Here is a 57,671-nt window from a genome sequence, read left to right as displayed (position 1 = left end):
CGCTCGGCGGGAAGTTCTGTTCGCATGCGCCGACCGTAGGTGCGCCGACCGCCAGATCGGCCCCCACCCGGCGGGGCCGCGACCCCGACTGTGGACTAAACCGAGGCTGTGCACAACCGCTGTACGGGATGGGTCAAGATGGAACCAAGAACGCATCGCCAGAACCGGGCATCCCTCCGACGCTGGTAGCCACGTTCACCCCCAGACGACAGGAGGTCGCCGTGCAACTGGCGCTCACACCGGAGGAAGCCGCGTTCCGCGACGAGCTCCGCACCATCTACACCACCAAGATTCCGGAAGAGCTGCGCGAGCGGGTGCGCCGGGGTTCAGCGGAGGTGAACCACGAGGATATCGTCACCAGCCACAAGATCCTGCACGAGCACGGTCTGGCGGTACCGAACTGGCCGGTCGAGTGGGGCGGCAAGGACTGGACGGCCACCCAGCATCAGATCTGGGCCGACGAGATGCAGCTGGCGTGCGTCCCGGAGCCGCTGAACTTCAACACCAAGATGGTGGGGCCGGTGATCGCCGAATTCGGTTCGGAGGAAGTCAAACAACGCTTCCTGCCGCCGACGGCCAGCCTCGACATCTGGTGGTGTCAGGGGTTCTCCGAGCCCGAGGCCGGTTCGGATCTGGCGTCCTTGCGCACCACCGCGGTGCGGGACGGCGACAGCTACGTCGTCAACGGGCAGAAGACATGGACCACGCTCGGCCAGTACGCCGACTGGATCTTCTGCCTGGTGCGCACCGACCCGCAGGCGCCCAAGCGGCAGGCGGGCATCTCGTTTCTGCTGTTCGACATGAAGACCCCCGGCATCACGCTGCGTCCCATCAAGACGATCGACGGCGGCCACGAGGTCAACGAGATCTTTTTCGAAGACGTCCGGGTGCCCGCCAACCAGCTTGTGGGAGAAGAGAATAAGGGCTGGACGTACGCCAAATTCCTGCTGGGCAACGAACGCACCGGCATCGCCGGTGTCGGCCGGACCAAGGTGCGACTCTCCGAGGTGAAGAAACACGCGGCGGCCACCGGGGTGCTGCAGGATCCCCTGTTCGCGGCGCGCCTGGCCGAGGCCGAAAACGAGTTGCTGGCACTGGAACTCACGCAGTCGCGGGTGGTCACGGACTCCGCCAACGGGCAGCCCAATCCGGCTTCGTCGGTGCTCAAATTGCGCGGCAGCCAATTGCAGCAGATCGCCACCGAGCTGCTCGTCGAGGTGGCCGGGCCCGATGCCCTGCCGGCCGACGGCGAAGGCATCGCGTCTCCGGACTGGGCGCAACACAGTGCGCCGCACTACCTCAACTACCGCAAGACGTCGATCTACGGCGGCAGCAACGAGGTGCAGCGCAACATCATCGCGTCCACCATTCTGGGATTGTGAGGCAGCCATGGACTTTCAGTTGACCGACGAGCAGACCCTGCTGCGCGACACGACCCGCGAACTGCTCTCACGCAGCTATGACCCGGAGAGCCGCAACAAGGTGATCGGCTCCGATCTGGGCTGGAGCCGCGAGGTATGGAGTCAGCTCGCCGACACCGGGATCCTCGGCCTCGGCTTCGACCCGGAGGAGGCGGGCCAGATCGAGATCATGGTCGTGCTCGTCGAGGCGGGGCGCCGGCTGGCTCCCGAACCGATCCTGCACGCCGCGCTGGCACCGGGTGCGCTGATCGCCGAGTTGGGCACCGAAGCCCAGAAGGAACAACTCGACGACGTCGCCGCCGGCCAACGACTGCTGGCATTCGCCCACCTGGAACCCGGTCACCGCAAGCCGACCGCGGACGTGGGCACCAAGGCTGTGCGGCAAGGAGATTCGTGGACATTGAGCGGGCGCAAGAACCCGGTGCTCGCCGGCGACTGCGCGGACGCCCTGGTGGTCAGCGCCGCCTTGCCGGACGGCGGCACCGGCCTGTTCCTGGTCGACGCAAGCGCGGTCACACGTCACCCGTACCGGACCTTCGATGGACAGCGCGGCGCGCAGGTCGACTTCGAGGCCACACCGGCGGAACCCTTGGGTGAAGCCGTCGACGCGTCGCAGGCCATCCGCGACGCGGTCATCCGCATCCAGTCTGGGCTGTGCGCCGAAGCGGTCGGGGCGATGGAGGAAGCGCTGCGGCTAACCACCGATTACCTCAAGACCCGCAAGCAGTTCGGCGTCACGCTCAACAAATTCCAGGCACTCACGCAGCGGGCAGCCGACATGTACGTGTCGCTGGAACTGGCGCGCAGCATGTGCCTGTACGCGTCGATGTCGATCGCCGACGGCAATTTCGACCCGGTGATCGCCTCGCGGGCCAAGCTGCAGATCGGTCGCTCGGGCCGGCACATCGCGCAGGAGGCGATCCAGCTGCACGGCGGAATCGGTGTGACGGCTGAATATCCGGTCGCGCACTACGCGGCGCGGCTCACCGCGATCGAACACACGCTGGGCACCTCCGGCGAGCACCTGCACAACCTGATCGACCACATCGGCGACTACGACCTGGCCCGTCTCTAGCGCATGGCCGAGCTCTCCGGCAGAGTCGTCGAGTTCCTGTCAGCCGGCACCCGTACCGGGATGCTCGGTTACGTCGCCGGCGACGGTCGGCCGCTTGTCGCGCCGGTGTGGTTCGTGGTCGACGGGGACCAGCTGGCGTTCAACACCGGCCGCGACACGTCGAAAGGCCGTGCCCTGCAACGCGATCCGCGAGTGGTGATCTGCGTCGACGATCCTCACCCGCCGTATTCGTTCGTTCAGGTGCAGGGCGTGGCGACGGTAAGCGAGGACCCGGCCGACGTGCTCGACGTCGCCACCCGAGCCGGCGCCCGATACATGGGCGCCGACCGCGCCGAGGAGTTCGGCCGCCGCAACTCCGCGCCCGGCGAACTTGTGGTGCGGGTGCGCCCGACCAAGGTCATCGCCGGTTTCGACATCAGCGACTGACGCCGGCGCCGAAGAATCCGAACCGGTTCGCCGCCCGGATCATCCTGGCGCGCCGACGGGTTCGATCGACTCCGGGGCCAGATCCGGCACCTGACTGGCCAGGTACTCGGCGAGCGAGCTGATCGTCGGATAGTCGAAAACCGCCGTGGCGCTGATGGTGAACGCGCCGCCGAACTGGCCGTACAACCGGTTACGGAGTTCGACCGCCATCAGTGAATCGGTGCCGAGGTCGAGGAAGCGGCTGGTTGCGGCGGGCGGTTGCGCAAGCCGCAGGAATTGTTGTACTTCCTGCTGCAGGAATTCCGTCAGGAAACTGACTCGCTCCGCCTCCGGCACCTCGTGCAGCTTTTCGAGCAGCTCGCTGTCGCCGGGTGTCGTTGCCGTGTCGCTCGGCAGCAAGTGGTCGAGAATCGGTGGGCGTGAACCGCGCAGCATCTTCGCGGCACGCTGCCAGTTGGCTTTGATAACGGCCGCCTGCCCCGTTCCGTGGGCGACGATTTCACCGAGCGCATTGAGGGCTGCCGTGGGTTCCATCGAAACCAGGCCTTGCGCACCGAGATTGGCTCGCGCCGCCTCCGAAGCGGCCATGCCACCCTGCGCCCAGGGACCGAAGTTGACACTGGTCGCGGGCAGGCCTTGCGCTCTGCGTTCGGCAACGAGGCCGTCGAGCACCGCGTTGGCGGTTGCGTAGTTGGCCTGGCCGGGTGAACCGAGCACGCTGGAGATCGACGAGTAGAGGATGAAGAAGTCTAGATCGTCTTTCCTGGTCAATCGGTGCAAATTCCAGGCCCCCAGCGCTTTCGGCAGCAGCGCCGTCCGGAAGCGTTCGACACTCTGCTGCGGCAGCAGCGCGTCGTCGAGTACGCCCGCCAGGTGCACCACCCCCGCCAGCGGCGGCAGCTCCGCCCGGATCCGCTCCAGCAACTCCTCGACCTGGGACTCGTCGCCGACGTCGGCCGCAAGGGTGTGGATCCGGCAGCGGTAGCGCTCAGTGATGTTGGCGATCGTCTGTTGTGCGGCCGCATCGGGTGCGCGGCGGCCGGTCAGCACGATGTCACCGGCACCGAGTTGGGCCAGGTAGGACGCCGTGTGCAAGCCGAGGGCACCGAGGCCCCCGGTGATCAGATAGCTCCGATCGCCCTGCGGCTGCAGCGGGTTCGGCATCTGCAGCACGATCTTGCCGATATGCCGCGCCTGCTGCATGCGCCGAAACGCGGTTTTGGCATCGCTCAGCGGGTAGATCTCGGCGGACAGCGGTGCCCACTCGCCGCTGCCCAACCCGTCGGACACTTCGGCCAGCAATCGCCGGATGCGCTCTGGGTCTTGCAGAATGGTCCCGTCCAGCGCAACCACTTCATAGTCGATGTCGGGACGGGCCGCCGCCATTCGCTCCGGACTCCAGATGTCTCGCTTGGCGATCTCGGCGAAGCGACCGTTGTGGGCGGTGGCCCGCACGGTCGCTTCGACGAAGCCCTCGTTGGTCAGGCTGTTGAGCACCACGTCGACGCCGGCACCGCCGGTGTCGGCGAGGATCTGTTCGGCGAAATCCGTTGTGCGCGAGTCGTACACATACTCGACGCCCAACTTGCGCAGGGTCGCGCGCTTGTAGGCGCTGGCGGTGGCGAAGACGGTCGCCCCGTGCTGCTGCGCCATTTGAATGGCGGCCAGTCCGACACCACCGCTCGCGGCGTGAATCAGCACGCGGTCACCGGGCTTCAGCTGCGCCCAGTCGAACGCGAGCCGGGCCGTGAGTGCGGCAGCCGGAATGGTCGCCGCAGCCACCGCGCTGAGCCCGTGCGGCACCGGCGCCAGCAATTGAGCGGGAACATTGATCCGACTGGCAAACGCTCCCTGCATGAAGCCAAAGACGCGCTGGCCGACCTCGAATCCGGTTACGCCGGAACCTAACTCGGTGACAATACCGGAGAAGTCGCCACCGATCAGCCCCGGATCGCCCGGGTAGAGGCCCAGCACATTGAGCACATCCCGGAAGTTGAGACCGGCGGCCTCCACCCGAACTTGCACCTGGCCCGCAACCGGCGACAGCACTTCCGTCTCGGCGAGTCGCAAGTTGTCGATGGCGCCGCGTTCAGTCGGCGCCAGGACATAGTCGCCTGCGCGCGGCACCGCAAGGTGACCGCTACGTGCCCATGGCACCAGCCTCGATGCCAGGAACTTTCCTTGCCGCAGCGCCAGTTCCGGCTCTTGAACAGATCCGTCCGGTGCGCGGAGTAGGCGCGCTAGCGAGTGCGCGGCCGCCTCCGATCCGTCGTGGTCGATCAGCCTGCAGCGCAGCGTGGGCTGCTCGGCGATGGCGGTACGTCCCAGCCCCCACAGCGCCGCCTGCACCGGGTCTACCTGCTCGCCGGGTTCGGTCGCCACCGCTCGTTCGGTGATGATCGACAGCCCGCCAGGCAGTTGCACTCCCTCTTCGGCCAGCAGGGTGCGCATCGCGCCGAGGAGGTTGTCGACGTCGGCCTCCAGCCGAGCGCCGAATTCGTCACTCGACTCCTCCGCGTTCGGTCGGCCCCTGCCGCGCCAGACGATGCCGGTGACCGGCGCACCGCTTTCCTGCGCGTGCGCGATGAGCTGCTGCCAGCCCCGCCGGCCCATCGCCCCTTCGGACCGGATACAACCCGGCAACTCGGCCGCCAGCTCGTCGAACCCTGCGACCAGCCATGTGCCGTGGGCCTTTTCGCCGGGCCCGGGATCGCTGATCGGCTCCGGCACCGGCACCTCATGCCAGCCGAGCGTGTACAGCAGCCGGGAAACGTCGCCGCCAAGCCCGCGCAACAAGGCTTCCCGGGGCGCGCGTTTGACGGTGAACTCGCGTATCCCGCCCAGGTGACGGCCATTCCGATCCACGAAATCGAGATCGAAGACCTGAGTTTCGCTTTCGACGCCGCCGGTACGCCACTTCGCGCGGCAATAGAACCGCCGCGGCATCCGATCCGACAGCACCACCCGCCCGTACCGCAGCGGGAGAAACAGATCCGGAACCGCTCCCCGTTCGGTCGCCGCTAGCAGCGCCGGGAAGGCCGGGAAGGCGACGCCGGTGCACAGGTCCAGCAGCACCGGATGGACCGGCTCACTTCCCAGGTGTTCGGCGAGTTCATCGCCGACGACGACATCGCCGACCGCCTCACCTTCGCCCACCCACAGCGATTTCAGGCACGTCGACCAGGTGGGACCCCACGCCAGCTCCATGTCGGCGAAGGTGTCGAACAGCTGCTGGGGACGGGTGCGGTTCAACCGCTCGATCGCCGCGTCGACGGGGTCCGCCGGATCAACTGCCGGCTCTTCGTCGACACCGGTGAAGACGGCGCCATCGGCGTTCAGCGCCCACTCGGCATCGCGGACGCCATATGGGCGGCTGTGCACTTGGAAGGTCCAGCCGCCGCGATCCTCGGAGGGATGCAATGCCAGCTGCACCTCGCGAGATTGCTTGTCGGCCAAGATGATCGGCTCATAGAAGAAGACATCTCGCACGTGAGCCGGCGTCCCCACCGCCGCGAGGGCCATCGCCGCGTAGGTCGCGCCCGGAACGACGACGGTGCCATAAATGACGTGATGAGACAGCCACGGCTGGGACTTGACGGACAACCGGCTGGTATAGACGACGTCACCCGAGGCGAGGTCCTTTTCAGCGCCCAAGATGGCGGATACCGTGCCGCCCTGGGCATCGGTGCCCGCGATCCCGGACGCCTTGGGCCAGAAGTGCCGGCGCTGGAACGGATAGGTGGGCAGGTCGAGCCTGCGGCGTGGGAGTCGTTGCAGCGCAGCGAACTCGGGCCGATGTCCGGCGACGTACGCCGCGGAAAGCGCTTCGGCCATCTGGCGCCGGGCGCCCGCGCCCTTGCGCAGGGAAACGATCGCCCGTGGTGCCGGTGAGTGTTCCGGCCAGACCTGCACCGCAGCCGCGGTCAGAATCGGTTGCGGACCGATCTCCATCAACACCGAGCATCCCAGCGCCGCCAGCGTGCGGACGCTCTCGGTGAACTGCACCGGCTGGCGGGAATGCCGCCGCCAGTATTGCGCGTCGAGCGCGGTTTCCGCCGTGAGCACGGCGCCGGTGCGGTTGCAAACCAGCGGCCGTGTCGGGGTGGCGAACTGCAGCCGCGCCGCATACGACTCGAATTCGTCGAGTGCCGGCTCCAGCAGCTCCGAGTGGAAGGCGTGGCTGGTATCCAGCCAGGTGCAGCGGATCCCGTCATCGCTGAAGGTCGCCACAATCTCTTCCAGATCGGCACCCGGACCCGACAGCACCGTATTGCGGCCGTTGTAGGCGGCGACCGAAACGCCGGAGAACTGCTTGGCGGCGTCCTCCACCTGCTCGGCGTCGGCGAACACCGCCACCATTCGGCCCCCCTCGGGCAGATTGCCGAAGAGCCGGCCGCGTTCGGCCATCAACCGTGCCCCGTCCTCGAGGCTGAACACTTCGGCCACGCACGCCGCGGCATACTGGCCGACGCTGTGCCCAAGCACAACGTCGGGTTCGATGCCCCACGACTGCCACAACCGGGCCAGGCCCATCTCGATGGCGAAGAGTGCCGGCTGAGCAAAGGAGGTGTGCCGCAGCGCGTCTCCCCCGCTGTCCCGGTCGGTGTCGAACACCACCTCCAGCAACGGACGTGGCAGCAGACCTTCGACCGCTTCCGCGCACCTCGTCACCGTTTCGGCGAATACCGGCTCCGAGTCGAACAATTCGCGAGCCATCCCCGGGTACTGGCTGCCCTGGCCGGTGAACAGCCACGCCGTCTTCGGCGGGTCGGCACACTCGCCGCGGACCACACCCGGTCGCACCCGGCTCTCGGCCAATTCGGCCAATGCGTCGCGGGCGCCCTTGACGGAATCGACGACCAGCGCGGCGCGGTGTTCGAAATGCGAACGCCCGACGCCGGCCGTGAAGCACACATCGACGATGTCGACCTCGGGGTGTGCGTCCAGCCAGGTGGCGTAGCGCTGCGCCAACGCCGCCAACGCCTGCGGCGAGCGCGCCGACAAGGGAAACACGGCGATCTGGTCACCCGAGGCGCCCGACTCCGGCGCCGTCGCATCATCGTTTGCGGGGTCGCCGGCCACCGTTTGCGGCGGCGCCTCCTCGATCAGCACATGGGCGTTCGTGCCGGTGAACCCGAACGAGCTCACTCCGGCCCGGCGGGGCCTGCCGTTGGTCTGCCAGGGCATCGCCCTGTCGACCACCCGCACCGGCAACGAGTCCCAAGGAATATGCGGCGAGGGATTCTGGAAATGCAGGTTCTGCGGCAGAACCTCGTGCTGCAGAGACAACACGACCTTGATCAAACCCGCGACCCCCGCGGCCGACTCGAGGTGGCCGAGGTTGGTCTTCGCCGAGCCAATGAGCAACGGCCGGTTCGGGTCCCGGCCGGCGCCGTAGACGGCCGCGGCGGCCTGCACCTCGATCGGGTCACCCAGGGAGGTACCCGTGCCGTGCGCCTCGAGGTAATCGATGTCTGGACCGGCAACACCGGCACGGGCCAGCGCCGCGGAGATAAGCCGTTGCTGCGCACCCCCGTTGGGCACCGTCAGACCGCTGGAGGCGCCGTCCTGATTGACCGCGCTGCCCCGGATGACGGCGCAGATGCGGTCGCCGCTGCGCTGCGCATCGCTCAGCCTCTTGAGCACGAGAACGCCGCAGCCTTCACTGCGCACATAGCCGTCGGCGGCGGCGTCGAAGGTCTTGCACCTTCCGTCCGGCGACAACATCCGGGCACGGGCGGCGGCGACGATCGAGGCCGCACTCAGCAAGACGTTCACCCCGCCGGCCAACGCCAGATCGCAGTCACCGGAGTGCAACGCCTGGCAAGCCTGATGGACGGCCACCAGCGAGGAGCTGCAGGCGGTGTCCACCGCCACGGCCGGTCCTTCCAGCCCGAGCGCGAAGGCGACTCGACCCGCGATGGCATTGAGCGCGTTGCCGGTGATGAAGTGGGCTTCGATGCTCTCGACCGAGTCCCGCGACAGCAGGTGTGAGTATTCGTTGGCGGCCACACCGACGAAGATGCCGCTTCGGCTACCGCGCAGGGAGGCAGGGGAATACCCGGCGCGTTCCAGGCCCTCCCAAGCGATCTCCAGCATCAAGCGTTGCTGCGGGTCCATCCATAAGGCCTCGCGCGGGGAGATACCGAAGAACTCCGGATCGAATTGGTCGATCCCGTTAAGGAATCCGCCGCTGCGGCTGTAGATCTTGCCCGGTGTTTCGGGATCCGGGTCGTAGTACTCGTCGATTTCGAAGCGGTCATCCGGGATCTCCCGGATCGCGTCGACAGCGCCGGACAGGACCTCCCAATACGCTTCGGGATCGGGCGAGGCCGGAAAACGGCACGCCACCGCGACGATCGCGATCGGCTCGTCCGCGGACCCGGTCGACATCGACGGCGGCTGGGCAGCCGCCTTGGAGCCCGCCTGCGCGGTGAGGCCGAGGACGTCGGCGAGCAGGTACTCCGCCACGTCGGTGACGCGCGGATAGTCCATCGCCAGGGTTGCCGGCAGTTCCTTGCCCACCGCATGCTCCACGCGGCGGCGCAATTCGACCGCCATCAGCGAATCCATGCCCAGGTCGAAGAATCCGGCCTCCTCGCGAATCTCCGCCGCGTCGATCCGTGTCACCTCGGCGACGACATCGCGCAGGTAATCGACGAGGAGTTTCTTCCGCTGCTGCGCTGGGGCGAGGGTGAGCTGTTCCACGAACCGCGTGGGCCCAGAGGAAGGTTCGGGGGCCGTCACCGACTCGGGCACCTCGCGTCCGAGCTCTTCGAGGAAGGACCGCTTGCCCGCCTGCTGATAGAGCGGCAGGAAACGGGACCAGTCGATCCGAGCCACCACCCCTTGCGTCGCAGAAGCGACCATGAGCTCGGCCATTCCGGCCAGCGCGTCTGCGGGCGGCAACGTGCGGACTCCGCGTTGCTCCAGTCGCGCACGCGCTTCTTCGTCGGCCATGCCGGCCGTCCACGGACCGAAGTTGACGCTCACCGCGGTGACGCCCTGCTCGCGGAGCCGCCAGGACAATCCGTCCAGGAAGGCGTTGGCCGCGCCGTAGGCGGTCTGGCCAAAGCTGCCCCATACCGAGGCGATCGAGGAGGTGCTGAGGAAGAAGTCCAGCGGCAGGTCCGCGGCAGCTTCGCTCAAATGCCAAGCACCCCAGACCTTTCCCGCGAACACCCGATCCACTTCGGCATCGTCCAAGTGGCGCAGCGGCGTGTTACCGATCTCTCCGGCGGCATGGACGATCCCGGCGAGCGGCGGCAGTTCGGCCTGCACGGTGGCCAGCAGGCGGGCAACGTCGTGTGGATTGGCGACATCGGCTGTGATGACCTGCGTTTGGCAGCCCCACTGTTCGCGCATGGCATCGATGCGCCGTTGCGCTGCATCACTGGGCGAGCGCCGGCCCGTCAGTACCAGGTGCCCGGCACCGTGCGCGGCCAGGTATCCGGCGATTTCCAGTCCCACCGCACCCAATCCACCGGTCACCAAATAGGTGGCGTCAGCACGCAAGGCGAGCGGTGTTGCGATCGGCCGCCCTTCGCGCCGGGTCAGCCGGGCAACATAGACACCTTCGTCTCGCAGCGCGACTTGGTCTTCGCCACGCGGCACTGCCACCACCTGACCGATCAACCGGGTCCACTCGTCGGCAGTACCTTCGGACAGATCAGCCAGGCCGCCCCACAACTGCGGATGCTCCAGGGAAGCGGCGCGCCCGAACCCCCACAGACAGGACTGTGCGGGCCGTACGCTGTCGGCGGCGGTGACGCGTTGCGCGCCACGGGTTATCAGCCAGATGGGTGCGCGGATTTCGGCGGCGGCCGCGGCGCGAAAGAGTCGACGCGTTCCGCCCAGAACATGGTGTTGCATCCGCAACAAGGAGCGCATCGATGGCACATTGCCCCGATCGAGACCCGCGCAATGCAGGATGCGTAGCGCCGGTTGCTCTGCCGCCGCCGCGCGCAGCGTCGATTCGAGCCGCTCCTCGTCGGCGTCGGACACCGGCAGCCCGACGATCCGGAACGGCTGACCCTGAGCGGTCAGCGCGTCGACTAACGGTGCGACCGCTTCGGGGTCATCGCCGATCAACAGCCAGGAGACGGTGTCCGCGCGCGTGGCCGCGGCAACGGATTTGTCCCAACGGATCTCGTACCGAGCATCCGCAATGGACTCGTTTTCCCGCTGTTGGTTGTGTTGTGCCGCAAGCCTGGTCAGCACGTCGGTGGTCTGCCGGCTGGGGTTCGCACCGTCGATCAGCGCGGCAAGTTCCTCGATCCGGCCGTCCTCGAGAAGCTGGACGGCTTCGGTGCGCGTGGCATCGGTTTTCCCGGTCGTCTGGGTGGGCGGAACGTCGTTGTCCCGGAACCAGTACCGGCGATGCTGGAACGGATAGGTGGGCAAGTCGAGCTTGCGCGTCGGCCCCTGTTGCAGAGCCCCGAAGTCGGGCAGGTGACCGCCGGTGTAGGCGGTGGCAAGGGCTTCGATGATCTGGCGGTGGTCGCCGCCGGTTCGGCGCAACGACGCGATCGCCCGCGGCGCCGCCGCCGGGTCAGGCCATGCCCGCAAAGCCGCGGCGGTGAGCACCGGTTGCGGACCCACCTCCAGCAGCATGGCGCAGCTGAGATCGGCCAGGGTGGCCACACTCTTGGCGAATTCGATCGGCTGGCGCGCGTGGCGGCGCCAGTACGGCCCATCGAGTTTCGCATTCCGGCCGAGGGCGGCGCCGGTGCGGTTGCATACCAAAGTCCGTTGTGGCGAGCGGAAGTCGAATCGGCTTGCGTACAACTCGAATTCATCGAGGGCCGGGTCCAGGAGCGCCGAATGGAACGCGTGGCTGGTGTCCAGCGACTCGCACCGAACACCGTCGGTGGTCAAGCTGGCCACCGCCCGGTCGAGATCCTCTGCGGGGCCCGACAGCACGGTATTGGCACCGTTGTAGGCGGCCACCGAGAGCCGCGGGAACTCGTCGGTGAAGCCCTCGACCCGCTCCGCGGTGGCGAAGACCGCCACCATCCGACCGCCTGCCGGCAAACCGCCGAAGAGGCGGCCGCGTTCGGCGAGCAACAACGCTCCGTCTTCGAGGCTGAACACACCGGCGACGCATGCGGCGGCATACTGGCCGACGCTGTGACCCAGCACCACGTCGGGTTCGAGGCCCCACGACTGCCATAGCCTGGCCAAGCCCATCTCCACGGCGAACAACGCGGGCTGGGCGTAGTTTGTCCGCCGCAGATCTTCGGAGCTGCCGGGGTCGAAAATGACGTCCAGCATTGGCTTTTCGAGCGTGCCATCGACCACCGCCGCGCAACGGGTCATCGTTTCGGCGAACACCGGTTCGGTCTCGAACAGCTCCCGGGCCATGCCGGCGAACTGGCTGCCTTGACCCGGGAACAACCACGCCGTCTTCGGCCTGTCGTCGCACGTTCCCCGCACCAAACCCGGTGCGGGACGGTCGTCGGCGAGCGCCCCGAGCAACTCGGCGGCGGACTCCGTCGAATTGACCATCAACGCGGCGCGGTGCTCGAAGTGAGCTCGCCCGACGCCGGCGGTGAAGCACAGCTCCGACAGGCTGGTTTCGGGACGCGCGCTCAACCAGCTGCGGTATCGATCGGCGAGCTGCGCCAAGGCTGCGGGGGTGCGTGCCGACAGCGGCAGCACGCTGAATCGTCCGTCCGCGGTCTGCGCGACGGGTACCGCGGACGCAGCGAGCTGGGGCGCTTCCTCGAGGATGACGTGCGCGTTGGTCCCGGAGAACCCGAACGAACTGACCCCCGCAACCCGGGGTCGACCGTTGCGCTCCCAGCTGGTGGCCTCGTCCACCACCCGCACCGCAAGCCGATCCCACGGGATGTAGGGCGATGGGTTCTCGAAGTTCAGGTGCTTCGGCAATACCTGGTGCTCGAGCGACAGGACGACCTTGATGATCCCGGCGATCCCCGCGGCGGCTTCCAGATGCCCGATATTGGTCTTCACCGACCCGATCAACAGCGGCCGGCCCGCATCACGGCCCTCGCCGAGTACCGCGGCCGCGGCCTGGACTTCGATCGGGTCGCCCAGCGATGTCCCGGTCCCGTGCGCCTCCAGGTATCCCACGTCGCGGGCTGAGACGCCGGCGCGCTTCAGCGCCTCGGCGATGACGCGCTGCTGGGCCACACCGTTCGGCACGGTCAACCCGCCCGATGCGCCGTCCTGATTCACCGCGCTGCCGCGGACCACGGCCCGAATCCGGTCACCGTCGCGGATCGCGTCGTCGAGCCGTTTCAGGACGACGACACCGCAACCTTCACCGCGCACGTAGCCGTCCGCGGCCGCGTCGAATGTCTTGCAACGGCCATCCGGCGCGAGCATGTGTGCCCGCGAAAAGGTCATCATGGTGGCGGGGCTGAGCAGGACATTCGCACCGCCGGCCAGCGCGAGGTCACATTCCCCCAGCCGCAGCGCTTGGCAAGCCTGATGGACCGCCACCAACGACGAACTGCACGCGGTGTCGACGGTGACGGCCGGGCCCTGCAACCCCAACCGGTAACTGATCCGGCCGGCTGCCGCGGCGGCCGCCGTCCCGATCGCCATGTACGCGTCGATCGCGTCGTACTTCAGCTCATCCGAGACCATCGCCAGGTAGTCATGGGTGGACAGACCAATGAAAACCCCGGTGTTGGTATTCGCCAAAGCCGTTGGGGCCGTGCCCGAATGCTCCACCGCCTGCCATGCCGTCTCCAGTAACAGCCGATGCTGCGGGTCCATCAGCATGACCTCACGCGCCGACACCCCGAAGAACGGCGCGTCGAACCCCACGGCGTCGTCGACGAAGCCCGCCCGTCGGCTCACAATCTTCCCGGGCGCGTCGGCATCGGGGTCGAAGAATTCCTCGACACCCCACCGGTCCGGGGGCACCTCTGACACCGCATCCCGCCCGTGCTGCAGCACGTCCCAGAACTCCGACGCGTCAGCAGCACCCGGAACACGCGCTGCGTAGCCGACTATTGCGAAACCCGATGGCTTCTCCATTGGAGCTTCGACGGTTGCCATGCATCTGTCCTCTCGCATCGACCCGCGAAGGTAGATCCCCGGGGCCGGCCTCCGGCGACGGGTCCGTAGCGCTGGACCAAACCGTATGACCCGACCACTGCACCACATGCCGACCCGATACGCAGGAGAATCGTTCCCCCCGCGGCGAGTAGTGTCGCCGGATGCCAGACTGCGTCCCACGCCGGGCCGCCCATCACCCTAGTGGGTAGCCCCGCCTGTCGCCGAGCACGTCCAGCCCGGCATGTCGGGGACGGTGGGTGCCGAAGAAGCTATCTTGATCTCGCCACCGGCCGGCCGGAACTGCAGCCCTCCGGAACGAGGAGAAGACATTGCGCATCGGGAAAATCACCATCGGCTCAATCCGTGATTGGTCGCCGAGCCCAGGTGTTGTCATCTCCTGGCACCCGACGCCCACGGCCCGGGATAGGGCCCGGCAAGCGCCGGTCAGTGCGGTGCCCGTCAGCTACATGCAGAGCCAGCATCTTCGGGGTTATCACCGGCAAACGACCTCGGGACTCGACTATTCACGGCAAATCATCGCGACCTGCGAAGTCCCCGGCCAGTGCGACATTTCCGCCATGAATGAGGCGCTCAATGCATATTTGCGCCGGCATGACACGTACCGCAGCTGGTTTGAGCACACCGACGCGGGCGACATCATTCGGCATACCATCGAGGATCCCGCCGATATCGAATTCGCGCCCACCGACCACGGCGAAATGGCCGTTGACGACTTGCACGACCATGTGGTGGCCACACCCGATCCGCTGCACTGGGAGTGCTTCAGCTTCGGGATTGTCCAAAACGAGAATCACTTCACCTTCTACGCGAGCATTGACCACGTCCACGGGGACGCGGCGCTGATCGGCATCACGATGGTGGAGTCCCACGCGATGTACACGGCGTTGACGGGTGGCACCGGGCCCCTTGCGCTGCCCGCCGCCGGCAGCTTTGCCGATTTCTGCGCCGAAGAGCGCCGGTACACGTCAGACTTGACCGTGGATTCGCCGCAGGTACGCGCGTGGATTGACTTCGCCGAGAACAACGATGGAAGCCTGCCGGAGTTCCCTTTGCCGCTGGGAAATCCGTTGGAGCCCAGCAAGAGTGAGATGATCACGGACACCCTGATGGACGCGCAACAAACCGCGAGATTCGAAGCGGCCTGCTCGGCGGCGGGTGCGCGCTTCGTCGGCGGCTTGTTCGCCTGCCTCGCCCAGGTGGAACACGAATTCACCGGTGCCGCCACCTATTACGGACTCACCCCCAGAGATACTCGAAAAACTTCGGACAACTTCATGACCCAGGGTTGGTTTACCGGCTTGGTTCCGATCACCGTGCCGATTGCCGCTGCGTCCTTTTGTGACGCGGCCTGGGCGGCGCAGAGTTCCTTTGACTCGAGTCTGAACATGGCGAAGGTCCCCTATTACCGCGTGCTGGAATTGGCGCCGTGGCTGAGCAGGCCCCGCCCGAACTTTCCGGTGACAAATTTTTTGCATGGGGATGCCGCTCCGATGAACGCCGTGCTCGCGGCAGCTGAGATGGGCTACACCAACAACATTGGGATCTACTCCGACGGAAGATATTCGTATCAGCTAACGATCTATACCTTCCGGTACGAGGAAGGCACCGTAATGGCGATAATGTTTCCAGACAACGCGGTTGCCCGAAAATCAGTCGCCCGGTATGTCGCGGCGATGAAGTCCGTGTGTATGCGGGTCGCTGATAGCGGGCATTGGGGGCGCGTTGCCTAGCGGGGAACAGTACGATGCCTACTGATTTTCTCCGGACTCGGCCTTTTCACGCGGCCGGGTGCGTAGCGAGGTCGATGTGCGACGGCTAGCGGATTTTGTGGTGCGTTGGCCCGGGGTCGTCATAGGGTTCTGGGTCCTGATCGCGGTCGCACTGCCGCTGACGTTCCCGCCCCTGAACGAGATGGCTCAGAAGCACCCACTCGCGATGCTGCCGAGCGGCGCGCCGTCGAGCGTGGCCGCCCGGAAGATGACCGAAGCGTTTCACGAATCGGGCGCCGAGAACCTCATGCTGGTGGTCCTCAGCGATGAGAAAGGGCTTGGGCCCGCCGACGAAGCCACCTACCACAAGCTGGTGAGCGCCCTGCACGACGACCGGCGCGACGTACTGATGTTGCAGGATTTCGTCAGCACGCCGCCCTTGCGTCCGGTTTTGACCAGTAAGGACCGCAAATCCTGGGTGCTGCCGGTTGGCCTCGCCGGCGAATTGGGCACACCAAAGTCCTACGGCGCTTACCTCCGCGTTGCCGACATCGTCAAGCACAGCGTCGCCGGATCCCCGTTGACAGCGAACCTGACCGGACCCGCGGCCACCGTCAGCGACCTCACCGTGGCGGGCGAGCGGGATCGCCTTCCGATTGAACTGGCGATCGCCGCCCTGGTGCTCGTCGTCCTGCTGGTGGTCTACCGCAACCCGCTCACCATGCTGCTGCCGCTGCTCGCGATCGGGGCGTCGATGGTGATCGCGCAGGCCGTCGTCGCCGGAATCTCGCAAATCGGCGGCCTAGGCGTTTCGAACCAGTCCATCGTCTTCTTGAGCGCCATCATCGCCGGCGCGGGAACCGACTACGCCGTCTTCCTCATCAGCCGCTACCACGACTATCTGCGGCGCGGAGCGGACTTCGACGAAGCCGTGCGGCGGGCACTCACCTCAATCGGAAATGTGATCGCCGCATCCGCGGCCACGGTCGGAATCACTTTTCTCGGAATAAGTTTCGCCCGGATGGGTGTGTTCTCCACGGTGGGTATCTCGTCGGCCATCGGGATCGGTGTCGCCTTCCTCGCGGCGATGACCTTGCTGCCCGCCATCTTGGTAGTGGCCGGGCCGCGCGGCTGGGTCAAGCCCCCACGCGAACTGACCGCCCGGTTCTGGCGACGTTCGGGGATACGCATCGTGCGCCGGCCCAGGGTTCATCTGGTTGCCAGCGTGCTAGTGCTGATCATTCTCGCCAGCTGTGCGGGCTTGGTGCGCTACAACTACGACGACCGCAAGGCCCTGCGGTCCTCAGCACCGAGTTCGCTCGGGTATGCCGCGCTGGATCGCCACTTCCCGGTCAATCAGTCCATTCCGGAATACATCCTCGTCCAGTCACCGCACGACCTGCGTACGCCGCGGGCGCTCGCGGATCTGGAGCAGATGGCCGACCGAGTCAGCCAACTGCCGAACATCGCTGCGGTCAGCGGTGTGACCCGGCCCGCGGGCGCGGTGCCGGAACAGTTCAGGGCCACCTACCAGGCGGGCGCTATCGGCGCTCGCCTGGGCGCCGGTTCGGCCCTGATCAGCGACCACGCCGATGATCTCAACCGACTGCTCGCCGGGGCCAACACCCTGGCCGACAACCTCGGCGATGTGCGGGGCCAGGTCAACCAGATGGTTGCCGGGATGCAAGGCCTGACCGAGGCTTTCACTTCGATGAAAACCCAGTACGGCGGCGACAAGTTGGTCAAGGAAGTCGTCACCGCCGCCAAGCTCGTCAGCAGCATCAATTCCCTCGGCCATACCATCGGCGTCAACTTTGCGGCCGTCAAGGACATGTTCGCCTGGGTGGCCCCGGTGCTGGCGGCGCTCGAGGGCAACCAGGTTTGCGATGCCGATCCCTCCTGCAGCGCCACCCGCGCCCAATTCGAGCGCGTGGTCAATGCCCGTGGTGACGGAAGCCTCGACCAGATCAATGATCTGGCGGGACAGCTCCAGGCGTTCCAAGATCGGCAGACCCTCAACGCGTCGGTGGATCACCTGCGTGGTGCACTCGCCAACTTCGTCAAGGCGCTGCATGCCATGGGGCTGGACCAGCCCGGTGGCCTGCAGGCCGACCTGAACCACCTGCAACAAGGCGCTGACCGGTTCGCCAGCGGAAGCCGGCAAGTGGCCGATGGGGTGGACCAACTCGTCGACCAGATCAAACAAATGGGTACGGGGCTCGGCGAGGCGTCGGCGTTCCTCCTCACGCTGAAACGTGACGCGGCGGAACCGTCGATGGCGGGGTTCAACGTTCCGGCGCAGCTGCTGCACATGGAGGAGTTCAAGAAGGCCGCTAAGGCGTTCATTTCGCCCGACGGGCACTCGGTGCGGTATTTGGTTCAGACGAAACTCAACCCGTTCAGCGCCGAGGCGATGGATCAGGTCAGTGCGATCGGCGATACCGCCCGGGGAGCCCAACCGAATACCTCATTGGCGGATGCCTCGATATCGATGGTCGGATATCCCGTTACGCTGCGGGACACGCGAGACTTTTATGAGCACGACATCAAGTTCATCATTGTCGTCACCATCATCGTCGTCCTGATGACGCTGATCGCATTGCTGCGCGCGGTCGTCGCACCGCTGTATCTGGTCGCTTCCGTCGTCATTTCGTATTTGTCGGCGGTGGGTATCGGCGTCCTGACGTTTCAATTCCTACTGGGCCAGCAATTGCATTGGAGCGTGCCGCCATTGGCCTTCGTGGTATTGGTCGCCGTCGGAGCCGATTACAATATGCTTTTCGTCTCGCGAATGCGTGACGAGTCCCCGCACAGCATGCGTTACGGCGTCATTCGCGCGTTGAGTTCGACCGGGGGTGTGATCACCGCTGCGGGTTTGATCTTCGCCGCCTCGATGTGGGGCCTGGTGTTTTCCAGCATCGGCACCGTGGTTCAGGGCGGCTTCGTGATCGGGATCGGAATCTTGCTCGACACCTTCCTGGTCCGCACCATAACGGTGCCCGCCTTGGCTACGCTGGTCGGGCGGGCGAGCTGGTGGCCATCACGACCGGGAGCGCAATGGTCGCGATCCCGCTCACCGGCCGGGCGTGCGGATTAGTACCCGTCAGCTGGGGTTAGCGAGGCCCACGAGCGATATGCGACACTACGAGACCAAGTCGGGCAGGCGGGAAGTGGCGATGCAGAAAGTACTCGCAGGAGTTACCGCTGTGGTAACCCTCGGCGTCACAGGATATTTCGGCCTCGGGATCGCGACGGCCGATGACGAGCCCGGCGACGGGACGGCGTACGCCTTGGGCGGCGCTCACGTTCCGGGTATTCCCTACGACGAGTACGGCAGGCGCCTGGGTGCCGGATGGTTTCCCGGCCTGAAGCGAGAAATCGTCGACTACCCGGCGGGGCAGGTCCAGGGCCACGTGCTCGAACGGCTCTTTCCGGGGATAGGCCGGCTGGATGAAGCCTTCCCGGGTGTGGGCGTGGACGGGCCCAGCATCGGCGAGTCGGTCGCCGTCGGGGCCGAGAACCTGGATGCGGCGATCCGCAGGGGTGGGCCCGGCGCCGCGATCGGGTTGTCCGAGGGTTCGCTCGTGCTTGACGCCGAGCAGGCCAGGCTCGCGAGTGATCCGAACGCTCCCCCACCAAACCAATTGGTCTTCAGCACATTTGGCAACCCGGTCGGGCGACACGCCTTCGGCGAGAGTTTCCTGACCTCCTTCTTTCCGGTTGGCTCCGTCGTTCCTGCGCTCGACTACCGAATACCGCCCCCGGTGGAGAGCCAATACGACACCAAGGCTTTCGTCGCTGCATACGACATGATCGCCGACTTTCCCGACCGGCCGGACAACCTGTTAGCGCTGGCCAACACCCTCGTGGGCGAAGCGACCGGTCATACCGCGGTCGCGTTCACCGACCCGAGCATGGTGCCGCCGCAGAACATCAGGACGACCGTCAACTCCAGGGGCGCGAAGACAACGACGTATCTGATTCCCGAAAGACACCTCCCGCTGGTACTGCCCTTGGGCTACCTCGGCGTGCCGGAAGACGTGCTGAATCAGCTCGACGCGGAACTGACTCCGATGGTGAATGCGGGATACTCGCGCAACGACGACCCGCTTACCGCTCCCCTTCAAGTGGATCCGGTGCGGGGCTTCGACCCCGCGGCCGTGATTGCACCGGCCAGTCAGGCCACCTTCGGCGGGGGCGGCGATCCCTTTTCGCAGCTGATGTCGAGCGCCATGGCTGCGTTGAACCAGGGCAACCGCTGACCTTGAGGGTGTAGACACGCCTGGGCGCACGTCGGCGATAATGACCCAGATTCGCCCACGTCAAAGGAGACGCGATGAGCAAGCCCCCGACAGACCGCCCGCTGCGCGTCATCCAGTGGACGACCGGGAACATCGGGCGACGTTCGCTGCACGCCATCATCGGCAGGCCGGACATGGAATTGGTCGGGGTGTACGCGCACGGGGCGGACAAGGTCGGCGTGGATGCCGCCGAACTGGCCGGCTGGCCGGAACCGACCGGCGTGCGCGCGACGAACGACATCGACGCGCTGCTCGCCTCGGGTGCCGACGCGTGCTGCTATAACCCGTTGTGGCCCAACATCGATGAGTTGGTGCGCTTGCTGGAAGCGGGTGTCAACGTGTGCTCCAGCGCAGCCTGGATCACCGGAGGCAAGCAGACACCCGAGGACCGCGAACGCATCGTGGATGCCTGCAAACGAGGCGGTTCGACGATCTTCGGCAGCGGGGCGCACCCGGGCATGACGAACATGGTCGGCATGGTGCTCAGCGGCGCGTGCGAACGCGTCGACGAAATCCGGATCACCGAGTCGGTGGATTGCTCGACCTACGAATCAGCGGAAACGCAGACGGCGATGGGCTTCTCGCAAGATCCCGATACGCCGGGGCTGGCGGAAAGCGTGCGGCGCGAAAGCGAGGTCTTCGCCGAATCGGCGGCCATGATGGCCGACGCGATCGGGGCCAAGCTGGACCGGATGACCTTCGACGTGACCTTCACCGCGGCCACCGGGGACTCGGATCTGGGCTTCATGAAAATCCCCGCGGGAACGGTCGGCAGTGTCTATGGCTACCACCGCGGATGGCAGGGCGACCGCAACGTGGTCAGCGTCGGGTTCAACTGGACCATGGGCAATCACGTGGAGCCGCCCAAGCCACTGGAGCACGGCCACGTCATTCAGGTGTACGGGCTGCCCAACATGCGGACCGTCCTGCATTGCCTGCCGCCGAAGGATTGGACGGAACCCGGGTTCATGGGATTGGGAATGATCTACACGGCGATGCCGGTGACCAACGCGGTCCCGGCTGTGGTGGCTGCCGAGCCCGGAATCGTGACGCTTGCCGATTTGCCGCCGGTCACCGGCCGGGTGGCCCGGTAAGCGCCTGGAGCCATATGCGGTTCGCCACATCGGAGGCCCCGGAGGAACGCTTGCGTGCACTAAGGTTTAGAGTGCTTAGCTGAGCAAATTGTCGAGGGACATCGGTGTCGTCGGCGACGTAGGTGAGCTTTGCGGCAGCGCCGGGGTGGCGGTAATGCGGAAGGCGGTAGGTGGTGGCTAGTCCAGACTCGGGTCCACGTACCGGCACCGTAACCCGCGTGCTCAAACGGGCGTGGATACCGCTGCTTTTGGTGGTGGTCTTGGCCCTTTCGGCATTGATCGTGTCGCGGCTCCACAAGATTTTCGGCTCGCAGGATCTCAACGCGAACGCCGGCAAGGGGATCGAAATCGTGCAGTTCAACCCGAAGGTCGTGGTGTACGACATCACGGGGCCACCCGGGGCCACCGCCAACATCAACTACTGGGACGAGAACGCCAACACCCACCAGGTCAACGCGGCGCCTCTGCCGTGGTCGGCCACCATCTCGACCACCTTGCCCTCGGTGAGCGCCAACATCATGGCGCAGAGCGACAGCGGTGAGATCAGCTGCAAGATCACCGTCGACGGCGTCGTCCGCGAACAGCGGAGCTCCGATGGCCACAACGCGCAGACCTTCTGCCTGGTGAAGTCCGCATGAGCGACGGCACGGGCAGGGGCCATCTGGGCACCGCGGACACCGAGAACACCGGACCGATCACGACACCGGCGCAAGCGAAGGCCGAGCGCGGCCACCGCCCGTACCTGCCCCATACGATCCGCATCTTCGCGGTGCCGATCATCCTGGGCTGGGTGTTCGTCACGGTCCTGGTGAACGTCATCGTCCCCACGCTGGAAAAAGTCGGCGAGGCCCATTCGGCGCCTATGACACCGCTGGACGCGCCGTCGATGAAGGCGATGATGCGGCTGGGCCATAACTTCCGCGAGTTCGATTCCAACAGCACGGTCATGATCGTGCTGGAGGGCCAGCAGCCCCTCGGCCCGGACGCGCACCAGTACTACGACAAGCTGATTCGGGACCTGCGCAAGGATCCCCAGCACATCCAGCACATCCAGGATTTCTGGGGCGATCGGCTGACCGCCGCGGGCGCGCAGAGCGCCGACGCCAAGGGCGCGTACGTGATGATCAACCTGGCCGGCAACCAGGGCACCACGCTGGCCAACGAGTCCGTGGACGCCGTGCGCAAGGTGATCGACGAGAACAAGGCACCACCGGGCGTGAAGGCCTACGTCACCGGTCCCGCCGCGTTGTCCGACGACATGCACATCATCGGTAACGCCAGCCTGGCCAAGATCACGCTGTTCACCTTGGGTGCCATCGCGATCATGTTGCTGCTGGTCTATCGGTCCATCGTCACCACGCTGGTCCAGTTGTTCATGACCTTCGTGGCGCTGGCCTGTTCACGGGGCGTAGTCGCGGTTCTCGCGTACCACAACGCATTCGGGCTCACCACCTTCGCCGCCAACATCCTCACCATGCTGGCGATCGCGGCCGGCACCGACTACGGCATCTTCCTCGTCGGCCGCTATCAAGAAGCGTTGCGCGCAGGCGAGGATCGAGAAACCGCGTACTACACCACCTTCAAAGGGGTGGCCCCGGTGGTGCTGGGGTCCGGGCTGACCATCGCCGGGGCGACGTACTGCCTGAGCTTCACGCGGCTGCCCTGGTTCAACACCATGGGCGCCCCCGTGGCGATCGGCATGCTGGTGGTGGTGCTGGCCGGACTGACGCTGGGTCCCGCGGTTGTCTTCGTGGGCAGTCGCTTTCACCTCTTCGAGTCCAAGCGGGCGGCCAAGCGCGGGCGGCTCTGGCGGCGGGTGGGCACCGCGGTGGTGCGTTGGCCCGCACCGGTTTTGGCCGTCAGCGCCGCGGTCGTCTTGGTCGGCATGGTCGCCTTGCCGAGCTACAAGACGAGCTACAACGACCGCTACTACCTACCGACCTCCGCCCCGTCCAATCTCGGACAGGCGGCCGCCGACCGCCATTTCTCGCAGGCCCGGATGAACCCCGACATGTTGATGGTGGAGGCCGACCATGACATGCGAAACCCGGCCGACATGCTGGTGCTGGACCGGGTGGCCAAGAACGAGATGCGCACGGTCGGGATCGCCATGGTTCAGGACATCACCAGGCCGCTGGGCATTCCGATTCAGCACAGCTCGATACCGTTCCAGAACAGCATCCAAAGCCAGACGACGATGCAGAACATGGGTTTCCTCAAGGAGCGCATCGCCGACATCCTCAGGATGGCCGACGACCTGCAGACCCAGATCGACACCACGCAGCGCCAGTACGAGGTGTCGCAAGACCTGGCCAACGCCGCAGACGACAGCGCAAAGACCACGGCCGTAACGTCGCAGATCACCGATTCCTTGCGTGATCACATCGCGGATTTCGACGACACCTTCCGGCCGGTGCGGTCCTACTTCTACTGGGAGAGGCACTGCTACGACATCCCGGTGTGCATCGGGTTACGGTCCCTCTTCGACACGTTCGACGGGTTCGACCAACTCGCCGAGCAGTTCCATTACCTCACCGCGGACATTGCGCACACCGCCAAAGCCACCCACGACCTGAATGCGCTGTTTCCCGCGCTGATCACCACGCTGAAGACCACCAGGGGCATCACGCTCACCCTGTATCAGACGTTCAAGGCGATGATCGATCAGATGGAGGCGATGAGCAACACGGCGATCGTGATGGGGCAGAGCTTCGACGCATCGAAGAACGACGACTTCTTCTACCTCCCGCCGGAGGCTTTCGATAACCCCGATTTCCAGACGGGCCTTCGGATGTTCTTGTCGCCGGACGGTAAGTCGGCGCGATTCTTCATCACCCACCAGAGCGATCCGATGACGCCGGAAGGCATTTCGCGAGTCGACGCCGAGCGCACCGCCGCGCAGGAGGGACTCAAGCAGTCGTCTTTGCAGGACGCCAAGGTCTATCTCGGCGGCACGGCCCCGACGTTCCGCGACATGGCCGACGGCGAGAAGTACGACCTGATGATCGCCGTGGTGTCGGCCCTGACGCTGATCTTCATGATCATGCTCCTGCTCACTCGCAGCGTGGTGGCCGCGCTGGTGATCGTCGGCACCGCGGCCAGCTCGATCGCCGCATCATTCGGCCTGTCCGTGCTCATTTGGCAGGACCTGTTCGGCATCAGAATCCACTGGATCGTGATGGCGCTGTCCGTCATCATCCTGCTGGCCGTCGGATCCGACTACAACCTGCTGCTGGTCTCGCGATTCAAAGAAGAAATCCATGCCGGGCTCAAGACCGGAATTATCCGGTCGATGGCGGGCACCGGTGGGGTGGTGACGGCCGCGGGCCTGGTGTTCGCCTTCACCATGGCCTCGATGCTCGGCAGCGACTTGCGGGTGCTTGGCCAATTCGGGTCGACGGTGTGCATCGGTCTGCTGCTCGACACCCTGATCGTGCGCACGCTGCTGATGCCGTCGATCGCGACGCTGCTGGGGCGGTGGTTCTGGTGGCCGCAAGTGGTACACCCCCGCGGCGACAACGCCCGGCGCCCGGTGCCCGCTTAAGTCGGCAGTTGCACGACGACCGCGACGGCTCCCGCGCCGACATGCAACGCCAGCACCGGCCCCAACGGGGTGATGATCGCCGGCTCGCAGGCCGGTAGTCTGCGCGCCAGCTCCGCCGCCACTTCCTTGGCGCCGTCCGGGTTGGCGACGTGATGCACCGCCAGCGCGGCCGGACTGTCGCCGGCGACCTGGCAGACCCGGTCGATCATCGCCTCCGTCGCGTGGGTGACGGTGCGTACCCGTTGGGCCAGAACGAGTTTGCCGTCGTCGTCGATGCGAAGCAGCGGCTTGAGCGCCAGCGCCGTGCCCAGCCATGCCTTGGCGCCGCCGATCCGTCCACTGCGGCGCAGGTTGTCGAGCCGGTGTACCACCATGAACGCATGGCTATGCCGTGCGGCCGCATCCGCCGCGGCGGCGACGGCGTCGAGGTCGCCGCCGGCGGCCGCCGCCCGCGCGGCGGCCAACGCAATAAAGCCCGTGCCCATGGCGGTCGACTTCGAGTCGACGACCCGCACGTGGGTGTCCAGGTCGGCGGCGGTCCGCTCGGCGGCGCCGCAGGTTCCCGACAGTGCGGACGAAATGTGCACCGCCACCACGCCGTCCCCGCCGCTGTCGGCCAGCGCCTGCTGGTAGGCGTCGGCCAGTTCGGCCGGTGTGGCCGCCGCGGTGGTGGCGTGACGCTTGTAGACGTCTTCGGGGATCTGGTCCACGCCGTCGCGCAAATCGACACCGTCGAGCAGAATGTGCAGCGGCACAACCCGTATCGCCCACTGCTCCAGCAAGTCGGCCGGCAAGCGCGCCGACGCATCGGTCACCACCAGGACGGACATCGAGCTACCCGCGTGGCTTGTCGGTCGGAACGCCGGCTTCGGCCAGGGCCTTCAGCATCAGCTCGGCAACCGCCTGGTGTGCTTCGAAATTCCAGTGAATGCCGTCGGGATTTCCGCGCCCACTCGTGATGTGCTCGGCGACAGCCGCTTTGAGGTCCACCAGGGGAACGTCGTGGGTTTGTGCCCACTCGGTGATCGCCGCGGCGGTCGCCGGGCGGCCATGGTGGGCCCTGCCGTAGGTGTCGGCGATATGCACGGACGGCAGCGAGGCCACGATCGGGATGCCCGGGCGGTTGAAATCGATTGCGTTGCGGGTCTGTTCGAGGTAGTCGGCGCTGAGGTGCGCGGGCAGCGCGGACCGGGCCACCGGCGAGAGCCTGGGCTGCAGCCAGCCGTAGCCGTCGCGGACCCAGCGCCGCACTCGCGGCGGGCGCACGTAGCGGATCAGTTCGCGCAGCGCGGTCGGCAGCACCGACGGCAGCGAATCCATTCCGCCGGTCGCGAAAATGACGGCGCCGGCCCTTGGCAGCGCGGCCCAGGCGCGCGGGTCCTGGGTCGCCGCCCACCAGATGTCGCGGCAGGTCCAGCCGATGCGACCGATGAGTTCGACGTCCCAACCCAATTGTGCGGCAACGATATTGGGCCAGATGCGCGGATCGTCTGCGGGCAGGCCGCCGGTCGGCCCGTAGTAGGCCAGCGAGTCGGCGAAGATCAGCAGGGTGGGCCGTGCATCAGAGGACATCGTTGGACACCTGCGCCGAAGCGTTCCACACGTCGAGGCGCCAGCGGATGCTGTCGAAACCCGCCCCGGAGTGGTCGGAATGGCCGGAAAGCTGCACCCAGCTGGCGTTGCCCATGCCGCCCAACGTCGGCCAGTTGGCGACCGGAAGCTTGAGCAGCGCGGCCGACAGCGCGGCGATCAGCCCGCCGTGGGCCACCAGCACCACTGGCCGATCGGCGTGCTGGGGGCCGCCCCATTCCGGCTCGCCGGAGACCAGTTCGGTCACCAACGGCACGCTGCGGGCGGCGACGTCGACCCGGCTTTCGCCACCATGGGGCGCCCAGGTGGCGTCTTCGCGCCAGGCCAGGCGGGCCCCGGGGGCCTGCGTGTCGACCTCGGTGTGCGTCAGTCCCTGCCAGTCGCCGAGATGGGTTTCCCTCAACCGCGGATCCACCCGGATCGGCTGGCCGGTCCGCTCCCCGAGCCGGATCGCCGTGTCGTAGGCGCGATGCAGATCCGACGACACGATGAGCAACGGCTGTAGCTTGCCGAGTACCTCGGCGGCGGCGATCGCTTGCGCCCGCCCGAGTTCGCTGAGTTGGGAATCCAGCTGCCCCTGCATGCGGCTGCCGGCGTTGAACTCGGTTTGCCCGTGCCGCAACATGATCAGGCGACGAATCGTCATTGCGTGCCCGTCGACTCGTCGGGAACCGCGGCCAGGTCCACGGGCACGACCGGGCAGTCGCCCCACAACCGGTCCAGGGCGTAGAAGTCGCGGTCATCCTGGTGCTGGATGTGCACGACGATGTCGCGGTAGTCCAGCAGCGTCCAGCGGCCCTCCCGGGTGCCCTCCCGGCGCGCCGGCTTGTAGCCCGCCCTGCGCATCTTCTCCTCGACCTCGTCGACTATGGCATTGACCTGCCGCTCGTTGGACGCCGAGGCGATGACGAAGCAGTCGGTGATGACGAGTTGGCCGGACACGTCGATCACGACGACATCGTCGGCCAGCTTCGATGCGGCCGCGCCGGCGGCCACGGTCGCCATGCCGATCGCCTCCTGGGTGGCGGTCATGTGTTGTTCCCGGCGGGCAGGGTTGATCGGCTCACGGTGTCCTTCGATTGTTCGCCGCGATAGAGCCGGCGCTTGGAGACGTACTGCACGACGCCGTCGGGCATCAGGTACCACAGTGGCCGATGCTGCTCGGCGCGCAGTCGGCAGTCGGTCGACGAGATCGCCAGCGCCGGGATCTCAACGAGCGTCAGCACGTCCTCCGCCAGCTCGCCGAGCACGCCGGTGATGTGTTCGCGCCGCAGCTCGTAGCCGGGCCGGCTGACGCCGACGAACCGCGCCAGCTCGAACAGCTCCTCCCAGCCCTGCCAGGACAGGATGGAAGCGAGCGCGTCGGCACCGGTGATGAAGTACAGCTGCGAGTCGGGGTTGAGGGCGTGCAGATCCCGCAGTGTGTCCTTGGTGTAAGTGGGCCCGGCGCGGTCGACGTCGACCCGGCTCACCGAGAAGCGGGGGTTGGACGCGGTGGCGATCACCGTCATCAGGTATCGGTCCTCGGCAGCGGAAACGTGCCGGTCCTTCTGCCAGGGCTGACCGCTGGGTACGAACACCACTTCGTCGAGGTCGAACAGGTCGGCGACCTCACTCGCGGCAACCAGGTGCCCGTAATGGATGGGATCGAACGTCCCACCCATCACACCCAGCCTGCGCAGCTGCTTTTGCACGATTTGCCAGCTTACTTGAGGCGGCGATCCGGCCCGATTCCTCAGCCCGCGGGCCGGCCCGCATCCCGGGGCGCCGCCCGCGAGCGTCACGCCGGCGCAACTCCGGCGCTCGAGCGTCACGCCAGGGTGACGCGGGGACGAAGAACGCCCTCAGACCGGCAGCAGCTGGTCGATCACGGCGGCGAGCTGCTTGGCCGACCGGCATTCATGCATCGCGATGACCTCTTGGTAGCGCGGCACCGCCGAGTCGCCGCTGCCCCATAGGTGCTTGGGTTCGGGGTTCAGCCAGTGCGCGTGCCGGCTGGCGGTCACCATGTGGGCCAGCAGCTCGGTCTCCGGATTGCGGTAGTTGGTGCGGCCGTCACCGAGCACCAGCAGCGAGCTGCGCGGTGACAAGACGTTGGGGAACGCCTGCACGAACGATGCGAAGGCGTTGCCGTAGTCGGAATGCCCGTCGCGGCTGTACACGCCGGCCTCCCGGGTGATCCGCTGAATCGCCACGGCCAAGTCGGCTTCGGGCCCGAACATGTGGGTCACCTCGTCGGTGGTGTCGATGAAGGCGAACACCCTGACCCGCGAGAACTGTTGGCGCAGTGCGTGTACCAGCAGGAGGGTGAAGTGGCTGAACCCGGCGACGGAGCCGGAGACGTCGCACAGCACCACCAGCTCCGGGCGCGCCGGGCGGGGTTTGGCCAGCACGACGTCGATCGGCACGCCGCCGGTGGACATCGACTTGCGCAGCGTCTTGCGCAGGTCGATCACGCCGGCGCGGCTGCGTCGCCGCCGGGCCGCGAGCCGGGTGGCCAGGGTCCGGGCCAGCGGCGCCACCACCCGTTGCATCTGGCGCAGCTGTTCGCCGGAGGCGCGCAGGAACTCGACGTTCTCGGAAAGCTGTGGGATGCCGTACATCTGGACGTGGTCGCGGCCGAGCTGTTCGGCGGTGCGTCGCTTGGTCTCGGCGTCGACCATCTTGCGCAGTTGCGTGATCCGCTGCGCCGCCATCGCTTTGGCGATCTGTTCCTGGGTGGGCGTGGGTTCGTCACCGTACGGGGCGAGCAGCCCCGCCAGCAGCTTGCCCTCCAACTCGTCCAGTGCCATCGCCTTGAGCGCCTGGTACGACGAGAACGACGGGCCGCGGCTGGAGCTGTATTTGCCGTAGGCCTCCACGATGCGCGCGATCATCGCGACCAGCCGCTGGTCCATGTCGGCGAGCTCGGGGTTCTCGTTGAGTAGATCCAGCAGCATCTGGCGCATCGCCTCGACGTCGTCGGGCGGCAAGGAGTCGTCCGACGACGCGTCGGCCTCCTCGTCGGTCACCACCGCGCGCGTGCCCAACGCCGCGGGGAACCACAGGTCGAACATGGCGTCGTAGGTCTCGCGGTGTTCGGGACGGCGCAACACGGCGCAGGCGATGCCCTCGCGTAACACTTCACGATCACCCAAGCCGAGGGTGGCCATCACCCGCCCGGCATCCACGGTCTCGGACGGACCCACCGAAATGCCCACCGCACGAAGAGCTTCCACGAAGCCAACCAGGTGGCCGGGCAGCCCGTGCGGGGCGAGCGGCCGGGTGGGTCGGATGCGGCGGGGGGCCATCGGTGCGTCCCTAGTTCAACCGGAGCTCGCCGGTTGCGCGCTGCTGGTCGGACTGATGCTTGAGAACCACGCCCAGGGTGGCGGCAACGACGGAGTCGTCGATGGTGTCCAGGCCCAGCGCGAGCAGCGTCCGGCCCCAGTCGATCGTCTCGGCCACGGACGGCAGTTTCTTAAGTTGCATGCCCCGCAGCACGCCGATGATGCGCACCAGTTCGTCGGCAAGATGCTGGGGCAACTCGGGCACCCGCGACAACAGGATGCGGCGTTCCAATTCGGGACTCGGAAAGTCAATGTGCAAGAACAGGCAGCGACGCTTGAGGGCCTCCGACAGTTCGCGGGTGGCGTTGGAGGTCAGCACCACGAACGGTGTCCGCTCGGCGGTGATCGTGCCCAGCTCGGGCACGGTCACCGCGAAGTCGGACAGCACCTCGAGCAGCAAGCCCTCGATTTCGATGTCGGCCTTGTCGGTTTCGTCGATCAGCAGCACCGTGGGCTCGGTGCGCCGGATGGCGGTCAGCAGCGGACGCTGCAGCAGGAACTCCTCGCTGAACACGTCGTCCTTGGTCTGGTCCCAGTCTCCCGAGCCGGCCTGGATGCGCAGGATCTGCTTGGCGTGATTCCACTCGTAGAGGGCGCGAGCCTCGTCCACCCCCTCGTAGCACTGCAGGCGGACCAGTCCGGAACCGGTCGCCTGGGCGACGGCGCGGGCCAGCTCGGTCTTGCCCACACCGGCGGGGCCCTCCACCAGCAGCGGCTTGCCCAGCCGGTCGGCGAGGAACACCGCGGTCGCGGTGGCGGTGTCGGGCAGGTAACCGGTCTCGGCCAACCGTCGCGAGACGTCGTCGATGTCGGCGAACAGCGGCTTGGGCCGGGCGGGCACGCTCACTATCTCGGTTCTCCTAAAGCACTTTTCGTCGCGGTCAGGCGGGGCGGATTTGCCCGTCACCCCACGCGATCCACTTGGTCGAGGTCAATTCCGGCAGCCCCATGGGGCCGCGCGCATGCAATTTCTGGGTAGAGATGCCGATTTCGGCGCCGAAACCGAACTGCTCACCGTCGGTGAACGCTGTCGATGCGTTGATCATCACCGCGGCGGCGTCGACGCCGTCGCTAAACCGTTGCGCCGCAGCCATATTGCTAGTGACGATGGCCTCGGTGTGCCCGGTGCCGTACTCGTTGATGTGCGCGATCGCGGCGTCGATGCCGTCGACCACCGCGACCGCGATGTCCATCGACAGGTACTCACGGCGCAGGTCGTCCTCCTCTGCGTCCGCCGAGAACCCGCCGTGCACGGTCACGCCGGCGTCCTCCAGGGCGGCCACCAACCGGGGCAGCGCCTTCTTGGCGATGGCGGCATCGACCAACAGCGTCTCGGCGGCGTTGCAGACACTGGGCCGACGGGTCTTGGAGTTCAGCAGGATCCGTTCCGCCACGTCCAGGTCGGCGCCCTCGTGGACGTACACGTGACAGTTGCCCACGCCGGTCTCGATGGTGGGCACCTGCGCGTCGCGGACCACCGCGTTGATCAGGCTGGCTCCCCCGCGCGGAATCACCACGTCGACCAGGCCGCGGGCCTGGATCAGGTGCGTAACCGTGGAGCGATCGGCGGCCGAAAGCAGTTGCACCGCATCGGCGGGCAGGTCCTCGCTGACCAGCGAAGCGCGCAGCACCTGCACCAGCGCCTGGTTGGACCGCGCGGCCGAGGAACTTCCGCGCAGCAACACGGCGTTGCCCGACTTGAGCGCCAGACCGAAGGCGTCGACGGTGACGTTGGGCCGGCCTTCGTAGATCATGCCGACGACGCCGAGCGGCACGCGCTGCTGCCGCAGATGCAAACCGTTGGGCAGGGTGTAGCCGCGCAGCACCTCGCCGACCGGGTCGGGCAGCCCGGCGACCTGACGCAGGCCGGCGGCGATTCCCTCGACACGTATGGGGTCCAGCGCCAACCGGTCGAGCATCGCGGTCGGGGTGCCGGAGGCTTCGGCGGCGCTGAGGTCTTCGGCATTGGCCGACAGGATCAATTCGGTGTGGGCCGCTATCGCGTCGGCCGCCGACCGCAGCGCCTGGTCCTTGGCGACCGTCGGCAGCAATGCCAGGACGCGGGAGGCGACCCGGGCGCGACGAGCGGCGTTGTGGACCTCCCGGCGCAAGTCAGGAAGCGATGGTGCTTGCAGACTCATTGAACCAGGGTATCGGGCCTTAACCGGCCAGGTGAGGCGGCCCGGGTATTACGGCATCCGCTCCGCGCGTAACGTGCCCGCGATCGAGATTCGGCCGCGCGCGGGGTCAGCCCAGCTGTTTCGCCGACCGTTGTGCCTCGACGCCGGCCGGCCCGACCCGCTCGCGGCGCGTCACCTGCCGAACCTTGGCTTGCCGCTCGTCGATCAATCGGCCTAAGTCTTGGAGCAGCAATGGCTTACGCAGCACCAGATGCTCGAGGTGCTCACGATCGATCTGCAGCGCCGTCACCTCGTCCAGTGCGTAAGCGCCGGCGAGGTTGGGCTGACGGGTCAGCGCGGTCAGGCCGAGGAACGATCCCTCGTCGAGGACGCTGACCGGCACCACCGCCCCGTCTTCGGTCGTCGCGGTCAACCGCACCCGGCCGGCGACCAAGAAGGTCATCCCGGACGACACCTGGCCGGCGGACTCCATGATTTCGTCGGCACCGTAGCGGACGAGCTTCGCGTATGGCACCAACGATTGCTGGTCGGTGTGACTCAGCCGCAACGCCGGCGCCACCACCGTGCGCAACGCTTTCTCCACACGCTGCTTGGTGGAGTAGTTGTCGTCGGCACCGTCGAGCCGCAGGCGCGCCCGCCGGGCGGCATACCAAACCCAGCGCAGGAAGGTCGCTTCGGTGGTTTCGGCGTCGGCAGGCGACATCAGCCTGATGGTCGTACGGTACTGGGCCCCACCCAGAGCGACCGTGGTTGGCACGGTTTCGGGTTTGCGGGCCGGCAGTGCGGCGGCGGCGCGGCTCAGCATCGCGCACACCTTGTCCGGCGAATCGCCGGCCGCGAATTTGGTGGTGATCGCGCAGTCGTACGCGCGGGACGGGCGACTCAGATTCGTGAACGAGGTGCCGGCCAGCATCGAGTTGGGCATGATGCGGATGCCGCTGCCGGTGTCGATGTGTACGGAGCGCCAGTTGACTTCGACGACGCGGCCCCGTGCCGTTCCGGTGTCCAGCCAATCGTTGATCCGGAACGGCTGCTCGAACAGCATGAACAAGCCGGACACGATCTGGCCGACGGAGTTCTGCAGCATCAGGCCGATGACCACCGACGTGATGCCCAGCGCGGTGAACAACCCACCGATCCGAACGCCCCAGATGAACGACAGCATCAGCGCCAGGCCGACGCCTATCACTCCGAAGCGGGCGACGTCGATGAAGATGGCGGGCAATCGTTTGCGCCAGCTTTCTTCGGGCGCGCCCTCGAACACGGTGGCGTTCAGGGCCGACAGCACCAGCACCAGCACCAGCAGGCCGAACACCGTGGTGAGGATCCGTACCGAACCATCTCCGGCCGACACCTGCGAAGCCTTGACGAGCAGCAGTAACAGCGCGCCCAGTGGCAGCAGGTAGTTCCGCAGCAGGCTTGCCTGCCTGGCCAAATGGCTGTTTCGCCGGACCAGCGCGCGGTGCACCTCGGTCAGCAGAATCAAAACGACCGGGAATCCGAGCGCGACGCCGATGGCCCAGTAGAACCACGATGATCCGAACAAGTTCATGATCGCTCCGACAACCGGTAGATCGCCTGGTCGGTTCCGCCGACCGAGATGGTGCCGGCCGGCGTGAACTGCCGCACGTCACGCATCGCCTCATATATTTGCGAAGTGACGTAAATCCCCGATTGATTTGCGCCACTCTGCATTTGGTAGGCCAGACTCACTGCGGCACCCCACATGTCGTAGACGAGCCCCGAGCGGCCGACCAGCCCGCTGATGACGTTGCCGGTGTTGATGCCCACTCGGAGCCGCAGCTCATGACCGGTTTGGTTGTTGAATCGTTCGATGATGTGGCGTATTTCGACGGCGAAGTCGACGCTGCGGTGGATGCTGTCCAGCCGTGGCGTGACCACCCCACAGCTGGCGAGATAGCCGTTGTGGAACGTGCGGATCCGTTCGACGCCGAGCGATTCGGCTGCCGAATCGAACTGCCGGAACAGTTCGTCGACGATCCCGACCAACTCGTCGCCGGATACATCCACGGAAACCTCGTCGAGCCCGACGATCTCGGCGAAGATGATGGCCACGTCCTGGTGTTCCTCTGCGATGGTCTCCTGACCCTCGCGATACCGCTGGACGACAGACTCGGGCATGAGCGCCAACAACAAGCGGTCGTTCTCCCGGCGCTGCTCGTTGAGTAACTCCTCCTTGATCGCGAGATTGCGGCTCATCTCATTGAAAGCCGAAGTCAGCTCTCCGATTTCGTCACGTGTCTTTACCGGGATGTTGACCTCGTAGTCGCCGGAGCTGATCTTCTGCGTACCGGCCTGCAGCCGGCGGATCGGCCGTAACATCAACTGGGCCAATACCATCGAGGCCACGCAGATGGCGAAGATCATGATTGCCACCGTCAGCACCAGCGTCCTGCTGAACCTGCCCAGCCGCGCAAAGGCATCGGAGTTGTCCCGCGTCGCCAGAATCGACCAGTGCAGATCGGAGTTCGGCACGGTCAGCGGGGCGTAGGCCTCCAACTCCCTGTTGCCCAGGTAATCGGTGGCGCTCACGACCCCGGTCTGTCCGCGTTGGGCGGCGCGCAGGCCCGCGGTCGGGACCGGCTGTACCAGCGTCGTACCACCTAGCCGGATCGCTTCGTCCACGACATCGGACGGGGTGCCCGATGCCACGGCCTCGCGCTTGTATTCGGCCGGGTCCTCCAGGAAAAGCCTTGAGTCGGAACGCATCAGGTTGTCGGGGCCGGCCAGATACGTCTCCGTTGCCGGCCCCATACCGGCGGCCTCCCAGTGCTTGTCGGCGGTCATGATCTTGTTGATCTTCGAGATCGGCAGCGGCAGGGCCATGACGCCGTTCAATTTGCCGTTCATTCCCACCGGGGATACCACCCACGCGGTGGGGGTGTCGAGCTGCGGTTGGTAGGGCTGGAAGTCGGTGATCCAGACGAACTCGACATCGTTGGAGCGCAACGCTTTCTGGTATGCCTCGCGCAGATTGGATTCCCGGTACGGGCCGGTGAGAATGTTGGTGCCGAGGTCGGGTCCCTTGTTCACCGAATAGACGACATTGCCCTGCATGTCCAGCAACAGCGCATCGGGGTATTCGAACCGGGTGACGATGTTGCGCATGTAGAAGCTGTAACGGGCGCTGGCCGCCGACCACGCGCTGCCGTCGCCGGCGTCCTCAACCTTCCTCGCCTCGGCGATCGATGGGTTCGGCGCGGTGTAATTCGCCTGAAGGTACTTCTGCGCGTTGGAACTCGGGAATATTGCGTTGCGATCGAGTTCCTCGCCGGTCATCTGCTTGATCGGTTTGATCATGTTGTTGTCGTAGTAGTTGACGAGCGCCTGCTGCTGGGGCGGCGTGATCGTCGCGTTGGACAACTGCGCGAAGCCGTCGGTGAAAGCCGTCGTCGCCTCGACAATGCTGAAGCCGCCGCTGTAGACGATCAGGGAATTCGTCACCTCTTTGAAAAGCGACTGCACCTGCCGCGCCTGGGACTCGCGCAGTTCGGTGAGTCGCTCGGACTCGACTTGGCGCAGCGCGTTGCGGCCCGACGACGCCCCGATGAAGGCGATCACCCCGATGGACAGGATGCTGCAGACGAGCAGTGTCAGCAAAAGCTTGGATTGCAGGCCGAGCCGGAAAAGCCGACGGCGGCGGAACTTATGGCGCTTGCGGGCCTGGCCTTGCTCTGCCACAGGCATTTCGGCCGGAGCCTGCCCCGCGGCATGTTCCGGTGTGGTCTTGGAAGCCGGTTCAGCGTCTTGTAGCTCGCTCGATGTCACTCGACTTCGCCCTTCCTCGGACACGCAGCATCGCTCACGCAGCACACTAGCGCGCGTGTCTCAAGATATGGGCGATTGCGCCAAAGCATTCGACGCTGACGCTGGCCGCCCCTTCATTCAGCTAATGGAGCCCACTTATCCTTGGCGCTATGAGCGATGGGTGCGCGCAGGGTTGCGGTTGCGGGGCGACCGACGTGACAACCATCCAACGCCCGGAGCGCGACGCCGAATGGGTACGGGCTGCGCGCTTCGCGCGATGGCTCGCGTGGTCGAGCCTGCTGTGGATGTGCGCCGAGGGCGCGCTCGGCCTGTGGCAAGGGTTCGCCGCCGGATCTGTCTCGCTGATCGGCTGGGCGCTGGGCAGCGCGGTCGAGGGCTCGGCGAGCGTGATCGTCCTGTGGCGGTTCACGGGTTCGCGCACGCTCTCGGAGACCTCGGAGCGCCGGGCGCAACACGGCGTGGCCGCCTCGTTCTGGCTCATCGCGCCCTACATCGCCGTCGAATCGGTCCGTAGCCTGCTCGCCGGGGCCCACCCCGAGACGACATGGATCGGGATGGCCTTGACCGCCGCAGCGCTGGTCCTGATGCCGCTACTCGGCTGGGCCAAGCAACGGCTCGCCAGGCGCCTGGACTCGCGGGCCACCGCCGGGGAGGGCACACAAAACTATTTGTGCGCCGCGCAATCCGCCGCGGTGCTTCTTACGCTGGCCGTCATCGCCGTGTGGCCGGCAGGCTGGTGGCTGGACCCGGTCGTCGGACTCGTCATCGCAGGCGTTGCGGTCCGGGAGGGTTTCGGGGCGTGGCGTGGTGAGGAGTGCGCGTGCTGACGCACGCGCCAAACCCTCTGCACCGCAGATGGTTTGGCTCTTGGAACGACTAAGGTCAACGTGATGGCACGAGTCTGTGTGGTCGGCAGCGTGAATATGGACCTGTCGATGCGCGTCGATGCCCTTCCCCGCCCCGGCGAGACGGTGCTGGCCTCGTCGTTGACCTACGCGCCGGGCGGTAAGGGCGGTAATCAGGCGGTGGCGGCGGCGCGTGCCGGCGCACGGGTGCAATTCGTCGGCGCGATCGGCGATGACCCGGCCGCCGGGCAATTGCGCGCTCACCTGCTGGACAACGGCGTCGGCCTGGACGCTACCGCCGAAACGCCCGGACCGAGCGGCACGGCGATCGTCGTCGTTGACGCCAACGCCGAGAACACCATCGTGGTCGCGCCGGGCGCCAACGGTCGGCTGGCGCTGGATGCCACGGCCGTCCGAAGCGTCATCGCCGGCTGCGATGTGTTATTGACGCAGCTGGAAATTCCGGTGCGGGCGGCGGTGGCCGCGGCGCAGCAGGCCCGTTCGGCCGGGGCGGTCGTCATTGTCAATGCATCGCCGACCGGCCGGGACCGGGACTCGCTGGCCGAGCTGGCGGCGGCGGCCGATGTGGTGATCGCCAACGAAGCCGAGGCCGACGAGTGGCCGTGGCGGCCCAGTCACCTGGTGACCACGCTGGGTGCGCGCGGCGCCCGGTACATCGGCGTCGACGGCGAATTCCTGGTGCCCGCTCCCCCGGTGGCCGCGATTGACACCACCGGGGCCGGCGACGTGTTCGCCGGAGTGCTGGCCGGCAGCTGGCCGCCCCATCCCGGTTCGCCTGCCCAGCGGCTGCGCGCGTTGCGGCGCGCCTGCGCAGCGGGCGCGCTGGCGACGCTGGTGCCGGGCGCCGGCAACTGCGCACCGGATGCCCGAGCGATCGACACGGCGCTCGAATAACCAGCCTGACCTGCGGTTGGCAGTGGTTGGCAGCGTCTGGCGTCGATCTGGCAGTGGTTTGCGAGCAGCGTCAGTGGCGATCGTTGTCAGCCATCGACGAAAGGAACATCAATGTCCGCCACCACCATCGACCGCACGGGCACCCGGGACGGCCTGCTTCGCCTCGCCATGCGCGCCGACGCCGCCATCAGCGGGCTGGTCGGCCTGGCCGGTATCCCGTTGGCCGGCCGGCTCGCCGAGCTCTCGGGCACCACGAAGGCGTTCGAATACACCATGGCCGCGTTCTTGATCGGCTACGGCGTGCTCGTGTTCGGGCTCGCCAGTATGCGATCGGTACTGCGCGCCGGTATGGGCGTCATCATCGCCAATGTGGCCTACACGGTGGCCTCCGTCGTTCTGGTGCTCGCGGATGTCTTCCCGCTGACCTCGGCCGGCGTCGCGTTGAATCTGGCGGCGGGCGCCTACACGCTGGTGTTCGCGGAGCTGCAGTACCAGGGCTGGCGCCGCGCGAGGGCGTGAGCGGACGCTCGGGGCCCGTCCGGCGATCCCGGGCGGGCTCGGAGCGTGCTACTCCTCGGGAATTTGCCGCTCGATCTCGTCGAGCCAGATGCGCGCGGACATGTCCGACGGGGCACGCCAATCACCGCGCGGTGACAGCGCACCACCGTGCGACACCTTGGGGCCGTTGGGCAATGCCGAGCGCTTGAACTGGCTGAACGAGTAGAACCGCTGCACGAAGACCCCGAGCCAATGCCGAATCTCTTTGAGCGAGTAAACCGGTCGCTTGTCGGCGGGGAATCCCGGGGGCCAGTTCCCCCGCTCGGGGTCGCTCCACGCGTGCCATGCCAGGAACGCGATCTTCGACGGCCGGAACCCGTAGCGCAGCACGTGGAACAGCGAGAAGTCCTGCAGGGCATACGGTCCGACCTTGTCCTCGCTGCTCTGCAGTTCTTCCTCTTCACCTTTCGGTACGAGCTCCGGGGAGATCTCGGTGTCCAGCACCGACTGCAGCACGTCGGTGACGTCGGACTCGAACTGGCCGGACGAGATGACCCAGCGGATCAGGTGCTGGATGAGCGTCTTCGGGACGCCGCCATTGACGTTGTAGTGCGACATCTGGTCGCCCACCCCGTAGGTCGACCAGCCCAGCCCGATTTCGGAAAGGTCACCGGTGCCGAGCACGATGCCGCCGCGCTGGTTGGCCAGCCGGAACAGGTAGTCGGTGCGCAGGCCCGCCTGCACGTTCTCGAAGGTGACGTCGTAAACCTTCTCCCCGCGCCCGAACGGATGGTCGATCTCCTTGAACATCACCATTGCGGTCTCGGTGATGTCGATTTCGGAGAAGGTGACCCCGAGCGCGCGGCACAGCTCGATCGCATTGCGTTTGGTGCGATCGCCCGTCGCGAACCCGGGCAGCGTGAACGCCAAAATGTCGCTGCGCGGCCGCTCTTCGCGGTCCATCGCCCGTGCGGCGACAATCAACGCGTGGGTCGAGTCCAGGCCACCGGAAATCCCGATGACGATCTTCGGGTAGTTCAGCGCGCGTAGCCGCTGCTCCAGCCCGGAAACCTGGATGTTGTAGGCCTCGTAGCAATCCTGTTCCAGGCGTTGCGGATCGGCGGGGACGAAGGGGAAGCGCTCGATGTCGCGGCGCAATCCAATATCGCCGTCGGGCGGGTCCAGCCGGAAGTCGATGTGCCGGAACGACTCGGCCGACCCGCGGTGGTGGCGCCGGTTGTCGTCGAAGGTCCCCATGCGCAGCCGTTCCGCCCGCAGCAGGTCGATGTCGACGTCGGCGATGCTGCGCCGCTCCCCTTTCGGGAAGCGCTCGGATGAGGCCAGCAGCTCACCGTTCTCCCACACCATGGTCTGACCGTCCCAGGCCAGGTCGGTGGTCGACTCGCCCTCGCCCGCGGCGGCGTAGACGTAGGCGGCCAGGCACCGCGCCGACGCCGAACGGGCCAACAGGCAGCGGTCCTCTGCGCGGCCGATCGTGATCGGACTGCCGGACAGGTTCGCCAGCACCGTCGCGCCCGCCAGCGCCGCTTCCGCGCTGGGCGGAATCGGCACGAACATGTCCTCGCAGATTTCGACGTGCAGCACGAAATCGGGGACATCCGATGCGGCGAACAGCAGGTCCGGGCCGAACGGGACGTCGGCGTCACAGATCCGGATGGTGCCGCGCTCGTCGTCTCCAGCCGCGATCTGGCGGCTCTCGTAGAACTCCCGGTAGGTGGGCAGGTACGACTTCGGCACCACCCCGAGCACCGTGCCCCGGTGGATGACCACCGCGGTGTTGTAGATGCGATGGCGGTAGCGCAGTGGGGCACCGACGACCAGAACCGGCAGCAGATCGATCGAGGACCCGACGATGCTCTCGATGGCGGCTGCGACGTCATCGAGCAATAGGTCCTGCATCACGATGTCCTCGATGGAATACCCGGACAACGTCAGCTCCGGGAACACGGCCAGCGCGGCGCCGTCGTCGTGACAAGCCTGCGCCAACCGCAAGACCGACTCCGCGTTGGCCGCCGGATCGCCGAGCGTGGTGTGATGCGTGCACGCGGCGACCCGGACAAAGCCCTGACTGTAAGCGTTGTAAAAGTCCATCGCCCTTCCATTGTCGCCTGACCTGTGTCAACCCGTGGCCGCCGGGTATCCCCTCCATCATGAGCGATACTGCCGTAGTCGTGGTCGACATGATGAACACCTATCAGCATCCCGATGCTGAAGAACTAATACCCAATGTCGCCAACGTCATCGACCCGCTGGCCGATTTGGTCCGGCGCGCACGCGAATCCGACGACGTGGACCTGGTATACGTCAACGACAACTACGGCGATTTCGCGGCCCAGTTCTCCGACATTGTCAGCTCCGCGCTCGACGGCGCGCGGCCCGATCTGGTGAAGCCGATCGTGCCGGCCGGGGACTGCCGGGTGATGACCAAGGTCCGGCACAGCGCCTTCTATGCGACCGCGCTGGCGTACCTGCTGAACCGCCTGGAGGCCAAGCGGTTGGTCATCGCGGGACAGGTCACCGAGCAGTGCATCCTCTACACCGCGCTTGACGCCTACGTGCGCCACTTTCCCGTCGTGATTCCGACCGACGCCGTCGCCGGCATCGACGCCGAGCTGGGGGCGGCGGCGCTGAAGATGATGGAGAAGAACATGTCCGCGGAACTCACCACCGCCGCGGAGTGCCTCGGTTAGCCACCTCGGTGGCCGTACGCTGGACGGGGTGACCACCCGACGCGCAGAATCGCCGGAACTGGTCGCGTTGCTGGCCGGCCGCCGGCTGGCGGTGCTGACGGGGGCGGGGCTGTCCACCGATTCCGGCATTCCCGATTACCGGGGTCCTGATTCGCCGCCCAGCAATCCCATGACGATCCGCCAGTTCACCTCGGATCCGGCGTTCCGGCAGCGGTATTGGGCGCGCAACCACGTCGGCTGGCGACACATGGACGACACCATGCCCAACGCCGGTCACCGGGCGTTGGCCGCGCTCGAGCGCGCTTCGGTGGTGACCGGGGTAGTCACCCAGAACGTCGACCTGCTGCACACCAAGGCCGGCAGCGAAAACGTCGTCAATCTCCACGGCACCTACGCGCGGGTGGTCTGCCTGGGCTGCGGATACACCATGAGCCGCGCCGCGCTGGCCGAACAACTGGAAACGCTCAACCCGGGATTCGCCGAGCGCGCCGAAGCGGTCGGCGGCCTCGCGGTGGCCCCCGACGCCGATGCCGTCGTCGCCGATACCACGTCGTTCCGCTACCTGGACTGCCCGTGCTGTGGCGGAATGCTCAAGCCGGACATCGTCTACTTCGGCGAAAGCGTCGCCAAAGAGGTTGTCGACCAAGCATATTCATTGGTAGACGAGGCCGATGCACTGCTGGTCACCGGCTCGTCGCTGACTGTGTTCTCCGGCTACCGATTCGTGCGTCACGCCGCCGCGCTGGGCAGGCCTATCGCCATCATCAACCGGGGCCGCACCCGCGGGGATGACCTGGCCACCGTCAAGGTCGACGGCGGCTGCTCGGAGCTGCTGACGCTGCTGGCTGACGAATTATCGCCGATAGCAGCGGGTTAGAACGTGCACGGCATGCTGCGCACGGCGTGAATGAAGTTGCCCGCCACGTATGTGGGCTCACCCGCCTGAATGTCCGGCAGCTGCCGCAACAACTCACCGAAGATGGCCCGCAGCTGCGCCCGGGCCACATGCGCGCCGAGACAGAAGTGCACCCCGCCGCCGCCGAAGCCGACGTGCGGGTTGGGGTTGCGGCTCAGGTCGAAACGCTCCGGGTGGTCGAAAGCCTCGGTGTCCCAGTTCCCGGACGGATAGAACATCACCACCTTCTCCCCCGCCCGGATGGTCTGGCCGCCCAGCTCGACATCCGTTGCCGCCGTGCGCCGGAAGGTCATCACCGGTGATGCCCACCGGATGAACTCCTCGACCGCCATGGGAATCCGGTTGTCGAAATCCTCGAGGAGCCAGGCGCGCTGATCGGGAAAGTCCGTGAGCGCCTTCATCGCATGGCTGGTGGTCTGGCGGGTGGTGTCGTTGGCGGCCACGGCGAGCAGCACGAAGAACGCGGCCACGTCGGCGTCGGAAAGCCTGTCGCCGTCCACCTCCGCGTTCACCAGGCCGCTGAACAGGTCGTCGCCGGGCCGCTCGCGGCGTCCCGCGGCCAGCGCGCCGGCAACCTGGTGCAGATACATCTGATTCTCGACCAGGACCTCCAGCGGATTGCGCCCGCCGAGGTAAATGGGGTCGGCCCATGACACCAGCGCATCGGCGGCCCGTGCCACGTGCTCGCGCTCGGATTCTTCGATCCCCACCATGTCCGAGAGTGTGCGGATGGGCAGCTGCTTGGAACACTGCTCGACGAAATCGACGCCGCTGCCGGCGGCCCGGAGTTCTTCGACGATGGTCTTGGCGTTCGCCTTGATCGAGTCCTCGATGCGGCGGACCTGCCGAGGGGTGAACGCCGCGCTGACCAGCTTGCGCAGCTTGGTGTGCCGCGGTGGGTCCATCGCCAGGAAGGATTGCGACGCCTCGAGCAGTTCCACGGGAACGTTCTCGAAAATCACGCCTTTGCCGGACAGGAACACCTCGTTGTTGCGGCTGACCGAGACGATGTCCGCGCGCCGGGTGACCGCCCAGTAGCCGGGATCGTCGGGATCGGACATCAGGGCGTCTTCGACCGGGGGGTGCCAGCTCACCGGGCGTTCGGCCCGCAGCACCGCGAACGAACGCTCGCGATCGGCCGCGGTGGTCGACCAGAACGCCCGCGAGGACAGGTCGATGGGGTCGTAGGCACGTCCGGGCTTCCCGGTGCCCGACACCCCGGTCATCACGGTCATTGGTGATCCCTCCGTTGCGTATGACGTCGGTCACAGACTCCCTGCGACACTATTCCTAGACATAGTGTCTAGTCAAGACGTCAAACGGCGCTCTATGCTGGGAAGATGCCATCGGTCACCCGGAAGCCGCAGGCCAACCGCGAACAGGAACGTCAGCAGCGGCGCGAGCAGATCGAGCGCCGGCTGCTGGACGCCACTGAGCGGCTGATGCGCGACGGCGCCAGCTTCACCGAGCTCAGCGTGGACCGGCTGTCTGGCGCGGCCGGAATTTCCCGCGCGAGCTTCTACATCTACTTCGAGGACAAAGGGCACCTGCTGCGCCGCCTGGCCAACCAGGTGTTCGCCGACCTCGCCGACAGCGCGGATCGCTGGTGGAGCGTGGCCGGGCGGCACGATCCGGGCGACGTCCGCGCCGCGATGGACGGCATCATCGCCAGCTATCGGCGGCACCAGCCGGTGCTGGTCGCGCTCAACGAGATGGCCGGCTATGACCCGCTGGTCGCGGCGACCTACCGCAACCTGTTGACCGCGGTCACCGGGCGGATGACCCGGGTCATCGAGGAGGGGCAGGCCGATGGCTCGATCCGGCCGGAATTGTCCGCGGCCACCACTGCCAACGCACTGACCTGGATGGTCGAGCGGGCCTGCCAGCAGAACCTCCCGGTGAACCCGCACGACTATGACGCGGAACTGGCCGCCACGTTGACCGAGATCGTCTGGGGTGCACTGTATCTAAAGGCCACCTCGGTGCGCTGATGCGCCGGGGAGCCGGTGGGCGTCTGTGACGAGAACAACATAGTTAGGACACAAATTATTGGACTACCATATAAATATGGCGCCGCTGATCGCACCGGAGATCGACCCGCTTTCCCTCGAACAGCAGGTTTGCTTCGCGCTGGGCGTGACCAACCGCGCCGTTTTGGCGGTCTACCGGCCATTGCTGGAGCCGTTGGGGCTGACTCACCCGCAGTACCTGGTGATGCTGACGCTCTGGGATCACCAGCGGGCAGCAACGGGACAGCGAAAAGCGCTGTCGGTCAAGGAGATCGCGACCACGTTGCAGATGGATCCGGCCACGCTGTCGCCGATGCTCAAGCGCTTGGAGGCGCTCGGCCTCATCACCCGTACGCGAAGCACCGTCGACGAGCGCTCCACTGACGTCAAACTCACCGACAGCGGCACCGCCTTGCGGCGCCGTGCGCTGAAAATTCCACCCGCCGTGGTCGCGCGTCTGGGTGTCGACCTCGCCGAACTTCAGCACCTACACCAGGTGCTGACCCGCATCAACGCGGCCGCCTTGGCAGCGGGCGCATTGCAGTCCTAACCCGCCGCCTATAGGAGTCACTGTGACCGAATCCAAGACCCGCACCAAACCCAACTTCTGGCAGCACATCGCCTACTCGTACGGTCGGTGCCTGCCCAGCTCGATGCGCGAGTGGGTCGCCAACGATCTGGCGGGCAAGGGAGCCGTGCGCCGGCACATGATCCGGTGGGCCATCCCACCCCTGTTGGTTCTCGCGCCCTTCTGGCTGCTGCCCGCTTCGCTGTACGTGCACACCGAGATGACGGTGCCGCTCTACACCTGGGCCCTGCTGATCTCGCTTGCGTTGAACAAGGTCTGGCGTCGGCACCGGCTGGCGCAGCATGGCCTGAACCCGAACCTGGTCGACGTGCTCAAGAACAAGAAGCAAGCGAAGATGCACGAGGACTACGCCCTGCGTTACGGGCCGCGTCCCGAATCAGCGGCGTGGCAGGACAACAGCAACCCCTTCAGCTAGCCGCCTTAAACCGCCACCAGGTCGTCGGCATGCACCGCGGGCCTGCGCAACTCCCCCGGCAACTCGGAGGTTGACCGGCCGATCATGCTCGCCAGTTCGGTCGCGTCGTAGGCCACCACGCCGCGGGCCACCATGGCCGCGTCCGGGCCGCGCAGTTCGACGACATCTCCGGCGTAGAACCGGCCCGACACCGCGGTGATGCCGGCGGCAAGCAACGAGCGACGCTGGGATACCACCGCACGCACCGCGCCCTCGTCCAGGGTCAGCGCGCCGGCCGCCTCGGCGGCATACCGCACCCAGAACCGGCGGGCCGACATCCGAACGGGCCGGGCGGCAAACACCGTGCCGACCGAGGCATCGGTCAGGGCGGTCGCGGCGTCGGCCGCGGCGGCGAGCAGGACCGGCACTCCCGCGTCGGCGGCCAGCGAGGCCGACGACATCTTGGACACCATCCCCCCGGTACCCAAGTCGCTGCCCGGCCCGGCAACCACGCCGGTCAGATCCGCGGCGCCGGAGACTTCCGCAATGAATCGGGCGCCCTGGGTTTTTCGGGGATCGGAGTCGTACAGACCGTCGATGTCGGAGAGCAGCACCAGGGCCTCGGCTCCGACCAGGTGAGCGACCAGCGCCGAAAGCCGGTCGTTGTCGCCGAACCGAATCTCGTTGGTGGCCACCGTGTCGTTCTCGTTGACGATCGCCACCGCGTGCAGGGCCCGCAGCCGGTCCAGGGTGCGCTGGGCGTTCGTGTGCTGGGCCCGCATGGAGATATCGTGCGCGGTCAGCAGCACCTGTCCCACCGTGCGGCCATACCGCGCGAACGCCGCACTCCACGCGTTCACCAGCGCGACCTGCCCGACGCTGGCCGCGGCCTGCTTGGTCGCCAAATCCTTGGGGCGACGGGTTAACCCGAGCGGTTCGATGCCGGCGGCGATGGCGCCCGAAGAGACGATGACGACGTCGGTGCCCGCCTTCATGCGCGTTTCGATGGCGTCGGCCAGCCCGGCCAGCCGGCCCGCGTCGAACACCCCCGACGGTGTGGTCAGCGCGTTGGTCCCGATCTTGACCACCAGGCTGCGCGCGGTCCGGATGGCTTCGCGGTGCGTGCTCACGATGCGCCGCTCTCCCCCGCGAACGGGAGGTGCCCCCACCTCATCGCTTCGCTCTGCATCGTCGCCGGCGCGCTCACGACTCGTCACCGCGTTCGCGGCGCTGACGGCGGGCGGCCTTGCGCTCCGCGGCCCCGGTGCGCTCGCTGCGTTCCAGCCGCACATCGGTGCCTCTCCCAGACATCGCAACATGTTGTCCCGCAGGCGTTTGCGGCTCCCAGTCGAATGTCATGTCCCCGATGGTCACGGCGCACCCGGGTTGCGCGCCCAGCCGCAGCAGTTCATCCTCGACACCCAAGCGGGCCAGGCGGTCGGCAAGGTAGCCCACGGCTTCGTCGTTGTCGAAGTTGGTCTGCCGGACCCAACGCTGGGGCCGGGCGCCCGTGACCACGAAGCCGCCCTCGCCGTCCGGCTCGACGGTGAAGCCGCTGTCGTCGACGGGAACCGGCCGGATGACCGGCCGACGCGGCACGACCTGCGGGCGGGCGGCGTTGTATTCCGAGATCATCCGCCACAGCCCGAAAATCAACGGCTGCAGGCCTTCTCGCGACACCGTCGATACCAGGAACACCGGCCAGCCGCGTTCGGCGATGTCGTCGCGGACGAATTCGGCGAGTTCCCGCGCCTCGGGCACGTCGATCTTGTTGAGCACCACCGCCCGTGGCCGCTCGGCGAGATCGCCCAGGGTCGAATCGCCTTGCAGGGTAGGCGTATATGCGGCGAGTTCGGCTTCCAACGCGTCGATGTCGGACATCGGGTCGCGGCCCGGCTCGGCGGTGGCGCAGTCGACGACGTGGACCAGCACGGCGCAGCGCTCGATGTGCCGAAGGAAATCCAGGCCGAGGCCACGGCCCTGCGATGCGCCGGGAATCAGGCCCGGCACATCGGCGACGGTGAAGGTGTGCTCGCCCGCCGACACCACACCGAGGTTGGGCACCAGCGTGGTGAACGGGTAGTCCGCGATCTTCGGTTTGGCTGCCGAGATCGCCGACACCAGTGACGATTTCCCGGCCGACGGAAAACCGATGAGGCCGGCGTCGGCGACGGTCTTGAGCTCGAGCGTCAGGTCCCGCGCTTCGCCCTGCTCACCGAGCAGCGCGAAGCCGGGGGCCTTGCGGGCACGCGACGCGAGTGCGGCGTTGCCCAGGCCGCCACGGCCACCGGCCGCGGCTTCGAAGCGGGTGCCCGCACCCACCAGATCTGCCAGCAGCCGGCCGTTTTCGTCCAAGACCACGGTGCCGTCGGGAACTTTGACTTCCAAGTCCGCGCCGGCCGCACCGTCGCGGTTGTTGCCCATCCCCTGTTTGCCCGACGGCGCGGTGACGTGCGGATGGAAGTGGAAGTCCAGCAAGGTGTGGACTTGCGGGTCGACGACGAACACGATGCTGCCGCCGCGGCCGCCATTGCCGCCGTCGGGACCGCCCAGCGGCTTGAATTTCTCGCGATGGACCGACGCGCAGCCGTTACCGCCGGAACCCGCGCGCGCATGGATGACGACCCGATCGACAAATCGAGGCATCGAATACCAGCCCTTCGAATGTCATGCCAGGGCGAATACCTCGCGAAGCCGCCGCAACGTTCCCCGCCCGGGGCGGTGCCCCCGGCTCGTGAGGCCTAGACCTGGGGCGTGATGCTGACGGTTTTGCGGCCGCGCTTGATGCCGAACTCGACGGCTCCGGCGGCCTTGGCGAACAACGTGTCGTCGCCGCCACGTCCGACGTTCAGGCCGGGGTGGAACTTCGTGCCACGCTGGCGAACGATGATCTCGCCCGCCTTGACGATCTGGCCGCCGAACCGCTTCACGCCGAGCCGCTGAGCGGCGGAATCCCGGCCGTTGCGCGAGCTGGAAGCGCCCTTCTTGTGTGCCATGTCTGTCGCCTCCCGCTACTTGATTCCGGTGACCTTCAGGACCGTCAGCTGCTGACGGTGCCCCTGACGCTTGTGGTAGCCGGTCTTGTTCCTGAACTTGTGGATACGGATCTTGGGGCCCTTGGTGTGCTCGAGCACCTCGCCGGTCACCGCCACCTTGGCCAGCGCGGCGGCGTCGGTGGTCACCTTCGCGCCGTCCACGACCAGCGTGACGGGGAGCGACACGTTGGCGCCCGGGTCGGAGTCGAGCTTCTCGACCTTGACCACGTCCCCGACGGCGACCTTGTACTGCTTGCCGCCCGTCTTGACGATTGCGTAGGTCGCCATCGTTGCTCCTGCCTTCTTTCCTGTGCTCAGCCGCTTCTTCGGCTCTTCGCGCGCGAGCCACCGGCGGTGCGCTCGGACAAAGCTAAGTGGGTCTGGGTTGCGGGTCTGCGCCGGCTGCCCGGGAGTCCCGCTGTCGCCGGCCAACGTCCACCCGGCCTGACGACAACTGTCCTAGGGTACTTGACCAGCGGCTACAGGGTCAAACTGGTCCAGGTCAGTCCGCGTTGATGGGCGGGCCCGCCGGTCTGCCTGCCGCGCGGCGCCGCCGCGGACGTCCGAAGGCCGGTCCGCCGTTGACGGACCTTTCGGAATCCTCGTCGGAATCGGAGTCATCCGAGTCGGAATCGTCCTCGACGTCCAAGTCGTCGTCGTCCATCTCGAGGTCCTCGTCGTCCTCGTCAAGGTCCTCCTCGTCGTCGAGATCCTCGTCATCGTCGTCGAGATCGTCCTCAGAGTCGTCAGTGTCTTCGTCAGTGTCTTCGTCAGACTCCTCGAAGTCCTCTTGGTCGGTGTCCTCCTCGTCGGCCACGTCCTGTTGCTTCCGCTCGTCGAAGTCGCCGGTCGCTTCCTCGGCGGACTCGTCGGATTCTTCGTCGTCACGCTCGCCCTGCGCGGACCCGCCGGCGGCCATCGCCTTGAACATCGGGTGCTCGCCGGGAGCGTGCGCGGGCACCTTGGCCACCACCGGCTCCTCGGCCCCCTTCTTCTTGGAGCGCCTGCCGCGCCGACCACCGGACTCCGACTTGCGCCCGTTCGAGGGGGCTGAGTCCACCGGGTCGGTGTGCAGCACGATCCCCCGGCCGCCGCAGTGGGTGCACGACGTCGAGAAGGCCTCGATCAGCCCGGTACCCAACCGCTTGCGGGTCAGCTGGACCAGGCCGAGCGACGTCACCTCGGATACCTGATGGCGGGTGCGGTCGCGGGCCAGCGCTTCGGTAAGCCGCCGCAACACCAAGTCGCGGTTGGACTCGAGGACCATGTCGATGAAGTCGATGACCACGATGCCGCCGATGTCACGAAGCCGGAGCTGGCGGACGATCTCCTCGGCCGCCTCCAGGTTGTTCTTGGTGACCGTCTGCTCGAGGTTGCCGCCGGACCCGGTGAACTTGCCGGTGTTGACATCGACCACCGTCATGGCCTCGGTCCGGTCGATCACCAGCGTGCCGCCCGAGGGCAGCCAGACCTTGCGCTCCATCGCCTTGGCGAGTTGCTCGTCGATGCGATGCACCGCGAAGACGTCGGGCCCCGGCTGACCGTCGGCGCCGCTGGGCGGTTCGTACTTGTTCAGCTTTGAAACCAGGTCGGGCGCAACGGAATTCACATAGTCGGTGATCGTCGTCCACGCCTCGTCGCCGGAGACGATGAGGCCGGCGAAGTCCTCGTTGAACAGGTCACGGATGACCTTGACCAGCACGTCGGGCTCTTCATAGAGCGCGACCGCCGCGCCGGCGGCCTTCTCGGTGATCTCGGCCGCCTTGGCCTCGATTTGCTTCCAGCGCTCCTGCAGCCGGGTGACGTCGGTGCGGATGTCGTCCTCTTTGACGCCCTCGGATGCGGTACGGATGATCACGCCGGCATCGGACGGCACCACTTCGCGCAGGATTTCTTTCAGCCGCTGCCGTTCGGTGTCGGGCAGCTTGCGGCTGATCCCGGTCGACGACGCGCCCGGCACGTAGACCAGATACCGGCCCGCCAGCGACACCTGGGTGGTCAGCCGGGCGCCCTTGTGCCCGACGGGGTCCTTGCTGACCTGTACCACGACGTAATCGCCCGGTTTGAGCGCCTGTTCGATCTTGCGGTCGGACCCGCCCAGGCCGGCGGCTTCCCAGTTCACCTCGCCTGCGTAGAGCACGCCGTTGCGGCCGCGGCCGATGTCGACGAACGCCGCCTCCATCGACGGCAGGACGTTCTGCACGATCCCGAGGTAGATGTTGCCCACCAGCGAGGCGGACGCGGCCGAGGTCACGAAGTGCTCGACGACGATGCCGTCCTCGAGCACGGCGATCTGGGTGTAGCGCGCCCCCTGATGCGGCGGCTCGGTGCGGACCCTGTCGCGCACGACCATGATCCGTTCGACGGCCTCGCGGCGCGCCAGGAACTCCGCCTCGCTCAGTATCGGTGGACGACGCCGTCCGGCGTCGCGGCCGTCTCGGCGCCGCTGTCGCTTGGCCTCCAGCCGGGTGGACCCGTCGATGCCCTTGATCTCGGCGTTTGACGAGCCATTTCCGCCATTGCCGCCGTTCTTCCCGCTGCGGGAGGGCCGCTCGTGCACCACCGTGTTGGGCGGGTCGTCGGGAGATGCGTTTTCATCACCGTCGTCGCCCGAGCCCGACTTGCGTCGCCGGCGCCTGCGGCGGCGACGATTGCCGCCCTCCGCTGAACCGTCGTCACCGGTGTCGGATTCATCGGATTCGTCGTCTTCGCCGTCGTCGTCCTCGGCGTCGGAGGAGTCGGCCTCTCCCGCCTTCTGGCCCCGCTGTTGCGGCTCGTCGTCGTCGCCCGAGTCGTTCTGGTTGTCGGGTCCGCCCTGCTCACCCCGGCCGCGGCCGCGCCGGCCACGGCCCCGGCGGCGCCGCCGGTTGGCCGGTCGATCGGCCTGCTCGTCGTCTTCGTCGTCGGCGTCGGAATCGTCGGAGTCGGCATCGTCGTCGGCATTGCCGTCGTCTTCCTCAGCACTTACCGGCTGCGGCGCGACGAACAGCGGCATGTAATGCGGCCGCTCGACCGCCGTCTCCAACATCAGCCGGGATTCGGGTTCCTCGGCCGCGGCTTGGACCTTCTCGCCGCCGGCTTCGGCGTCCTCGGTGCCCCCCTCTGGCTGGGCGGCCAGCAGATCGCGTACCCGGACCGCGTCATCACGGTCCACGGTGGAGTGCGCGCTGCGTATCCGTCCGTCCAGGGCGCTGAGCGCATCCAGCACCCGCTTACTGGTCGTTCCCAGCGTTCGGGCCAGCGAATGGACCCTCAGGCGGTCCGGCAATTCGTCGTGCCGGGTCGGCTCTTCGGATGACTCTGCGGATGGTGCACCGTCTACCACGTATTCTCCTCAAGCCCCCGGGCGCGTCCTTGCGACGCGGCCACGCGAGGGCTTCGCTATGGGCCCGGCTAACTTCCCCCGGGCTTGTGATGGTCTCGCCCCGAGCGGTTCGCGGGGAATGCACTCGGCGCCGTGCTGAATGATGGCCTGACATGCCGCGCACCAACGCCGGGTGGCGATGATCGCGCTTGTCTAAGTCTTCATTCGGGTGTCCGAAGCCGGTCCGGCGACGTTCACCCTCGGTCAGTATCCCACATCACTCGGCGAGTCCCACAAACCCGTGAGCGAACGGGCCGTCAGCGGCGCGGCGCGGCTCCGTTAACCGGGGGCCTACGCGTCGGGAAACCAGAGCGCGATTTCGCGCTTTGCGGACTCGGTCGAATCGGACCCATGCACGAGGTTGAACTGCGTCTCCAGCCCGAAATCGCCCCGGATCGTGCCGGGTGTGGCCTTCTCCACCGGGTCAGTTCCGCCCGCGAGCTGCCGAAACGCGGCGATCGCCCGCGGTCCCTCGACGATCGCCGCCACCACTGGGCCCGAGGTGATGAACTCCAGCAGCGAGCCGAAGAACGGCTTGCCCTCGTGCTCGGCGTAATGCTCGGCGGCCAGGTCTTCGCTGACGCGCCGGAGCTCCAGCGCAGCGATGATCAGGCCCTTCCGCTCGATGCGGCCGACGATTTCCCCCACCAGCTGCCGCTCGACGCCGTCCGGCTTGATCAGTACCAGGGTCCGTTCGGTCACGGCGCACAGCGTACAGAACCGGGCGACGATCGGTCGGGCGGCGAGTGCGGCGGGGGCCTTTGGGGGCTGCCACCTACCGCTGGCGGCGCCGTACCTCGGCCCGGAAGTACGCGATCAACGCCCACAATCCCGTGAACAGCACCCCGATGATCCCGACGCCGGGGTACACGGCGAAGCCGGCGAGCAGGAGGACTTGGACACCGAGGTTCACCCAAATGGCCCAGGGTTTGCGCTGCACCCCGCCCAGCAGGATGAGCAGCGCGGCTACACCGATCAGATAGCCCAGCGACACCGGCGTCAGTCCACCGCCGACGGCGCTCACCACCGGAATCGCCAGCAGCACCACGATCGCTTCCAGGAGGAGCGTGGCGGCCATCACGGCGCCGAAGCTCTTCCAGGGGTCCGCCCGGTTCTGGTCGGTCATTCCGGATCCCGACCGAACAGGGTCCGTGCCGCCCCGGCGGTGACGACCGACCCGGTGATGACGATTCCCGCGCCGGAGAAGGCTTCGGGTTCCCCGTCCACCGTCGCGTCGTCGACCAGGGCGGTTGCGGCGTCGATGGCGTCGCGCAGGTTCTCGGCGGAAAACACCCGATCGGGCCCGAACCGCTCGCCCGCCGCCAGCGCCAGCGACTCGACGTCCAGTGCCCGCGGCGACCCGTTGTGGGTCACGACGACGGCATCCAGAACCGGCTCGAGCGCCGCGAGGATGCCGTTCACGTCCTTGTCGGCCAGCACGCTGAGCACACCGACCAGGTAGCGGAAGTCGAATTCGTCGCTCAAGGTCTGCGCCAGCGCGGCCGCACCGGCCGGGTTGTGCGCGGCGTCGATGAAGACGGTGGGCGCGCTACGCATGCGTTCCAGCCGGCCAGGGCTGGTGACCGCGGCGAACCCGGCCCGCACCGCCTCGACATCGAGTTGCCGCTGCGACCCGGCGCCGAAGAACGCTTCCACCGCCGCCAGTGCCACCGCCGCGTTGTGCGCCTGGTGTTCGCCGTGTAGCGGAAGGTAGAGGTCGGAATACACCCCGCCGAGGCCCTGCAGCTGCAGCACCTGCCCGCCGATCGCGACCCGACGCTCCAAAACCGCGAACTCCGAATCCTCGCGGGCCACCGCGGCGTCGGCCCGCACGGTTTGGGCCAGCAGCACTTCCATCGCTTCGGGCGCCTGGCGCGCGATGACGGCGACGGTGTCGGGTGCGCCTTCTGGGGCCTTCGTGATGATGCCTGCCTTCTCGGCGGCGATGCCGGCGAGGTCGTCACCGAGGTATTCGACGTGGTCGATGCCGACCGGGGTGATGACCGCCACCGGGGCGTTGATGACGTTGGTGGCGTCCCACCGCCCGCCCATGCCGACCTCGATGACCGCGACGTCGACGGGCGCGTCGGCGAACGCGGCGAACGCCATGGCGGTCAGCACCTCGAACTTGCTCATCGCCGGGCCGCCGGCGGCGTGCGACTGCGCGTCGATCATCTGCACGAAGGGCTCGATCTCCCGATACGTCGCGACGTACTGCGCCGGGCTGATCGGCCGACCGTCGATCGCGATCCGCTCAACCGCCGACTGCAGGTGCGGGCTGGTGGTTCGCCCGGTACGACCGTGCAGCGCGGTCACCAGCGCGTCGACCATGCGCACCACCGAGGTCTTGCCGTTGGTGCCCGCGATGTGGATCGACGGATAGGCCAGTTGCGGTGAGCCCAGCAAGTCCATCAGCGCGCTGATCCGGGTCAGACTCGGCTCGATCTTCGTCTCCGGCCAACGTTGGTCCAGCAGGTGTTCGACCTGCAACAGGGAGGCGATCTCGTCCGGGGTGGGAGCCAGGCTGGTGGCTTCGCCGCGCTCGGGCCAGTCGGGGGGCTCGGTCATCGAACACTCATCACAGCCCGGCCAGCCGCGCGTTGATCCGGTCGGTCTCCTCCTGCGCCACCCGCTGGCGGTCGCGGATCTTGTCGACGACCTTCTGCGGGGCCTTGGCCAGAAAGTCCTCGTTGGCCAATTTGGCTGTGGTCGACGCCAATTCCTTTTGCGCGGCGGCGAGGTCTTTCTCCAGGCGGCGGCGCTCGGCGGCGACATCGATGGTGCCCGAGGTGTCGAGCTCGACGACGACCGTGCTGTTCATGCCCGGACCGAGCCGCACCTCCAGCGACACCGACGGCTCGAACGCATCGCCCGGCGCGGTGAGCCAGGCCAGCGATGTCACCTCGGCCACCTGGGTGCTCAAATCGGCGCTGTCCATCCCGTTGAGCCGGGCCGGCACTTTCTGCCGATCGGCCAGGCCTTGATCGCTGCGGAACCGGCGAACCTCGGTGACCAGCCTCTGCATGTCGCTGATCCGTTGGGCGGCAACCGGATCCAGGTCGATCCCCGACGATTCCGGCCAGTCGGCGATCACCAGCGACTCCTGGTTGGTCAGGGCCTGCCACAACGCCTCGGTGAGGAACGGGATGACGGGGTGCAGCAACCGCAGCAGAGTGTCCAGCACGGCGGCCAGCACGGCGGTGGTGTGTGCGTTCCCCTCGGCCAGCTGGGTTTTGGCCAATTCGACGTACCAGTCGCAGAATTCGTCCCACGCGAAGTGGTAGAGCGCCTCGCAGGCGCGGCTGAACTCGTACCCGTCGAGGGCCGAATCGACTTCGGCGCGAACCTCTTCCAGCCGTCCCAGGATCCAGCGGTCGGCATCGGTCAGCTCGTCCTGCGCAGGCAACGGTGCTACTTGCGCCCCATTGAGCAACGCGTAGCGGGTGGCGTTGAACAGCTTGGTACAGAAATTCCGCGACGCCCGGACGGCGTCCTCGCCGACAGCCAGGTCGCCGCCGGGGCTGGCGCCGCGGGCCAGGGTGAACCTCAGCGCGTCGGCCCCGAACGTGTCCAGCCAGTCCAGCGGGTCGATGACGTTGCCCTTGGACTTACTCATCTTGCGGCCGAATTCGTCACGGATCAGCCCGTGCAGGAACACATCGGTGAACGGCACCTGTGGGCCGCGGCGACCGTCGAGCGTGATGGTGTCGTCGCCGCCGACGAAGGTGCCGAACATCATCATGCGGGCCACCCAGAAGAACAGGATGTCGTATCCGGTGACCAAGACGCTTGTCGGATAGAACTTTTCCAGCTCGGGGGTCTGCTCCGGCCAGCCCAGCGTGGAGAACGGCCACAGGGCCGAGGAGAACCACGTGTCCAGTACGTCGGGGTCTTGCACCCAGCCCTCCGGCGCCGTCTCGTCGGCGCCGACGCACACCTGCTCCCCGTTGGGGCCGTACCAGATCGGGATGCGATGGCCCCACCACAGCTGCCGCGAGATGCACCAGTCGTGCATGTCGTCGACCCAGGCGAACCAGCGTGGCTCCAGGCTGACGGGGTGAATCACTGTGTCCCCGTTGCGAACCGCATCGCCGGCAGCCTTGGCCAGCGATTCCACCCGGACCCACCATTGCAGCGACAGCCGAGGCTCGATCGGCTCACCGCTGCGTTCCGAATGCCCGACGCTGTGCAGGTATGGGCGCTTCTCCGCGACGACACGGCCTTCGGCGGCCAGCGCCTCGCGCACCGCGACCCGGGCCTCGAATCGGTCCATGCCGTCGAATTGCGTTCCGGTGTCGGCGATCCGGCCCTTGGTGTCCATGATCGAGAGCATCGGCAGTTGGTGCCGCAGGCCGATTTCGAAGTCGTTCGGATCGTGGGCGGGCGTGACTTTGACCGCGCCAGTGCCGAATTCGGGGTCCACGTGTTCGTCGGCGACAATGAGGAGCTGCCGGTCGACGAAGGGGTGCGGCAGGGTGGTGCCGACCAGATGGCGGTACCGCTCGTCCTCAGGATGAACCGCGATGGCGGTGTCGCCGAGCATCGTCTCGACCCGCGTTGTCGCGACCACGATGTGGGGTTGGGAGTCGTCGAGCGAGCCGTAGCGGAACGACACCAGCTCGCCCTCGACCTCTTCGTAGTTGACTTCGATGTCGGAGAGCGCGGTTTCGAGCACGGGCGACCAGTTGACCAGCCGCTCGGCGCGGTAGATCAGGCCGGCGTCGTAGAGCCGCTTGAAGATGGTGCGCACCGCCCGCGACAGGCCCTCGTCCATGGTGAACCGGTCGCGGCTCCAGGCCACCCCGTCGCCGAGCCGGCGCATCTGGCCGCTGATCGCACCGCCGGACTCGCGCTTCCAGTCCCAGACCTTTTCGACGAACAGCTCGCGGCCGAAGTCCTCTTTGGTCTTGCCGTCGATCGCAAGCTGCTTTTCGACCACGCTCTGCGTCGCGATGCCGGCGTGGTCCATGCCCGGCTGCCACAGCACCTCATAACCCTGCATCCGTTTGCGACGGGTCAGGGCGTCCATCATGGTGTGTTCCAGCGCGTGGCCCATGTGCAGGCTGCCGGTTACGTTCGGTGGCGGCAGCACGATCGAGTATCCGGGTTTGGCGCTCGTCGGGTCGGCCTCGAAGTAGCCCGCATCGAGCCACTTCTGGTAGATCGCGCTTTCGGCGGCAGCGGGATCCCACGACTTGGGCAGGTCGGTGGCGGGGCTGCGGCTGGCGGTCACCCGTCAATTCTAGGGAGCGCCGTTTACCCCGCTGTAAGTGCCCAAATCGCAGGTGAGCCGGGTCACTCGGAGAGCGGGTCGACCTGCAACGTCACACCGGCGGCGGGAAACCTGGCCAGCAGCGCGTCACCCATCGCGGCCGCGGGGGTGAGGACGCCATGCAGGTTCGGCAGCTTGTCGCGGTCGAGTGCGAGCGCAAGGCCGCACTCCCCCAACAGCACCGAAGTCGCCTTGTAGCCGGGGTCTCCGCGCTGCTCCATGCGCGCCACGTAGCGGGCGCCGGTGGCCGTGGTGGCGTACGTCTCGATCTTGTAGTAACCACGCTCGCGCGCCGCCGCGCTGGGGCCGGTCCCGGGTTTGGGGACGATGCGCTCCACCAACCGGCGGGGCAGCAGCCGAAAATAGCGGCTGCCCAATCCGAAGGTGGCGTTGGCGACGCCGCCCACCGCCGCCGACGCCAGTGGGGCCAGCGGCGACGACCCCAGGCTCATGCTCTCGGTGTAGCGGAACCGGCGGCCGTATGCCCAGTCAAGTAATGCGTTGCTGCGCCGCACGATACGGGTGTTGTAGGGGGCCATCACGAACCCCGACGTCCACAGGCCCGTCAGTTCCGGCGCGATCTGGCGACCACGCCGCCACGGCAGGTCGGGCTGGGGCCCGATCTCCGGTTCGGCGCTGCGGTCGGTACTCAGCGTGTACGGGTCGGCGAGTTGGCGGCGGGCGTCAGGATCGCGGGACGCCGTGTCCAGCACCTCCAACATCGACGCGACGGTTCCGCCGGATACCCCACCCGAGAAGGACCGGACCACGAGGTCGGTGTCGACGAGCTCTCCGGCGCCGTCGTCTCGCGCCGCCCGGTACAGCGCATAGACACTGAGGTCCGAAGGGACGGAATCGAATCCGCAGGCATGCACGACGCGGGCGCCGGTGTCGGCGGCCTGTTTGTGGTACAGGTCGATGCTCTCGCGGACGAACATCGCCTCGCCGGTCAGGTCGGCGTAGTCGGTGCCCGCCGCCGCGCACGCGGCCACCAGCGGCAGCCCATAGCGCGTATACGGGCCGACCGTGGTGATGACGACCTGGGTGCGGGCCGCCATCTCATTCAACGTCGACGGCGACGATGCGTCGGCGGCGACAAGCGGCCAGGCCTGAGCGGACTCACCCAGCGTGTCGCGGACGGTCCGCAAGCGGTCGGTGGATCTGCCGGCCAGCGCCACCCGCGTGCCAGGCGCGGACCGGGCCAGGTATTCGGCGGTCAACTTCCCGACGAAGCCGGTCGCCCCGTACAACACGATGTCGAATTCGCGCGGCGTTGCGGTCACGGGCCCGACGCTACCCGACCCGCAGATAAGTAGTGCCGGGCCTGTGGCCCGGCACTACTTAATACTGCGTTGTAGATCGTCAGCCGCGACGCCCGCAGACCGGCCACGCGCCGATGCCCTGCGAGTGCAGCACGTTCTCGGCCACCCGGATCTGCTCCTCACGGCTCGCGCCGGAGGGGGAACCCGACCCGCCGTTGGCGTGCCAGGTGCTCGGGGTGAACTGCAGGCCGCCGGAGAAGCCGTTACCGGTGCTGATCGCCCAGTTGCCACCCGACTCGCACTGCGCGATGGCGTCCCAGTTCACGCTGTACGCGTGGACCGGCGGAGGCGGCGGCGCCTCCGGGCCTGGAGGTGTCTCTTATACACATC

General features: G+C 67.0%; 41 protein-coding genes and 1 pseudogene (1 of these 42 running past the window's edge). 17 read left to right on the top strand and 25 right to left on the bottom strand.

Translation table 11 applies throughout. The features are described 5' to 3' along the window. Positions 1-26, bottom strand: the 5' portion of a protein-coding gene (locus A5758_RS03480) for a ComEA family DNA-binding protein (RefSeq protein ID WP_067736508.1). 826 nt of this gene lie to the left of the window's left edge; the window shows 26 of its 852 coding nt (coding positions 1-26); its start codon is at positions 24-26; its stop codon lies off the left edge, out of view. A gap of 195 nt (positions 27-221) precedes the next feature. Here A5758_RS03480 and A5758_RS03475 point away from each other — a divergent pair, with 195 nt between their 5' ends. From A5758_RS03475 to A5758_RS03465, 3 genes are read left to right on the top strand one after another with little or no spacing between them, the layout of a single operon-like run. After that, positions 222-1,382, top strand: coding sequence for an acyl-CoA dehydrogenase family protein (locus A5758_RS03475; RefSeq protein WP_067203347.1), 1,161 nt, complete (start codon positions 222-224; stop codon positions 1,380-1,382). Positions 1,383-1,389: 7 nt separating this feature from the next. Then, positions 1,390-2,496, top strand: a complete 1,107-nt coding sequence (locus tag A5758_RS03470; protein WP_067736505.1) for an acyl-CoA dehydrogenase family protein — start codon at positions 1,390-1,392, stop codon at positions 2,494-2,496. A gap of 3 nt (positions 2,497-2,499) precedes the next feature. Beyond that, complete coding sequence (locus A5758_RS03465; protein ID WP_067203352.1) at positions 2,500-2,922, top strand: PPOX class F420-dependent oxidoreductase; 423 nt, start codon at positions 2,500-2,502, stop codon at positions 2,920-2,922. Positions 2,923-2,961: 39 nt separating this feature from the next. Here A5758_RS03465 and A5758_RS03460 read toward each other — a convergent pair whose 3' ends face one another. Further along, complete coding sequence (locus A5758_RS03460; protein WP_067736502.1) at positions 2,962-13,953, bottom strand: type I polyketide synthase; 10,992 nt, start codon at positions 13,951-13,953, stop codon at positions 2,962-2,964. Between the two features lie 329 nt (positions 13,954-14,282). Here A5758_RS03460 and A5758_RS03455 point away from each other — a divergent pair, with 329 nt between their 5' ends. The 6 genes from A5758_RS03455 to A5758_RS03430 all read left to right on the top strand — a co-directional run bounded on the left by A5758_RS03455 (position 14,283) and on the right by A5758_RS03430 (position 24,622). Further along, complete coding sequence (locus tag A5758_RS03455; RefSeq protein ID WP_067736499.1) at positions 14,283-15,704, top strand: condensation domain-containing protein; 1,422 nt, start codon at positions 14,283-14,285, stop codon at positions 15,702-15,704. 76 nt (positions 15,705-15,780) lie between these two features. Next, entirely contained in the window at positions 15,781-18,780 is a 3,000-nt protein-coding gene (locus tag A5758_RS03450) for an RND family transporter (RefSeq protein ID WP_067736495.1), read from the top strand. Positions 18,781-18,859: 79 nt separating this feature from the next. After that, positions 18,860-19,945, top strand: a complete 1,086-nt coding sequence (gene pe / locus A5758_RS03445) for an acyltransferase PE (protein WP_067203462.1) — start codon at positions 18,860-18,862, stop codon at positions 19,943-19,945. Positions 19,946-20,019: 74 nt separating this feature from the next. Next, positions 20,020-21,078 (top strand): dihydrodipicolinate reductase, encoded by a 1,059-nt coding sequence (locus A5758_RS03440; protein WP_067736492.1) that lies wholly within the window; start codon positions 20,020-20,022, stop codon positions 21,076-21,078. A gap of 170 nt (positions 21,079-21,248) precedes the next feature. Next, complete coding sequence (locus A5758_RS03435; RefSeq protein WP_197503717.1) at positions 21,249-21,716, top strand: MmpS family transport accessory protein; 468 nt, start codon at positions 21,249-21,251, stop codon at positions 21,714-21,716. After that, positions 21,713-24,622, top strand: a complete 2,910-nt coding sequence (locus tag A5758_RS03430) for an RND family transporter (RefSeq protein WP_067736491.1) — start codon at positions 21,713-21,715, stop codon at positions 24,620-24,622. Before A5758_RS03435 ends, A5758_RS03430 begins: the two co-directional genes overlap by 4 nt. On the opposite strand, the gene A5758_RS03425 is transcribed toward A5758_RS03430, so the two are convergent. The 10 genes from A5758_RS03425 to A5758_RS03380 all read right to left on the bottom strand — a co-directional run bounded on the left by A5758_RS03425 (position 24,619) and on the right by A5758_RS03380 (position 35,471). Beyond that, a complete protein-coding gene (locus A5758_RS03425) occupies positions 24,619-25,452 on the bottom strand; it encodes a DegV family protein (protein WP_067736488.1) in 834 nt (277 codons plus the stop codon). The genes A5758_RS03430 and A5758_RS03425 overlap by 4 nt on opposite strands. A 4-nt stretch (positions 25,453-25,456) precedes the next feature. Next, complete coding sequence (gene octT, locus A5758_RS03420) at positions 25,457-26,194, bottom strand: diglucosylglycerate octanoyltransferase (protein ID WP_067736483.1); 738 nt, start codon at positions 26,192-26,194, stop codon at positions 25,457-25,459. Further along, positions 26,184-26,858, bottom strand: coding sequence for a glucosyl-3-phosphoglycerate phosphatase (gene gpgP / locus A5758_RS03415; RefSeq protein ID WP_067736480.1), 675 nt, complete (start codon positions 26,856-26,858; stop codon positions 26,184-26,186). Before gpgP ends, octT begins: the two co-directional genes overlap by 11 nt. Continuing rightward, positions 26,855-27,244: a ribosome silencing factor gene (gene rsfS, locus A5758_RS03410; RefSeq protein ID WP_067736477.1), complete on the bottom strand. Its 390-nt coding sequence runs from the start codon at positions 27,242-27,244 to the stop codon at positions 26,855-26,857. The genes gpgP and rsfS overlap by 4 nt, the downstream gene beginning before the upstream one ends. Continuing rightward, positions 27,241-27,894: a nicotinate-nucleotide adenylyltransferase gene (nadD, locus tag A5758_RS03405; protein ID WP_255360806.1), complete on the bottom strand. Its 654-nt coding sequence runs from the start codon at positions 27,892-27,894 to the stop codon at positions 27,241-27,243. Before nadD ends, rsfS begins: the two co-directional genes overlap by 4 nt. A gap of 162 nt (positions 27,895-28,056) precedes the next feature. After that, positions 28,057-29,502, bottom strand: coding sequence for a VWA domain-containing protein (locus A5758_RS03400; protein WP_067203377.1), 1,446 nt, complete (start codon positions 29,500-29,502; stop codon positions 28,057-28,059). A 10-nt stretch (positions 29,503-29,512) separates the two neighbouring features. After that, positions 29,513-30,388, bottom strand: coding sequence for a MoxR family ATPase (locus tag A5758_RS03395; protein ID WP_067203379.1), 876 nt, complete (start codon positions 30,386-30,388; stop codon positions 29,513-29,515). A 34-nt stretch (positions 30,389-30,422) separates the two neighbouring features. Further along, the gene (locus A5758_RS03390; RefSeq protein ID WP_067203380.1) at positions 30,423-31,682 is read right to left on the bottom strand and encodes a glutamate-5-semialdehyde dehydrogenase; all 1,260 of its coding nucleotides are present in this window, start codon (positions 31,680-31,682) and stop codon (positions 30,423-30,425) included. 106 nt (positions 31,683-31,788) lie between these two features. Next, positions 31,789-33,234, bottom strand: a complete 1,446-nt coding sequence (locus A5758_RS03385) for a mechanosensitive ion channel domain-containing protein (RefSeq protein ID WP_067203381.1) — start codon at positions 33,232-33,234, stop codon at positions 31,789-31,791. Then, positions 33,231-35,471, bottom strand: a complete 2,241-nt coding sequence (locus A5758_RS03380) for an adenylate/guanylate cyclase domain-containing protein (RefSeq protein WP_082939558.1) — start codon at positions 35,469-35,471, stop codon at positions 33,231-33,233. Before A5758_RS03380 ends, A5758_RS03385 begins: the two co-directional genes overlap by 4 nt. 149 nt (positions 35,472-35,620) lie before the next feature. Here A5758_RS03380 and A5758_RS03375 point away from each other — a divergent pair, with 149 nt between their 5' ends. The 3 genes from A5758_RS03375 to A5758_RS03365 all read left to right on the top strand — a co-directional run bounded on the left by A5758_RS03375 (position 35,621) and on the right by A5758_RS03365 (position 37,750). Beyond that, positions 35,621-36,298: a cation transporter gene (locus A5758_RS03375; RefSeq protein WP_082939557.1), complete on the top strand. Its 678-nt coding sequence runs from the start codon at positions 35,621-35,623 to the stop codon at positions 36,296-36,298. 63 nt (positions 36,299-36,361) lie between these two features. After that, entirely contained in the window at positions 36,362-37,231 is an 870-nt protein-coding gene (locus tag A5758_RS03370) for a ribokinase (protein ID WP_067736468.1), read from the top strand. 111 nt (positions 37,232-37,342) lie between these two features. Continuing rightward, positions 37,343-37,750, top strand: coding sequence for a hypothetical protein (locus A5758_RS03365; protein ID WP_067203389.1), 408 nt, complete (start codon positions 37,343-37,345; stop codon positions 37,748-37,750). A gap of 48 nt (positions 37,751-37,798) precedes the next feature. Here A5758_RS03365 and A5758_RS03360 read toward each other — a convergent pair whose 3' ends face one another. Further along, on the bottom strand, positions 37,799-39,841 hold the full coding sequence (locus A5758_RS03360) for an NAD(+) synthase (RefSeq protein WP_067736465.1): 2,043 nt from the start codon (positions 39,839-39,841) through the stop codon (positions 37,799-37,801). A 59-nt stretch (positions 39,842-39,900) separates the two neighbouring features. Between A5758_RS03360 and A5758_RS03355 the strand changes: the two genes are divergently transcribed. Together A5758_RS03355 and A5758_RS03350 are read left to right on the top strand one after the other, a co-directional pair. Further along, the gene (locus tag A5758_RS03355) at positions 39,901-40,440 is read left to right on the top strand and encodes a cysteine hydrolase family protein (RefSeq protein ID WP_067736462.1); all 540 of its coding nucleotides are present in this window, start codon (positions 39,901-39,903) and stop codon (positions 40,438-40,440) included. Between the two features lie 28 nt (positions 40,441-40,468). Further along, positions 40,469-41,317, top strand: coding sequence for an NAD-dependent protein deacetylase (locus A5758_RS03350; protein WP_067736457.1), 849 nt, complete (start codon positions 40,469-40,471; stop codon positions 41,315-41,317). On the opposite strand, the gene A5758_RS03345 is transcribed toward A5758_RS03350, so the two are convergent. Further along, entirely contained in the window at positions 41,314-42,591 is a 1,278-nt protein-coding gene (locus A5758_RS03345; protein ID WP_067736454.1) for a cytochrome P450, read from the bottom strand. The genes A5758_RS03350 and A5758_RS03345 overlap by 4 nt on opposite strands. Positions 42,592-42,696: 105 nt before the next feature. Here A5758_RS03345 and A5758_RS03340 point away from each other — a divergent pair, with 105 nt between their 5' ends. The 3 genes from A5758_RS03340 (at position 42,697) to A5758_RS03330 (ending at position 44,369) form a co-directional block, all read left to right on the top strand. Then, the gene (locus A5758_RS03340) at positions 42,697-43,347 is read left to right on the top strand and encodes a TetR/AcrR family transcriptional regulator (protein WP_067736450.1); all 651 of its coding nucleotides are present in this window, start codon (positions 42,697-42,699) and stop codon (positions 43,345-43,347) included. A gap of 76 nt (positions 43,348-43,423) precedes the next feature. After that, on the top strand, positions 43,424-43,915 hold the full coding sequence (locus A5758_RS03335) for a MarR family winged helix-turn-helix transcriptional regulator (protein ID WP_067203406.1): 492 nt from the start codon (positions 43,424-43,426) through the stop codon (positions 43,913-43,915). 22 nt (positions 43,916-43,937) lie between these two features. Continuing rightward, positions 43,938-44,369 carry a DUF5313 domain-containing protein gene (locus A5758_RS03330; RefSeq protein WP_067203409.1) on the top strand — a complete coding sequence of 144 codons (432 nt, stop codon included), beginning with the start codon at positions 43,938-43,940 and terminating at the stop codon, positions 44,367-44,369. A 5-nt stretch (positions 44,370-44,374) separates the two neighbouring features. Here the strand turns inward: A5758_RS03330 and proB are convergent, their stop codons facing one another. The 11 genes and pseudogenes from proB to A5758_RS03275 form a co-directional block, all read right to left on the bottom strand. Continuing rightward, positions 44,375-45,481 carry a glutamate 5-kinase gene (gene proB, locus A5758_RS03325; protein ID WP_156622485.1) on the bottom strand — a complete coding sequence of 369 codons (1,107 nt, stop codon included), beginning with the start codon at positions 45,479-45,481 and terminating at the stop codon, positions 44,375-44,377. 70 nt (positions 45,482-45,551) lie between these two features. After that, on the bottom strand, positions 45,552-46,994 hold the full coding sequence (obgE, locus tag A5758_RS03320; protein WP_067736443.1) for a GTPase ObgE: 1,443 nt from the start codon (positions 46,992-46,994) through the stop codon (positions 45,552-45,554). 95 nt (positions 46,995-47,089) lie between these two features. Then, positions 47,090-47,344 (bottom strand): 50S ribosomal protein L27, encoded by a 255-nt coding sequence (gene rpmA, locus A5758_RS03315; protein ID WP_046186480.1) that lies wholly within the window; start codon positions 47,342-47,344, stop codon positions 47,090-47,092. 15 nt (positions 47,345-47,359) lie between these two features. After that, the gene (gene rplU / locus A5758_RS03310) at positions 47,360-47,671 is read right to left on the bottom strand and encodes a 50S ribosomal protein L21 (RefSeq protein ID WP_007169506.1); all 312 of its coding nucleotides are present in this window, start codon (positions 47,669-47,671) and stop codon (positions 47,360-47,362) included. A gap of 214 nt (positions 47,672-47,885) precedes the next feature. Beyond that, positions 47,886-50,708: an Rne/Rng family ribonuclease gene (locus A5758_RS03305; protein WP_067736440.1), complete on the bottom strand. Its 2,823-nt coding sequence runs from the start codon at positions 50,706-50,708 to the stop codon at positions 47,886-47,888. A gap of 330 nt (positions 50,709-51,038) precedes the next feature. Further along, the gene (ndk, locus tag A5758_RS03300) at positions 51,039-51,449 is read right to left on the bottom strand and encodes a nucleoside-diphosphate kinase (RefSeq protein ID WP_067736437.1); all 411 of its coding nucleotides are present in this window, start codon (positions 51,447-51,449) and stop codon (positions 51,039-51,041) included. Positions 51,450-51,522: 73 nt separating this feature from the next. Beyond that, positions 51,523-51,873: a DUF4233 domain-containing protein gene (locus A5758_RS03295; protein ID WP_067736434.1), complete on the bottom strand. Its 351-nt coding sequence runs from the start codon at positions 51,871-51,873 to the stop codon at positions 51,523-51,525. Next, positions 51,870-53,315 carry a folylpolyglutamate synthase/dihydrofolate synthase family protein gene (locus A5758_RS03290; protein ID WP_067736431.1) on the bottom strand — a complete coding sequence of 482 codons (1,446 nt, stop codon included), beginning with the start codon at positions 53,313-53,315 and terminating at the stop codon, positions 51,870-51,872. Before A5758_RS03290 ends, A5758_RS03295 begins: the two co-directional genes overlap by 4 nt. Positions 53,316-53,325: 10 nt before the next feature. Next, positions 53,326-55,980: a valine--tRNA ligase gene (locus A5758_RS03285; protein WP_067736428.1), complete on the bottom strand. Its 2,655-nt coding sequence runs from the start codon at positions 55,978-55,980 to the stop codon at positions 53,326-53,328. A 62-nt stretch (positions 55,981-56,042) separates the two neighbouring features. Then, on the bottom strand, positions 56,043-57,302 hold the full coding sequence (locus tag A5758_RS03280) for a trans-acting enoyl reductase family protein (protein ID WP_067736425.1): 1,260 nt from the start codon (positions 57,300-57,302) through the stop codon (positions 56,043-56,045). Positions 57,303-57,381: 79 nt separating this feature from the next. Continuing rightward, positions 57,382-57,657, bottom strand: a pseudogene (locus tag A5758_RS03275) (transglycosylase family protein); the annotation flags it as partial. Positions 57,658-57,671 lie beyond the last annotated feature (14 nt).

This window comes from Mycobacterium sp. 852014-50255_SCH5639931, assembly GCF_001665605.1.
GTDB lineage: Bacteria > Actinomycetota > Actinomycetes > Mycobacteriales > Mycobacteriaceae > Mycobacterium > Mycobacterium paraffinicum.
Note: the sequence above shows the minus strand (reverse complement) of the source record. Positions and strands in the feature narration are given on the sequence as shown.

What these genes read in the sequence shown, in the direction of transcription:
- A5758_RS03425 (WP_067736488.1), bottom strand. Translation starts at nt 25,452, where the DNA reads ATGTCCGTCCTGGTGGTGACCGATGCGTCGGCGCGCTTGCCGGCCGAC.
- A5758_RS03375 (WP_082939557.1), top strand. Translation starts at nt 35,621, where the DNA reads ATGAGCGATGGGTGCGCGCAGGGTTGCGGTTGCGGGGCGACCGACGTG.
- A5758_RS03290 (WP_067736431.1), bottom strand. Translation starts at nt 53,315, where the DNA reads ATGACCGAGCCCCCCGACTGGCCCGAGCGCGGCGAAGCCACCAGCCTG.
- A5758_RS03385 (WP_067203381.1), bottom strand. Translation starts at nt 33,234, where the DNA reads ATGAACTTGTTCGGATCATCGTGGTTCTACTGGGCCATCGGCGTCGCG.
- A5758_RS03365 (WP_067203389.1), top strand. Translation starts at nt 37,343, where the DNA reads ATGTCCGCCACCACCATCGACCGCACGGGCACCCGGGACGGCCTGCTT.
- A5758_RS03295 (WP_067736434.1), bottom strand. Translation starts at nt 51,873, where the DNA reads ATGACCGACCAGAACCGGGCGGACCCCTGGAAGAGCTTCGGCGCCGTG.
- A5758_RS03340 (WP_067736450.1), top strand. Translation starts at nt 42,697, where the DNA reads ATGCCATCGGTCACCCGGAAGCCGCAGGCCAACCGCGAACAGGAACGT.
- A5758_RS03390 (WP_067203380.1), bottom strand. Translation starts at nt 31,682, where the DNA reads ATGAGTCTGCAAGCACCATCGCTTCCTGACTTGCGCCGGGAGGTCCAC.
- A5758_RS03400 (WP_067203377.1), bottom strand. Translation starts at nt 29,502, where the DNA reads ATGGCCCCCCGCCGCATCCGACCCACCCGGCCGCTCGCCCCGCACGGG.
- A5758_RS03460 (WP_067736502.1), bottom strand. Translation starts at nt 13,953, where the DNA reads ATGGCAACCGTCGAAGCTCCAATGGAGAAGCCATCGGGTTTCGCAATA.
- gpgP (WP_067736480.1), bottom strand. Translation starts at nt 26,858, where the DNA reads ATGACGATTCGTCGCCTGATCATGTTGCGGCACGGGCAAACCGAGTTC.
- A5758_RS03335 (WP_067203406.1), top strand. Translation starts at nt 43,424, where the DNA reads ATGGCGCCGCTGATCGCACCGGAGATCGACCCGCTTTCCCTCGAACAG.
- A5758_RS03465 (WP_067203352.1), top strand. Translation starts at nt 2,500, where the DNA reads ATGGCCGAGCTCTCCGGCAGAGTCGTCGAGTTCCTGTCAGCCGGCACC.
- pe (WP_067203462.1), top strand. Translation starts at nt 18,860, where the DNA reads ATGCAGAAAGTACTCGCAGGAGTTACCGCTGTGGTAACCCTCGGCGTC.
- rpmA (WP_046186480.1), bottom strand. Translation starts at nt 47,344, where the DNA reads ATGGCACACAAGAAGGGCGCTTCCAGCTCGCGCAACGGCCGGGATTCC.
- obgE (WP_067736443.1), bottom strand. Translation starts at nt 46,994, where the DNA reads ATGCCTCGATTTGTCGATCGGGTCGTCATCCATGCGCGCGCGGGTTCC.
- octT (WP_067736483.1), bottom strand. Translation starts at nt 26,194, where the DNA reads ATGTCCTCTGATGCACGGCCCACCCTGCTGATCTTCGCCGACTCGCTG.
- A5758_RS03355 (WP_067736462.1), top strand. Translation starts at nt 39,901, where the DNA reads ATGAGCGATACTGCCGTAGTCGTGGTCGACATGATGAACACCTATCAG.
- A5758_RS03360 (WP_067736465.1), bottom strand. Translation starts at nt 39,841, where the DNA reads ATGGACTTTTACAACGCTTACAGTCAGGGCTTTGTCCGGGTCGCCGCG.
- A5758_RS03345 (WP_067736454.1), bottom strand. Translation starts at nt 42,591, where the DNA reads ATGACCGTGATGACCGGGGTGTCGGGCACCGGGAAGCCCGGACGTGCC.
- A5758_RS03440 (WP_067736492.1), top strand. Translation starts at nt 20,020, where the DNA reads ATGAGCAAGCCCCCGACAGACCGCCCGCTGCGCGTCATCCAGTGGACG.
- A5758_RS03370 (WP_067736468.1), top strand. Translation starts at nt 36,362, where the DNA reads ATGGCACGAGTCTGTGTGGTCGGCAGCGTGAATATGGACCTGTCGATG.
- rplU (WP_007169506.1), bottom strand. Translation starts at nt 47,671, where the DNA reads ATGGCGACCTACGCAATCGTCAAGACGGGCGGCAAGCAGTACAAGGTC.
- A5758_RS03470 (WP_067736505.1), top strand. Translation starts at nt 1,390, where the DNA reads ATGGACTTTCAGTTGACCGACGAGCAGACCCTGCTGCGCGACACGACC.
- A5758_RS03430 (WP_067736491.1), top strand. Translation starts at nt 21,713, where the DNA reads ATGAGCGACGGCACGGGCAGGGGCCATCTGGGCACCGCGGACACCGAG.
- rsfS (WP_067736477.1), bottom strand. Translation starts at nt 27,244, where the DNA reads ATGACCGCCACCCAGGAGGCGATCGGCATGGCGACCGTGGCCGCCGGC.